Annotated in this window: 49 protein-coding genes and 1 pseudogene (2 of these 50 cut by a window edge); 25 read left to right on the top strand and 25 right to left on the bottom strand. The window is 69.8% G+C overall.

Annotated features, from left to right (window positions below):
- Nucleotides 1-57, top strand: partial view of a septum formation family protein gene (locus QFZ29_RS15060; protein ID WP_306894856.1) — the 3' portion only. 750 nt of this gene lie to the left of the window's left edge; only the last 57 of its 807 coding nucleotides appear in the window; its start codon lies beyond the left edge, outside the window; its stop codon occupies nucleotides 55-57.
- 45 nt (nucleotides 58-102) lie between these two features.
- On the opposite strand, the gene QFZ29_RS15055 is transcribed toward QFZ29_RS15060, so the two are convergent.
- Complete coding sequence (locus QFZ29_RS15055; RefSeq protein ID WP_306894855.1) at nucleotides 103-1,719, bottom strand: molybdopterin-dependent oxidoreductase; 1,617 nt, start codon at nucleotides 1,717-1,719, stop codon at nucleotides 103-105.
- Nucleotides 1,720-1,991: 272 nt separating this feature from the next.
- Between QFZ29_RS15055 and QFZ29_RS15050 the strand changes: the two genes are divergently transcribed.
- Together QFZ29_RS15050 and QFZ29_RS15045 are read left to right on the top strand one after the other, a co-directional pair.
- Complete coding sequence (locus QFZ29_RS15050; RefSeq protein WP_306894854.1) at nucleotides 1,992-4,292, top strand: excinuclease ABC subunit UvrA; 2,301 nt, start codon at nucleotides 1,992-1,994, stop codon at nucleotides 4,290-4,292.
- A 55-nt stretch (nucleotides 4,293-4,347) separates the two neighbouring features.
- On the top strand, nucleotides 4,348-4,734 hold the full coding sequence (locus tag QFZ29_RS15045; protein WP_306894853.1) for an HNH endonuclease: 387 nt from the start codon (nucleotides 4,348-4,350) through the stop codon (nucleotides 4,732-4,734).
- A 19-nt stretch (nucleotides 4,735-4,753) separates the two neighbouring features.
- Here QFZ29_RS15045 and QFZ29_RS15040 read toward each other — a convergent pair whose 3' ends face one another.
- From QFZ29_RS15040 to QFZ29_RS15020, 5 genes are all read right to left on the bottom strand, one after another.
- Nucleotides 4,754-5,686, bottom strand: a complete 933-nt coding sequence (locus tag QFZ29_RS15040; RefSeq protein ID WP_306894852.1) for an antibiotic biosynthesis monooxygenase — start codon at nucleotides 5,684-5,686, stop codon at nucleotides 4,754-4,756.
- Between the two features lie 3 nt (nucleotides 5,687-5,689).
- Entirely contained in the window at nucleotides 5,690-7,087 is a 1,398-nt protein-coding gene (gene guaD / locus QFZ29_RS15035) for a guanine deaminase (protein WP_306894851.1), read from the bottom strand.
- 120 nt (nucleotides 7,088-7,207) lie between these two features.
- Nucleotides 7,208-7,876: an alpha/beta hydrolase family protein gene (locus QFZ29_RS15030; protein WP_306894850.1), complete on the bottom strand. Its 669-nt coding sequence runs from the start codon at nucleotides 7,874-7,876 to the stop codon at nucleotides 7,208-7,210.
- Nucleotides 7,873-9,009, bottom strand: coding sequence for a DUF2207 domain-containing protein (locus QFZ29_RS15025; RefSeq protein ID WP_306894849.1), 1,137 nt, complete (start codon nucleotides 9,007-9,009; stop codon nucleotides 7,873-7,875). Before QFZ29_RS15025 ends, QFZ29_RS15030 begins: the two co-directional genes overlap by 4 nt.
- Before the next feature lie 66 nt (nucleotides 9,010-9,075).
- A complete protein-coding gene (locus tag QFZ29_RS15020; RefSeq protein WP_306894848.1) occupies nucleotides 9,076-10,104 on the bottom strand; it encodes an FUSC family protein in 1,029 nt (342 codons plus the stop codon).
- Between the two features lie 89 nt (nucleotides 10,105-10,193).
- Here QFZ29_RS15020 and QFZ29_RS15015 point away from each other — a divergent pair, with 89 nt between their 5' ends.
- Complete coding sequence (locus QFZ29_RS15015) at nucleotides 10,194-10,982, top strand: transglutaminase-like domain-containing protein (RefSeq protein WP_306896746.1); 789 nt, start codon at nucleotides 10,194-10,196, stop codon at nucleotides 10,980-10,982.
- A gap of 159 nt (nucleotides 10,983-11,141) precedes the next feature.
- Nucleotides 11,142-11,576, top strand: a complete 435-nt coding sequence (locus QFZ29_RS15010; protein ID WP_306894847.1) for an Hsp20/alpha crystallin family protein — start codon at nucleotides 11,142-11,144, stop codon at nucleotides 11,574-11,576.
- Nucleotides 11,577-11,659: 83 nt separating this feature from the next.
- On the opposite strand, the gene QFZ29_RS15005 is transcribed toward QFZ29_RS15010, so the two are convergent.
- Nucleotides 11,660-12,730, bottom strand: coding sequence for a LacI family DNA-binding transcriptional regulator (locus QFZ29_RS15005; RefSeq protein WP_306894846.1), 1,071 nt, complete (start codon nucleotides 12,728-12,730; stop codon nucleotides 11,660-11,662).
- Between the two features lie 189 nt (nucleotides 12,731-12,919).
- Between QFZ29_RS15005 and QFZ29_RS15000 the strand changes: the two genes are divergently transcribed.
- From QFZ29_RS15000 to QFZ29_RS14980, 5 genes are all read left to right on the top strand, one after another.
- A complete protein-coding gene (locus QFZ29_RS15000) occupies nucleotides 12,920-13,762 on the top strand; it encodes an ABC transporter substrate-binding protein (RefSeq protein WP_306894845.1) in 843 nt (280 codons plus the stop codon).
- Between the two features lie 110 nt (nucleotides 13,763-13,872).
- Complete coding sequence (locus tag QFZ29_RS14995) at nucleotides 13,873-14,661, top strand: amino acid ABC transporter permease (protein ID WP_306894844.1); 789 nt, start codon at nucleotides 13,873-13,875, stop codon at nucleotides 14,659-14,661.
- Nucleotides 14,658-15,428 (top strand): amino acid ABC transporter ATP-binding protein, encoded by a 771-nt coding sequence (locus QFZ29_RS14990; protein WP_306894843.1) that lies wholly within the window; start codon nucleotides 14,658-14,660, stop codon nucleotides 15,426-15,428. Before QFZ29_RS14995 ends, QFZ29_RS14990 begins: the two co-directional genes overlap by 4 nt.
- Nucleotides 15,425-16,480, top strand: a complete 1,056-nt coding sequence (locus tag QFZ29_RS14985) for a Gfo/Idh/MocA family protein (RefSeq protein ID WP_306894842.1) — start codon at nucleotides 15,425-15,427, stop codon at nucleotides 16,478-16,480. Before QFZ29_RS14990 ends, QFZ29_RS14985 begins: the two co-directional genes overlap by 4 nt.
- A gap of 58 nt (nucleotides 16,481-16,538) precedes the next feature.
- Nucleotides 16,539-17,684: an NAD(P)/FAD-dependent oxidoreductase gene (locus QFZ29_RS14980; protein WP_306894841.1), complete on the top strand. Its 1,146-nt coding sequence runs from the start codon at nucleotides 16,539-16,541 to the stop codon at nucleotides 17,682-17,684.
- On the opposite strand, the gene QFZ29_RS14975 is transcribed toward QFZ29_RS14980, so the two are convergent.
- From QFZ29_RS14975 to QFZ29_RS14945, 7 genes and pseudogenes are all read right to left on the bottom strand, one after another.
- Nucleotides 17,668-18,525 carry a PfkB family carbohydrate kinase gene (locus QFZ29_RS14975; RefSeq protein WP_306894840.1) on the bottom strand — a complete coding sequence of 286 codons (858 nt, stop codon included), beginning with the start codon at nucleotides 18,523-18,525 and terminating at the stop codon, nucleotides 17,668-17,670. The two genes, QFZ29_RS14980 and QFZ29_RS14975, sit on opposite strands and share 17 nt — an antisense overlap.
- A 17-nt stretch (nucleotides 18,526-18,542) precedes the next feature.
- Entirely contained in the window at nucleotides 18,543-19,556 is a 1,014-nt protein-coding gene (locus tag QFZ29_RS14970; protein ID WP_306894839.1) for an SIS domain-containing protein, read from the bottom strand.
- Between the two features lie 85 nt (nucleotides 19,557-19,641).
- Nucleotides 19,642-20,538, bottom strand: coding sequence for a sugar phosphate isomerase/epimerase family protein (locus QFZ29_RS14965; RefSeq protein WP_306894838.1), 897 nt, complete (start codon nucleotides 20,536-20,538; stop codon nucleotides 19,642-19,644).
- On the bottom strand, nucleotides 20,535-21,371 hold the full coding sequence (locus tag QFZ29_RS14960) for a carbohydrate ABC transporter permease (RefSeq protein WP_306894837.1): 837 nt from the start codon (nucleotides 21,369-21,371) through the stop codon (nucleotides 20,535-20,537). The genes QFZ29_RS14965 and QFZ29_RS14960 overlap by 4 nt, the downstream gene beginning before the upstream one ends.
- Entirely contained in the window at nucleotides 21,365-22,333 is a 969-nt protein-coding gene (locus QFZ29_RS14955) for a carbohydrate ABC transporter permease (RefSeq protein WP_306894836.1), read from the bottom strand. Before QFZ29_RS14955 ends, QFZ29_RS14960 begins: the two co-directional genes overlap by 7 nt.
- Entirely contained in the window at nucleotides 22,311-23,021 is a 711-nt protein-coding gene (locus QFZ29_RS14950) for an extracellular solute-binding protein (RefSeq protein ID WP_306894835.1), read from the bottom strand. The genes QFZ29_RS14955 and QFZ29_RS14950 overlap by 23 nt, the downstream gene beginning before the upstream one ends.
- Nucleotides 23,022-23,031: 10 nt before the next feature.
- A pseudogene (locus QFZ29_RS14945) lies at nucleotides 23,032-23,631 on the bottom strand (ABC transporter substrate-binding protein); the annotation flags it as partial.
- A gap of 236 nt (nucleotides 23,632-23,867) precedes the next feature.
- On the opposite strand from QFZ29_RS14945, the gene QFZ29_RS14940 reads away from it, so the two are divergent.
- The 9 genes from QFZ29_RS14940 to arr all read left to right on the top strand — a co-directional run bounded on the left by QFZ29_RS14940 (nucleotide 23,868) and on the right by arr (nucleotide 30,641).
- A complete protein-coding gene (locus QFZ29_RS14940) occupies nucleotides 23,868-24,869 on the top strand; it encodes an SIS domain-containing protein (RefSeq protein WP_306894834.1) in 1,002 nt (333 codons plus the stop codon).
- A gap of 77 nt (nucleotides 24,870-24,946) precedes the next feature.
- A complete protein-coding gene (locus tag QFZ29_RS14935; RefSeq protein WP_306894833.1) occupies nucleotides 24,947-25,837 on the top strand; it encodes a PfkB family carbohydrate kinase in 891 nt (296 codons plus the stop codon).
- A 35-nt stretch (nucleotides 25,838-25,872) separates the two neighbouring features.
- Nucleotides 25,873-26,979, top strand: coding sequence for a LacI family DNA-binding transcriptional regulator (locus tag QFZ29_RS14930; RefSeq protein WP_306894832.1), 1,107 nt, complete (start codon nucleotides 25,873-25,875; stop codon nucleotides 26,977-26,979).
- 24 nt (nucleotides 26,980-27,003) lie between these two features.
- Entirely contained in the window at nucleotides 27,004-27,966 is a 963-nt protein-coding gene (locus QFZ29_RS14925; RefSeq protein WP_306894831.1) for an aldo/keto reductase, read from the top strand.
- A gap of 124 nt (nucleotides 27,967-28,090) precedes the next feature.
- A complete protein-coding gene (locus QFZ29_RS14920) occupies nucleotides 28,091-28,630 on the top strand; it encodes an OmpL47-type beta-barrel domain-containing protein (protein WP_306894830.1) in 540 nt (179 codons plus the stop codon).
- Between the two features lie 15 nt (nucleotides 28,631-28,645).
- The gene (locus tag QFZ29_RS14915; RefSeq protein ID WP_306894829.1) at nucleotides 28,646-28,984 is read left to right on the top strand and encodes an ArsR/SmtB family transcription factor; all 339 of its coding nucleotides are present in this window, start codon (nucleotides 28,646-28,648) and stop codon (nucleotides 28,982-28,984) included.
- A gap of 1 nt (nucleotide 28,985) precedes the next feature.
- On the top strand, nucleotides 28,986-29,633 hold the full coding sequence (locus QFZ29_RS14910; protein ID WP_306894828.1) for a dihydrofolate reductase family protein: 648 nt from the start codon (nucleotides 28,986-28,988) through the stop codon (nucleotides 29,631-29,633).
- 9 nt (nucleotides 29,634-29,642) lie between these two features.
- Entirely contained in the window at nucleotides 29,643-30,104 is a 462-nt protein-coding gene (locus QFZ29_RS14905) for an SRPBCC domain-containing protein (protein ID WP_306894827.1), read from the top strand.
- A gap of 126 nt (nucleotides 30,105-30,230) precedes the next feature.
- Nucleotides 30,231-30,641, top strand: a complete 411-nt coding sequence (arr, locus tag QFZ29_RS14900) for an NAD(+)--rifampin ADP-ribosyltransferase (RefSeq protein ID WP_306894826.1) — start codon at nucleotides 30,231-30,233, stop codon at nucleotides 30,639-30,641.
- Nucleotides 30,642-30,652: 11 nt separating this feature from the next.
- Here the strand turns inward: arr and QFZ29_RS14895 are convergent, their stop codons facing one another.
- Entirely contained in the window at nucleotides 30,653-30,880 is a 228-nt protein-coding gene (locus QFZ29_RS14895) for an RNA-binding S4 domain-containing protein (protein ID WP_214869935.1), read from the bottom strand.
- A 66-nt stretch (nucleotides 30,881-30,946) separates the two neighbouring features.
- Nucleotides 30,947-31,972, bottom strand: a complete 1,026-nt coding sequence (locus QFZ29_RS14890; protein WP_306894825.1) for a LacI family DNA-binding transcriptional regulator — start codon at nucleotides 31,970-31,972, stop codon at nucleotides 30,947-30,949.
- A gap of 167 nt (nucleotides 31,973-32,139) precedes the next feature.
- Between QFZ29_RS14890 and QFZ29_RS14885 the strand changes: the two genes are divergently transcribed.
- The 4 genes from QFZ29_RS14885 (at nucleotide 32,140) to QFZ29_RS14870 (ending at nucleotide 37,414) form a co-directional block, all read left to right on the top strand.
- Entirely contained in the window at nucleotides 32,140-33,432 is a 1,293-nt protein-coding gene (locus QFZ29_RS14885) for an ABC transporter substrate-binding protein (RefSeq protein ID WP_306894824.1), read from the top strand.
- Nucleotides 33,433-33,504: 72 nt separating this feature from the next.
- Nucleotides 33,505-34,458, top strand: coding sequence for a carbohydrate ABC transporter permease (locus tag QFZ29_RS14880; protein ID WP_306894823.1), 954 nt, complete (start codon nucleotides 33,505-33,507; stop codon nucleotides 34,456-34,458).
- Complete coding sequence (locus QFZ29_RS14875; RefSeq protein ID WP_306894822.1) at nucleotides 34,458-35,390, top strand: carbohydrate ABC transporter permease; 933 nt, start codon at nucleotides 34,458-34,460, stop codon at nucleotides 35,388-35,390. Before QFZ29_RS14880 ends, QFZ29_RS14875 begins: the two co-directional genes overlap by 1 nt.
- On the top strand, nucleotides 35,387-37,414 hold the full coding sequence (locus tag QFZ29_RS14870) for a glycoside hydrolase family 127 protein (RefSeq protein WP_373426217.1): 2,028 nt from the start codon (nucleotides 35,387-35,389) through the stop codon (nucleotides 37,412-37,414). The genes QFZ29_RS14875 and QFZ29_RS14870 overlap by 4 nt, the downstream gene beginning before the upstream one ends.
- Before the next feature lie 48 nt (nucleotides 37,415-37,462).
- Here QFZ29_RS14870 and QFZ29_RS14865 read toward each other — a convergent pair whose 3' ends face one another.
- From QFZ29_RS14865 to QFZ29_RS14840, 6 genes are all read right to left on the bottom strand, one after another.
- On the bottom strand, nucleotides 37,463-38,155 hold the full coding sequence (locus QFZ29_RS14865; protein WP_306894820.1) for a dienelactone hydrolase family protein: 693 nt from the start codon (nucleotides 38,153-38,155) through the stop codon (nucleotides 37,463-37,465).
- Nucleotides 38,156-38,261: 106 nt separating this feature from the next.
- Nucleotides 38,262-40,043 (bottom strand): hypothetical protein, encoded by a 1,782-nt coding sequence (locus QFZ29_RS14860; protein ID WP_306894819.1) that lies wholly within the window; start codon nucleotides 40,041-40,043, stop codon nucleotides 38,262-38,264.
- Entirely contained in the window at nucleotides 40,043-44,611 is a 4,569-nt protein-coding gene (locus QFZ29_RS14855; RefSeq protein ID WP_306894818.1) for a hypothetical protein, read from the bottom strand. The genes QFZ29_RS14860 and QFZ29_RS14855 overlap by 1 nt, the downstream gene beginning before the upstream one ends.
- Before the next feature lie 3 nt (nucleotides 44,612-44,614).
- Nucleotides 44,615-47,914: a hypothetical protein gene (locus QFZ29_RS14850; RefSeq protein ID WP_306894817.1), complete on the bottom strand. Its 3,300-nt coding sequence runs from the start codon at nucleotides 47,912-47,914 to the stop codon at nucleotides 44,615-44,617.
- Between the two features lie 70 nt (nucleotides 47,915-47,984).
- The gene (locus tag QFZ29_RS14845) at nucleotides 47,985-51,062 is read right to left on the bottom strand and encodes a DUF6603 domain-containing protein (RefSeq protein ID WP_306894816.1); all 3,078 of its coding nucleotides are present in this window, start codon (nucleotides 51,060-51,062) and stop codon (nucleotides 47,985-47,987) included.
- 260 nt (nucleotides 51,063-51,322) lie between these two features.
- Complete coding sequence (locus tag QFZ29_RS14840; protein WP_306894815.1) at nucleotides 51,323-52,363, bottom strand: SDR family oxidoreductase; 1,041 nt, start codon at nucleotides 52,361-52,363, stop codon at nucleotides 51,323-51,325.
- Nucleotides 52,364-52,500: 137 nt separating this feature from the next.
- Between QFZ29_RS14840 and QFZ29_RS14835 the strand changes: the two genes are divergently transcribed.
- Nucleotides 52,501-52,932, top strand: a complete 432-nt coding sequence (locus tag QFZ29_RS14835; protein ID WP_306894814.1) for an NINE protein — start codon at nucleotides 52,501-52,503, stop codon at nucleotides 52,930-52,932.
- 357 nt (nucleotides 52,933-53,289) lie between these two features.
- Complete coding sequence (locus QFZ29_RS14830) at nucleotides 53,290-54,981, top strand: DUF885 family protein (protein WP_306894813.1); 1,692 nt, start codon at nucleotides 53,290-53,292, stop codon at nucleotides 54,979-54,981.
- Nucleotides 54,982-55,061: 80 nt separating this feature from the next.
- Here the strand turns inward: QFZ29_RS14830 and msrA are convergent, their stop codons facing one another.
- From msrA to QFZ29_RS14815, 3 genes are all read right to left on the bottom strand, one after another.
- Complete coding sequence (msrA, locus tag QFZ29_RS14825) at nucleotides 55,062-55,583, bottom strand: peptide-methionine (S)-S-oxide reductase MsrA (protein WP_306894812.1); 522 nt, start codon at nucleotides 55,581-55,583, stop codon at nucleotides 55,062-55,064.
- Nucleotides 55,580-56,053: a peptide-methionine (R)-S-oxide reductase MsrB gene (msrB, locus tag QFZ29_RS14820; RefSeq protein WP_306894811.1), complete on the bottom strand. Its 474-nt coding sequence runs from the start codon at nucleotides 56,051-56,053 to the stop codon at nucleotides 55,580-55,582. Before msrB ends, msrA begins: the two co-directional genes overlap by 4 nt.
- A gap of 74 nt (nucleotides 56,054-56,127) precedes the next feature.
- Nucleotides 56,128-57,165, bottom strand: partial view of a bifunctional hydroxymethylpyrimidine kinase/phosphomethylpyrimidine kinase gene (locus QFZ29_RS14815; RefSeq protein WP_306894810.1) — the 3' portion only. Its footprint extends 630 nt past the window's final position; 1,038 of the gene's 1,668 nt are visible here — the last part of the coding sequence; its start codon lies beyond the right edge, outside the window — the gene reads right to left on this strand; the stop codon is at nucleotides 56,128-56,130.

Genomic DNA, 57,165 nt, shown 5'->3' with positions numbered 1-57,165 from the left:
CTCTGCGCCGTCTACAAGCCCGGCGCGCTACTCGAGGGGACGCTCGACGGCGGGTGAGGGTGCGTCGCTCAGCTCACCTGGACGGATCGCTCGTGTGCTCGGTCAGCGGACCTCGACGCGGACCTCGTGCAGGCCCGTCGCGCCGTCGGGCACGACGCCCTGCCGCTCTGCGGTCTGCACCTCGCCATCGGCGCCGGTGGCCCGCACGCGCACGAGGTGCGAGCCCGCCGCGGCATCCCAGTCGTAGCGCCACTGCACCCACGTGTCGATCGAGATCGCGGTGGCGAGGGTCGCGTCGGCCCACGGGCCGTCGTCGATCTGGACCTCGACGCGCGAGATGCCGGTGTGCTGGTGCCACGCGACGCCCGCGATCACGAGCGGGCCGGCGTCGAGCGACTGCCCGGGGCGCGGCACGTCGATGCGCGACGAGATCTTGATGGGCCCACGCTCGCTCCAGCCGCGGTCGGTCCAGTAGGCGGATGCCGCGTCGAACCGCGTGACCTCGAGCTCGACGACCCACTTCGTCGCCGAGACATATCCGTACAGGCCCGGCACGACCATGCGCACCGGGAACCCGTGCTCAGGAGGCAGCGGCTCGCCGTTCATCCCCACCGCGAGGATCGCGTCGCGGTCGTCCTGCAGCACCTGCAGCGGGGTGCTCGCCGTGAACCCGTCGACGCTGCGCGAGAGCACCATGTCGGCGTCGGCGGTGGGAGCGGCTCGGGCGAGCAGTTCGCGGATCGGATGCCCCAGCCACACGGCATTGCCGATGAGGCTGCCGCCCACCTCGTTCGAGACGCACGCGAGCGTCGTGGCGCTCTCCTCGAGCGGCAGGGCGAGCAGCTCGTCCCACGTGATCGTGACCTCTCGCTCGACCATGCCGTGGATGCGCAGGCTCCAGCCGCCCGGGTCGACGTTGGGCACGGCGAGGGCGGTGTCGATCCGGTAGAACTCGGCGTTCGGCGTGATCACCCGGGCGAGGCCGTCGAGCCCGAGTTCCGCGCTCGCCGGAACGCTGGCCGTCTTCGCGGCCCGCGGCAGGGTGATCGCCTCGCGCACGGCCGTCACGGCGCGCGAGCCCGCCTGCAGCGCGTAGCCGCCGAGCGCAGCGAGCGCGCCGAGGGCGGCCGCGCCGCCGGCCCAGCCGAGGAAGCGACGACGGTCGAGGCCGCCGGGTTCGGTTCGGTCGTCGAGGTCGGCGGGTGCAGCAGGTGCGGCGGGCTCCGAGGGTACCTCCAGCGCTGCGGGCGCGGCCGGCTCTGCGGCATCCGTCACCGGCAGCCGTCGCACGAGGAAGGTGAGGGCCAGCACGCCCGCGATCGCCGCGACGGCCGAGGGGGCGATCGCGAGCAGCGACGACCCGGCGCGCGTCGACGCCGCCACCGCGCCGACGACCCCGAAGAGGCCGATGATGATGCGTCCGAGCGGTGGCCGGCGCTGCTCGAGCACTCCGGCGACGGCGGCGAGGAGCAGTGCCACGATGCCGATGCCGATGAGCAGCGCGGCCTTGTCGGCCAGGCCGAACAGGGCGATCGCGGCATCCTTCGCCCACGGCGGCGCGATATCGATGAGCAGCGAGCCGACGACGACGAACGGGCTCGAGGCGGGGGCGAGCAGCGCGGCGGCGAGCTCGCCGACGCCGGCTCCGAAGGCGACGGATGCCACCCCCGCTGCAGCGGGCAGCGGCCATCGCCGCGCGCGGCCGTTCGTGTCGGGCATGGCCTCAGCGTACGCTCGCCGGCGGCGCCTGAATCGGGCGTTCCGGCCGAGTTCTCCGGACCGTAATATCTGTCGCCTGAGATCCCGGGCAGCCCTCCCCATCGTGGACGACCCCGGCATTCGCGACGATGGCCGTTGCACCGAACAACGACACGTCGCCCGACTCACCTCGGCAGCAACCGGATCTTCACCGGCGCCGCGATCCGCCGCGATTCCGCGCGGACGTCACCCGGTCGTGCTTGAATCGACCTCGGACACGGGGAGCAGAACGCATGACCGACACGAACCACCTCGCCGACACGCATGACCTCATCGAGGTACGCGGGGCGCGCGAGAACAACCTGAAAGACGTCTCGCTCGACATCCCGAAGCGCCGCCTCACGGTCTTCACGGGTGTCTCCGGGTCGGGCAAGTCGAGCCTCGTCTTCGGCACGATCGCCGCGGAGTCGCAGCGGCTCATCAACGAGACGTACTCGGCGTTCCTGCAGACCTTCATGGGCTCGCCCTCGCGCCCCGATGTCGACTCGCTCCGCAACATCAGTGCCGCGATCATCGTCGACCAGGAGCGCATGGGCGCGAACTCGCGTTCCACGGTCGGCACCGCGACCGACGCGCACGCGATGCTCCGCATCATCTTCAGCCGGCTCGGCAAGCCCCACATCGGCCCGAGCTTCCACTTCAGCTTCAACGTGCCGGCCGGCATGTGCCCGCGCTGCGGGGGCATGGGCGAGGTCAACGACATCGACCTCGACCAGTTGTTCGACCGCGACAAGTCCCTCGCCGAGGGCGCGATCACGATCCCCGGTTACACGGCCGACGGCTGGATGGTGCGCATCTACAGCGAGTCGGGATTCGTCGACCCCGACAAGAAGATCCGCGACTACACCGAGCAGGAGCTCCACGACTTCCTCTACAAAGAGCCGGTCAAGGTCAAGGTGCAGAGCATCAACATGAGCTACGAGGGCCTCGTGCCCAAGGTGCAGAAGAGCCTGCTCTCGAAAGACCGCGACGCGATGCAGCCGCACATCCGCGCCTTCGTCGATCGAGCCGTCACCTTCACGGCATGTCCCGAGTGCGGCGGCTCGCGCCTCAACCAAGAGGCGCTCTCGTCGAAGATCAAGGGCATCAACATCGCGGATGCCGCAACCATGCAGATCTCCGACCTCGCCGGCTGGCTCGACGACCTGACCGACCCGGCCATCGGCCCGCTCGTCGAGATGCTCAAGCAGACGATCGACTCGTTCGTCGAGATCGGACTCGGCTACCTCAGTCTCGACCGCACCTCCGGCACGCTCTCGGGCGGCGAGGCGCAGCGCGTGAAGATGATCCGGCACCTCGGCTCGCCGCTCACCGACATCACCTACGTCTTCGACGAGCCCACGGTGGGCCTGCACCCGCACGACATCCAGCGCATGAACGAGCTGCTGGTGCGCCTGCGCGACAAGGGCAACACCGTGCTCGTCGTCGAGCACAAGCCCGAGGTCATCGAGATCGCCGATCACGTCGTCGACCTCGGTCCCGGTGCCGGCACGGCGGGCGGCACCGTCTGCTTCGCCGGGGATGTCGCCGGCCTCCGCTCCTCCGACACGCTCACGGGCCGGCACCTCGACCACCGCGCGCAGTTGCGAGACGACGTGCGCGCAGCATCCGGGCGCCTCCCGATCCGCGGCGCCACGCAGCACAACCTGCAGGGCGTCGACGTCGACATCCCGCTCGGCGTGCTCACCGTCGTCACGGGAGTGGCCGGATCGGGCAAGTCGTCGCTCATCCACGGCAACGTGCCGCAGCATCCGAACGTCGTGGTCGTCGACCAATCGCCCATCCGCGGGTCGCGACGCTCGAACCCCGCGACCTACACCGGGCTGCTCGACACCATCCGCACTGCGTTCGCGAAGGCGAACGGCGTGAAGCCCGCGCTCTTCAGTGCGAACTCCGCAGGGGCGTGCCCGAACTGCAAGGGCATCGGGCTCGTCTACATGGACCTCGCGATGATGGCCGGCGTCGCGAGCGTCTGCGAGGAGTGCGGCGGCAAGCGGTTCACCGCCGAGGTGCTCGGCTACACCCTGCGCGGCAAGAACATCAGCGAGGTGCTCGACCTCTCGGCCGACGAGGCGCTCGAGTTCTTCGAAGAGAAGCCCGCCCGCGCGGTGCTCCAACGCCTCAGCGACGTCGGCATCGGCTACCTCGGTCTCGGGCAGTCGCTCAACACGCTGTCGGGTGGCGAGCGGCAGCGGCTGAAGCTCGCCATCAGCATGGCGAAGGCCGGCTCGATCTACGTGCTCGACGAGCCGACGTCGGGCCTGCACCTCGCCGACGTCGACAAGCTGCTCGCGCTGCTCGACCGGCTCGTCGACGACGGCAATTCGGTCATCGTCATCGAGCACCACCAGGCGGTCATGGCGCACGCCGACTGGATCATCGACCTCGGCCCGGGCGCCGGCCACGACGGCGGCCGCATCGTGTTCGAGGGCACCCCGGCCGAGCTCGTCGAGTCGGCGTCGACGGATGCCGCGACCCTCACGGCCCGCCACCTCGCAGCCTACGTCGGGGCGGGCGAGCGAGTGGGCGCGTAGCTCCGCGCCCGTGGTGCTACCCGGCCACCGGACCCTGCGGGGTTACGCTGGCGCCATGGTCGTCAACCGCACGCGCAAGGCGACGTACGCGCGACGCCGCAAACGCCGGATGGCACGCGTCACGCACGACCTCAGCGACGAGCAGTGGACCGCGCTCAAGGACGCGTGGAACGGCTGCGCCTATTGCGGCGCGACCGACAAGCCGCTGCAGCGTGACTGCGTGCTGCCGATCTCACGCGGCGGCCGCTACACGCTCGACAACATCGCTCCCGCCTGCGGCTCGTGCAACGCGAGCAAGTGCAATGACGAGGTCACTTCCTGGCTCCGGCGCAAGCGGCTCGACGAGCGCGCCTTCCTGTTGCGCCACTACGAGATCGGGACGGCGCTGGCGCTGCGGTTCGCAGAGGACGGCTCTCAGCCCGACGTGCTGGGATCCCCGTGATCCAGTGCGACGGCAGGCGTCAGCCGCGAATCGCGAGCAACCACGCGTAGAGCGCCATCGACACGACGTACAGCGTGACGACCGCGCCGTATCCGAGCACGCGGGCGCCCCGAGAGGCACCGCCGTCGAGCCACCAGGAGAATCGGGCGAACACCCACGGCACGAGAAACCAGCCGAGGAGTTGCGTGCTCACGAGATTGCCGATGAACAACGACAGCCAGATCGGCACGCCGTGACTGTCGATGAGGGGTGCGCTCACGAAGTATCCCCAGAGGTAGACGAGTGGATACAGCATCAACAGCACGAGCAGGTTGTTCTTGAACACCGGATCGTCAGCACCCGGGCCCGGTGCCCAGAACCCGAAGCCGACCGCGGATCGAGTGAGCGACATGTTCTCGTTGAACGCCGAGCCTTTCGCCAGGAGCTCCTGCCGCTCGTCCGACTGGAGCCATGCCGACAGGTGCTCGTCGGTGTCGAACGAAAGATGCATCACCCAGTCGTCGCTCAGCCCCGGCGCCGGGGCTTGCAGACGGTGGCCGCGGAAGCCTTCAAACCGCGACTCCGCCTCCATCACCTCGCTCTGCCACTCGAGGAAGTCGTGTTCTCGTTCCGCCGGCAGCCGAGTGGCGATCACCGCAGACACCAACTCCGAGCGTTCCTCATGATCACCTGTGTAGAGCTGGACGTTGTCGTTTCCCACGAACATCGGGTCTGCATCTCGGAGGAGCGCACCACGTTCCGCGCTGTGCAACCATCCGCGAGCAGCGTCGACGGTCGAGAACCGCTGGGCCGTGATCCAGTCGACCTGGCCGGGCGGCGTCGGCGGCAGAACCCAACGATCGAGGTATCCCGGCCAGGACGATAACGCATCGCCAACCCGCTTCTCCCATTCTGCGTACGCGGGATGATCAGCGTCGGCGACACGGCGATGGATGATCAGGTTCGCCGGCATGGATCACGCCTTCTTGTAGGCGCGCTCACCCATGATCCAGGTCTCGTCGACGCACCGTTCGTCGCCGACCATCATCACGCCGAACAACAGGGCAGCGGCGTCCTCCGTGCTGGCCGGCCCGTGCTCGTCCACGAGCAGGCTTTGATGCCACTCCATCGCGGGCGGACCGGCAGTCCAGTCGAGGGCCACGAAGTCGGCCTCCTTGCCGACCTCGAAGTTGCCGACCCATTCATCGATGGAGAGCGCCTCGGCCGCACCCAACGTGATCGAGTAGAACGCGCGATACGGGGAGAGCTTGTTCCGTTCGGCTTCCTCGAGGTCTTGCTCGCGAGGGTTCACGCTGCCATCGAGAAGGGTGTTGTTGAGCATCCCGACCTTGTACGCGTCTTCCAGCGCGTTCAGCATGCTGAACCGGTTGCCACCGCCCATGTCGGTGCCGAACGACAGCTTCACGCGATGCTCGGGATCCGTGGCGCGTCCAAGTCGGAACAGACCGCTCCCGAGGAACAGGTTCGATGACGGGCAGAAGGTGACGGATGCGCCGGACGCCGCGAACCGCCGGAACTCGCTGTCACTCAGCCAGATCCCGTGGCCGCCCGAGAACCTCGGACCGACCAAGCCGTATTTCTCGTAGACGCCGAGATAGTCGTCGCAATCCGGATGTACCGCGAGCACAGCCCGGATCTCAGCCGGATTCTCGGAGATGTGCGTGTTCACCCACAGATCCGGATTCGCCTCCTTGAGACGCCGGCATTGCTCGAGCAGCTCCTTGCTGGCGCCCAATCCGAACCGCGGAGTGATGGCGTACAGGTTGCGACCGGCAGCCGAGTACCGATCGATCAGGTCTGCGCTGTCGGCGTAGAAGCTCTCGGGTGTCACGAGGTAGTCATCGGGAGCGAACCTGTCGATGCCGGTCAGACCGCCGATCACCCGCATGTTCCGTTTCGCTGCCTCGTCGAAGAACACTTCGGTGGTCACCTTGTAGCTGCTCGTGAACGCCTGACAGGTCGTCGTACCAGATGCCAGGAGGGTGTCGAAGAACCGTTTGGCGCCATCTTCGGCGTACTCCCGGTCGCCGTACCTCATCTCCTCGGGGAACACCGACTTCTCGAGCCAGGGCAGCAACTGCTCGCCGTAGGCACCGAGCATGCGGGTCTGCGGGAAGTGGATGTGCCCATCGATGTAACCCGGTGTGATCAGACGGCCCGGGATTTCTGTGACCTCGACGTTCGGATAGTCGCCCGAGATGTCTTGGTAGTCGCCGAACGCGACGATCATCCCGTCGTCGATCACCAGCAAGCCGTCGTGGACGAATCGGGCGGCCCGGTGTTCTTCACCGACGTGCTTCCACGGATCGTCGATGAAGTCGAAGAATGTCGCGCGAATCGCTGTCTGAACCATGTCGGCCGATCTTTTCGGTGGAACTCGAGCAGAACGTGCTTCCGGGTCAGCAATTACAGGCTACCGAGCGAGGTACTGCCCTGACCACACTGCGTGCGCCCCCACTGCAGGTGCCAGCGACTACGAGTGCCCGCTCACGAACTCCGTGACGCGCGGGGCGAGTCCGGCGCCGACCTCGGCGGCGGGCCGCTTCGCGCCCTTCACCTCGAATGAGTGGTTCGCATTCTCGATCCAATCGAGGGTGGCGGTGGGGCCGATGCGGGCGACGAGTTCATCGAGCTGCCCGTTCGGGATCGCGAACGGGTCGTTGCGGCCCTGGAGGAACAGCATCGGCACCGTGATGCCGGGCAGGTGCTCGTCGCGCGCCTTCTCTGGCTTGCCCGGCGGGTGCAGCGGGTAGCCGAGGTAGATGAGTCCGGCGACGGCCATGCCGTCGGCGACGGCCATCGAGGCCATGCGGCCGCCGAAGGACTTGCCCGCGGCCCAGATCGGCTCACCCTCGGAACCGCGAGCGGCTGCGGCATCCGTCGCCGCCCGCCATGCCGCGATGGCAGCCGGAGGGCGATCGGGAAAGCGGCGGCCGGCCTCACGGTAGGCGAAGTTGAAGCGCAGCGTCGCGAACCCGTCGTCGTTCAGCGCCCGCGTGAAGCCGGCCATGAACGGATGCTCCATGCCGGCGCCCGCACCGTGGGCGACGACGATCGTGGCGGCGGAATCCGCTGGGCGCGCGTACACACCCGACACGGGCGTGCCGTCGACGTCGATCGTGATGTGCTGCTCGGTCGTCATGGGAACAGGTCGAAGATGTCGCTCACGGCGGTGATGACGGAACCGGCGCCGTCGGTGAGATCGCCGACGGCTGCGGGGAGCTCGCTGAGGCTCCCGACCGCGTCGATGGCGTCGGCGATCTCGGCGGTCAACTCGAGGAGGTCGCCCACGGTGTCGAGGTTCGTGCGCTCGACGGCGGCGCCGTCGAGCTTGAGTTTGGCGATCCACTCGCGTTCGAGTCCGAAGAGCATGGCGTAGGGGAGCAGGCGCTCGTGCAGGTGGAAGCGGGCGAGCGGGTCGGCGGCGGCGTCGGGTTGGGGCTCGTCGCTCGGCGAGCTCGCGGGGCCGGCACCGGCACCGGCCGCGGCATCCGTCGCACGCAGCTCGACTCGGCCGCTCGCGGCATCCGTCGCCCGCAGCATCGCCCCGCTCGGCGACTGCAGCACTCGCAGTCGATCGGCCTCGGCGAGCTCCATGTACTGGCGCAGCCCCGCGAGGTGTTCTCGTTTCGGTTGCGACGGCGGCAGGAAGTGCCGCCACCACCCGGGCGTGACGAAGATCGTGGCGACGGTGGCCGCCAGGGCGACGATCGTGAGGATGAGTGCCGGCCAGTCGCCATCGATGATGGTGAAGACGAGGAACAGCACCTCGACGAGCATGCCGAGATAGGCGAGCACGGTGAGCGTCACGCCGGGCCAGGTGACGCGGCGTTCGGCGATGAGGCCATCGCGAGCGAGGGCGTGCTCGGTGGTGAACACGAGCGTGCGCAGCCGGCTGCCGAGTGCCCGCCTGGCTGACGAGAAGCGGCGCACGCGCCCCGGGGTGTGCTCGGGGCCGAACAACACCTCGAGCAGCGCCACCTCTTCGGCGGTGAGGATGACGTTCGATTCGAGTTCGACGCCGATCGGCTCTCGCCTGCTGCCAGCGACGATCTTCACCTTGCGCTTCACCGCGAGATCGATGAGGGCAGCGGATGCCGCACGCCGGTCGGCCTCGAGCAGCAGCGCGTCGCGCAACACCGTGGACCCGCGCTCGGGCGCATACTGCACGACGCCCGGTGTCACCCGTTGGGCGGCGACCGCACGCGCGGCGAGGCCGAACCCGAGGATGAGGAACGCGGGAATGACCGCGAACACGATGACGGCGAAGAGCACGCGCCCAGTCTAGGCAGGCGTCGCCGGGTGAGGGAGGCTCACTGCACAGCGTGGATCGCTGGTGCGCTAATCGCCGACGAGCTCGCCGCGGATGCGCCGCAGGTCTTCCATGAGTGAGCCGACGAGGATCCAGTGCCCCGACTTGGGCGGCGTCACCACGAGCGCCGACGTCAGCGCGGGCACTTCCGACGTCATCGGCTCGGGCTCGGGTTCGGCCACGCGCACGAGCAGGCGCACGTCGTGCGCGACCCGTCGCAGTTGCTCGGCGATCGCCCGCACGGTGGGCTCGTCGTGCAGCGCGTCGTCGTAGTGGTCGGCGAACGCGCGCGTCATGCCGATGACCTGGGTGACGATGGGGCTCAGGCGTTCGAGCAGCTCCCGCAGCTGCACGAGCTCCGAGCGGTGCGCCGACCGGCGCGGGTTGAGGGTGAGCGACTCCTCGCCGGCGGCGATCGCGGCATCCGCGGCATCCCGCATCGGTCGCAGCAGCCGGGCCTCGATCATGAGCGCATCGACCGCGCCGGGGGATCGTCGCTGCTCGACCGCGTCGGCGAGGCGGTCGACGGATGCCGCGAGCTCGCCTCCGAGCAGCGCGACCTCGCCGCGGGCGGGCGCCACGGCCACGGGCGGCACGATGAGCGCGTTCACGACGATGCCGATCGCGGCGCCGATGAGCGTCTCGATCACGCGATCGAACGCGTATTCGGGTGACGCGGATCCGAGTGCGAGCACGAGCATCGCGCTGATCGCGACCTGGTTCGAGGTGCCGGGCGTCATCTTGAGCGCCCACGCGACGAGCATCGCGATCATGATGGCGGCGAGGATGATCCAGCTGCTCTGGCCGAGCCCGAGCGAGATGCCCGTCGCGATGACGACGCCGAGGATCACGCCGATGCTGCGCTCGATCGCCTTGCCGAACGACTGGTTGACGCTGGGCTGCACGACGAGCAGCGCTGCGATCGCCGCGAACACCGGCAGCGGCCCCGGGATCAGCCAGCCGGCCACGAGCCACGCCGCGATCGTCGCGACCGCTGCCTTCAGCACCTGCAGGATCGGCACACGCTTCGTCGCCCGGAACGTCGCGGTGAAGTTCATGCGCCAAGGCTAGCCGTGGCGCGTACGTGCTGGGCGAGAATGGAGCAGTGCCGCTCGGCACGCTCCGCCCGCTCGAACGAGGGCTCTCCATGCAGCGAACCGTGTCCGCCGAACTCGCCCTCCACATCGACGACCTGGCGCGTCTCGCGTTCATCGTCGCGGTGGCCGACCGCCCGGCCGAGGAGCGCTTCGAGCTTCGGCACGACGGCGCGCTGGTGAAAGCGCGTGAGGTGACGGATGCCGCGGGCAGCCGCATCCACATCGTCGACGTCGCGGCGGGTTCGCTCACCATGAGCTACTCGGCCAGGATCGAGGAGCAGGCCGAGGCGCCATCCGTCACCGAGCTCGAGCTGCTCGAATTCCTCCGGCCGAGTCGCTATTGCGAGGCCGACCACCTCGCCGCCACTGCTCGCGCCGAGTTCTCGGGTCTCGAGGGCCGCGAACTCCTCGCGGCGGTGAGCTCGTGGGTCGGCACTCGCCTCACGTACGTGCCGGGGTCGAGCCTGCCGACGGACGGCGCGATCCGCACCCTCCTCGGCGGCGAGGGCGTGTGCCGCGACTATGCGCACCTCGTGATCGGCCTGCTGCGGGCCCTCGACGTGCCCGCCCGGCTCGCCGCGGTGTACGCGCCCGGGCTCGACCCGATGGACTTCCACGCCGTCGCCGAGGCCCATGTCGAGGGCGCATGGCACGTCGTGGATGCGACGACGCTCGCCCCGCGCTCGTCGCTCGTGCGCATCGCCACCGGGCGCGATGCCGCCGACACGGCGTTCCTCAGCGCGTATGGCGGCAACGTGACGGTCGAGGCGATCGAGGTCTCCGCCGTCGCCGACGTGCTGCCCGACGACGACATCACGGAGCTCGTGCAGCTGCGCTGAGCGGAGTTCTTGCGGCGACATCCGGCCCCGGATTGCGGCAATTTCTTGACGATTGGCATCTTGGCACTCTCATGTGGAGAGTGCTAATCTGAAGGTACTTGAGCGACATCGACTCAAGTCTTGAACAACGCCGCAACGCGGCACTAGGGAGGAGTAGCCATGGCAATGTACTGGGACCCGTTCCGTGAGCTCGATCGCCTCGCTACGAGCATGCTCGACTCGAGGCAGGGACCGCGGGTCATGCCCATCGATCTGCACCGTGACGGAGATCACTACGTGCTGAACGCCGACCTTCCGGGGGTCGACCCGGGCTCGGTCGACGTCGACATCGACGGGCAGTTGCTCACCATTCGCGCTGAGCGCACCCTGCGTTCCGAAGAGGAGACGCAGTGGCTCGTGCGCGAGCGGCCGAGCGGGTCGTTCCTGCGCCAGCTCACGCTGGGCGACGGCCTCGACACTGCGGGCATCAGCGCACACTACGAGAACGGCGTGCTGAGCGTCGTGATCCCGGTGAGTGAACAGGCCAAGCCGCGCAAGGTGGCCGTGCAGGCCGCCCCGCGCGCCGAGAAGGAGGTCACGGCTTCGGCCAGCTGACCCACCGGCGAACACGCCCGCGAAGCCCGCCCCGCCGCCCAGGCAGGGCGGGCTTCGCCGTGCCGGCGCCCGGCGCTACGCGATCATCGGACCGGCGGGCGCGGCGGTGCGATCGACTCTCGTTCGATGAGTCGCTGTGGCAGCACCGTCGTCTCGGCGGGGCCGCCGTGGCCGGCCATCCGGCGCACGAGCAGTCGCGCAGCCTCGGCGCCGATCTCGTGGATCGGCTGCGACATCACGGTGATCGCGGGCGCCGAGAGGCTCGTCCAGTCGGCGTCGTCGAACGCCACGAGCGACACGTCGTGGGGGATCACGAGCCCCAGGTCGCGAATGGTGCGGAACGCCGCCTGGGCCACGAGGCTGTCGGATGCCACGATCGCGGTGGCGCCATCGCCGAGCAGTTCGCGAACGATGGTGTCGACGCCATCGCGGCGCGCGTTCAGACGCACGAATCGCTCGGGCTCCGGCACTCCGGCCTCCTGAAGCGACGCGACGAAGCCCGCGACGCGATCGCCGACCGAGCTCGAGGCCAGGCGGTCGCCGGCCCGGTACTCGGCGGGATGGCCGATCGTCGAGACGAACGCGATGCGCCGATGCCCGGCTGCGAGCAGCAGCTCGGCGAGCCGGCTCGCGCCCGCGCGGTTGTCGGCCACGACGGTGTCGACGTCGACGCCCTCGGCTGCACGGTCGAAGAGCACGAGCGGCCGGCCCGTCGCGATCGCCGATTGCAGGCTCTGCGTGTCGACGGATGACGCGGGCGCGACGATGAGCCCGTCGACGCGTTTCGCGAGCAGCACCGCGATCGCGCTGTCTTCGGCGTCGACCTCCTCGTCGGAGTTCGACAGCAGGAGGTCGAACCCGGCGGCCTTCGCGACATCCGACACTCCCCTCGTCGCCTGCGCGAAGAACGGGTTCTCGATGTCGCCGACGACGATGCCGATCGTGTGCGACTTGCCCGTGCTCATCGTCTTGGCCAGGGCATTCGGCCGATAGCCGAGCTGCTCGGCCGCCGCGAGCACGCGATCGCGCACGGCGTCGCTCACGGCGCCGTAGTCGCCGAGCGCTCGCGCGGCGGTGGCCTTCGAGACCTTGGCGGCCGCCGCGACATCGCTCACGGTGGTCTCGCGGCGGCCGTTCGCCGAATCTGATGCCATCGATGCTCCAGGAAGAAAAGTGTTGACGGATGTCTCGAGCGCGGAGTACTGTCCCAGAAACGCATTGAGACCGGTCTCAATCTACGACATTGAGACCGGTCTCAACAAGAGCTCGAGGCTTTCCCGCTTCGGCGCCTCGCGTTTCCCGCATCACCCACTGCATCGAACCCCCACAGAACAGGAACTCCCGTGACGCAACGTACGCACCACCGTCGCTCGGCGATCGTCGCGCTCGCCGCGGCGGCCGCCCTCGCCCTCTCCGCCTGCGCCGGCGGCGGATCGGCCGCCGAGACCGAAGACAATCCCTACAACCTGATCACCCCCGGCCAGATCCGGGTCGCGAGTCTCGGCGACGCGAAGCCCTACACCTTCACCGACGAGTCGGGAGAGTTCACCGGCTTCGACGTCGAGCTCTTCACGGATGTCGCGAGCCGCATCGGCGTCGACGACGTCGTTTTCACCGGCCAGGACTTCTCTGGCCTCCTCGCCGCTGTGGCGAACGGCCAGTTCGACGTCGGCGTCGCCGCCATCGGCATCACCGACGAGCGCAAGCAGACCGTCGACTTCTCGGAGGGCTACCTCGCGGGGTACCTCACCGTGATGGCACATCCCGACGCGGGCATCGCCGACGAGGCCGGCCTCGCCGGCAAGCGCCTCGGCGTCGTGCAGGGCACCCTGCAGGAGGCCTACGCGGTGAAGCACTTCACCGAGACCGAGCTCGTTCGCTTCCCCGACAACAACGCCGCGATCTCGGCGGTAAACAGCGGCAGCATCGACGCGCACTTCCTCGACTACGAAGCCGCCAAGGAGTACGGCGAGCAGTACGGGCTCGTGAACGCGCTCGACATCCCCTCGTTCGACGCACCGGCCGGGTTCGCGATCGCGAAGGGCAACACCGAGTTCCAGCAGGCGCTCAACGAGGCGCTCGCCGCCGCGATGGAGGACGGCACCTGGAAGGAGCTCTACGAGAAGTGGTTCCCGGGCTCGCCGATGCCCGAGCAGTACCTGCCGTCGGCGGAGCAGACCGAATAGCTCACCGCGAGCACTCCGGTGCGGGTCGTGCAGAGCATCTGCGCACAGCAGCACTCGCGTACAGCGTCGCGTGACCCGCACCGGATCATCCCCCACCACCGGAGCACACCATGGACTGGCTCGACAACATCATCAAGACCTTCTTCGACTTCGACGCGATGTGGCAGGTCTTCCCGCAGTTGCTCGGCGTCGGGCTCGTGAACACCCTCGTGATCTCGATCTGGGCGACCGTCATCGGCGTCGTGCTCGGAATGATCGTGGCGATCATGGGCATCTCGACCTCGCGCTGGCTGCGGGTGCCGGCGCGCATCTACACCGACGTCTTCAGGGGCCTGCCCGCGATCCTCACGATCCTCCTCATCGGGCAGGGCTTCGCCAGGTTCAGCCAGCAGGTCTTCGGCCCCTCGCCGTATCCGCTCGGCATCCTCGCCCTCAGCCTCATCGCGAGCGCCTACATCGGCGAGATCTTCCGGGCGGGCATCCAGAGCGTCGACCGCGGCCAGCTCGAGGCGTGCCGCGCCCTCGGCATGAGTTACGGCAAGGCGATGCGCCTCGTCGTCGTGCCGCAGGGCATCCGGCGGGTGCTCCCGGCGCTCGTGAACCAGTTCATCGCGATCGTGAAGGACTCGAGCCTCGTGTACTTCCTCGGCCTCCTCGTCTCGGAGCGCGAGCTGTTCCGGGTCGGACAGGACGCCGCGGTGCTCACCGGCAACCTGTCGCCGCTCGTGATGGCGGGCCTCTTCTACCTCGTCATCACCGTGCCGCTCACCCACCTCGTGAACTTCTTCGACGATCGGTTCCGCACCGGCCGGCGGAAGGCCGCGCCGCCGAAGAGCGGCCTCGACGAGGTCGAGGAGATCACCCCCGTCCAGCCCCTCACCTACGGGAGCAACACATGACCTCCACCTCGCCAGTGCCCGTCGCAGACGGCCACCTCTACGAGGGCTCGAGCCTCGAGCTCGTCGACCTCTCGATGGCCTACGGCGACATCGATGTGCTCACCGACGTGAGCCTCGCGGTGGCGCCCGGCACGACGACGTGCATCATCGGGCCGTCGGGCTCGGGCAAGTCGACCCTCCTGCGGGGCGTGAACCGCCTGCACGAACCGAAGAGCGGCGACGTGCTGCTCGCCGGCCGGAGCGTGCTCACCCAGAAGCCCGACTCGGTGCGCCGTCGCATCGGGCTCGTCTTCCAGCACTTCAACCTCTTCCCCGACCACAGCGCCGAGCAGAACGTCGCGCTCGCCTTACGGAACGTGAAGGGACTCTCGCGTGCCGAGGCCAACCGCATCGCGAACGAGCGGCTCGCCGAGGTCGGTCTCGGCGACCGCACCGACCACCGGCCCCGCGATCTCTCGGGCGGCCAGCAGCAGAGGGTCGCGATCGCCCGCGCTCTCGCGATGGAGCCCGAGGTCATGCTCTTCGACGAGGCCACGAGCGCGCTCGACCCTGAACTCGTGAAGGGCGTGCTGAACCTCATGGCGAGCCTCGCCCAGCGCGGCATGACGATGCTCGTCGTCACCCACGAGATGGGCTTCGCGCGGAAGGTCGCCGACCAGGTCGTGTTCATGGATGAGGGCCGCGTCGTCGAGGCGGGCACTCCGGAAGACCTGTTCGACCGCCCGAAGAGTCCGCGCCTGCAGCGCTTCCTCTCGGAGGTGCTGTGAGCGGCGCGCGGATGTCGCCCGCGGCGCCGATCCGCACGGCCGTCATCGGCTTCGGCACCTCGGGCCGCATCTTCCACGCGCCGTTCCTCGCCGCGAACCCCGAGTTCTCGCTCGACGTCATCGTCACGAGCGACGAGCGCCGCCGAGCGGATGCCGCGGCCGAGCATCCGTCGGCCGCCGTCGTCGCATCGCTCGACGACGTGCTCGACCGCCGCGACGTGCTCGACCTCGTCGTCATCGGCTCGCCGCCCGCGACGCACGCGACGATCGCCGCGGCCGCCCTCGACGCCGGACTCGCCGTGGTCGTCGACAAGCCGTTCGCGACGACCGCGGCTGAAGGCGCGGCCCTCGTCGAGCGGGCTCGCCGCCTCGGCGTGCCGCTCACCGTGTTCCAGAACCGCCGGTGGGACGGCGACTTCCGCACCGTCCGGCGGCTCATCGGGTCCGGCCGGCTCGGCGAGGTGCGCCGGTTCGAGTCGCGGTTCGAGTGGTGGAAGCCCCAGCCGCCCGCCTCGTGGAAGACCGCGACGCCGGTCGCCGACGGTGGAGGCATCCTCTTCGACCTCGGCACTCACCTCATCGACCAGGCCGTGCAGCTCTTCGGCGAGGTCGCCGAACTGCACGCCGAGGTGCGCTCGAGGAGAGCGGATGCCGCGGCCGACGATGATGTCTTCCTCGCGTTGGAGCACGCCTCGGGCGTTACCTCCCACCTCTGGATGAGCTCGGTCGCCCCGGCGTTCGGGCCTCGGCTCCACGTGCTCGGCTCCGAAGCCGGGTTCACGAGCTGGGGCCTCGACGGCCAGGAGCCGGCCTTGCTCGCGGGCGCGCGGCCGACCGATCCCGGATTCGGCGAGACGCCCGAGGAACGGTGGGGCGTCGTCGGGGCGGCTGACGACGTTCACCCCGAGCCGATGGAGCGCGGCGACTACGCGGGCTTCTACGGCGGGCTCGCCGACGCCCTGTTGCGCGGAGCACCGATGCCCGTCGATCCGGCCGACGCGGTCGGCGTACTCGAGCACATCGAGGCCGCGCACGGCTCCGGTCGCCGCTGACCCGCACCACCTCCGGGCCCGAGCGCGCCCGGTCGAATCACGAAAGAGAAGGAACACCATGACCAGCCCACTCCCCAGCCACGTCGCCGTCGTCGGAGGCGGCATCTTCGGAGCGTCGACCGCCGCCCAGCTCGCGCGCCGCGGCGTGCGCGTGACGCTCGTGACCGACGCTGCGCTCGGCAGCGGCGCCTCGGGGCGCTCGCTCGCGTGGCTCAACTCCGCGGGTCAGCGCTCAGCGGAGTACCATGCCCTGCGACTCGCCGGGATCGATCGGTACCGCACCTGGTCGGCCCGCGTGCCGGGCAGCAGTGACTACCTCCGTTTCACGGGCGGTCTCACGTGGGCGCCCGAGGGTGAGTCGTTCGCCGACGTCTTCGCCTACGAGCGCTCGATCGGCTACGACGCCCGGTGGCTCTCGGCCGGCGAGATCGCGGCCGTGACGCCGGGCGTCAATCCGGCCTCGGTCGCCGCCGAGGGCGCGATCTTCAACCCGGGCGAGGGCTGGGTCGACCTGCCGTCAGTGATCGCGGTGCTCATCGCTGAACTCACTCGGCGAGGCGGAACGATCATCGAGAACGCCGGCGACGCGCAGCCCGTCGTCGAGGACGACCGCGTGATCGGCGTCCGCACGGAGTCAGGTGAACGCATCGTCGCCGACGCCGTCGTGCTCGCCACCGGCCCCGACGTGCCCGACCACCTCGCCAGGCTCGGCGTGACCATCGGCACCCAGAGTCCGGTGGCGTTCGTGGCCTTCACGAAGCCCGTCGACACCGAGCTCGTCGCCGTGCTGAACACTCCGCTCGTCGCGGTGCGCCGCACCGTCGGCGGCGGACTCGCTCTCGACTCGGCCTGGTCGGAAGAGGAGATCGAGATCGCGGATGACGGTGCGATCGTGGTTCACGACGCGACACTCGATCGCCTGCTCGAGCAGGGCTCGCGCGTGCTCGCCGGCAACCCGACGCTCGAGCTCGACCATGTCGGCGCGGGATTCAAGCCGATCCCGGCCGACGGCGAGCCCGTGATCGGCGCGATCGAGGAGATCGGCGGACTCTACGCCGCGTTCAGCCACAGCGGGGCGACGCTCGGCCTCATCACAGGCGAACTGCTCGCCGAGGAGATCGCAACAGGCGTCGCGTCACCGTTGCTCGCGACGTTCCGCTCTGCGCGGTTCACGCGCGAGCACGAGCTCACCGCGACGCCGTGACGAGGGCGTGCGGCCACCCGCCCCGGTGGCCGCACGCGGCCGCGGCCCAGCGGGCCCCCTGATTCAGGGCAGCAGGCTGGTCGAGCCCGTTGACACGGGCGTCGATGTAGCCGGCGATGAAGGCGTCGCCCGCTCCGGTGGTATCGACGACCTCGACGGGCACAGCCGGCTGCTCGAACCACGCGGAGCCGTCGGTGGCGATCGCCCCGGCCGCCCCACGAGTGACGACCGCGGTGGCCGCGCCGCCGGCGAGGGCGGAGAGCGCCCAGGTGCGGGCGTCGCCGTGTTCGCCGACCGAGCCGAACGCGACATCCAGTCCCGTGAAGCCCTGCGTGACGGCGCAATCCTGGCTCACGGCGGGCCCGAGGCCGCCGCCGAGCCCGGGACCGGCAGCGCGCCCGGCACCGCGGCGGGCCGCGAGCCGCTCGCGCAGCTCATCCGCCCGCGGCAGCATGCCGACGTGCACCCAGCGAGCGCCGGCGAGCAGCTCGAGGTGCTCCTCGCTCGGGAAGTAGTCGGCGGTCACGCCGAACTCCTCGCTCTCGAACACCCGCTCCCCCGCGTCGACCCGGATCGTCGTGACCGCCGTCGCACCCCGCGCCGTGACGAGGCCGACCGCATCGACGCCCGCGCGGTGCAGGCCGCGGGCGATCGCTCGAGCGTTGCCGTCTTCGCCGACGGCGCCGAAGTAGGCGACGTCGCGTCCGCGACCCGCGAGCTGCGCGGCCACGTTGTAGGCGTTGCCGCCAACGTAGCGATCGCGCTCGTCGCCGACGTAGCGGTCGATCGTGTTGTCGCCGACGGCAGCCACGACGAACGGCGCGCGAGGAGCACGCGGCATCCGACGCATCCGCTCGCTCAGTACTGCAACTGCCGGTAGTACCGGCGGGTGGTGAGCGGGTGATCGCGCAGCACCTCGAGGTGGGCGCTCACGCGCTCGAGCGCCGTCGCGAGCAGCGCCGGCGCGAGGAGGGCCCGTACCTCGGGCGTGAAGCCGAGCAGCTCGAAGTCGGCGGTGTCGATGACTATGAGCGAGTCGGTGACGCGCGGCACGAACGCCTCGACGCGCTCGACGAGCGCGCGGCCCGCGTCTTCACCCTTGAGCGCGATGACGCTCACGCCGGGTTCGAGCAGCTCGAGGGTGCCGTGGAAGAAGTCCGATGCGTGCACCGGGCGGGTGCGGATCCACTGCATCTCCTCGAGGATGCACATGCCGTAGTAGAACGCCTCGGGCCAGCTCGCGCCCGCACCGGTGATGACGTGGAAGTCGGATGCCGCGATCACCCGCGCGAGCTCGGCGGCCCGTTCCTCGAAGCCGCGCTTCACGCCGAGCAGCGCATCGGGCAGTGCCTGCAGCTGTTCGAGCACGGCGTCGTAGTCGGGGAACTCGCCCCGCGCGCGCATGATCGAGAGGGCGACGAGCAGCGACTGCACCGAGAAGGTCTCGCTCGACGTGTCGTCGGCCGCGAACGTCGTGAGGTTGAGGTCGGCCGCCTCGGCGAGCGGAGTGTCGGGATGACCGGTCAGGGTGAGCACGGTCGCGCCGCGCTCCTGCGCGTACTCGAGCACGCGGATGCTCTCCGCCGTCGTGCCCGAGAGCGACGGGATCACCACGATCGAACCGGCACCGAGGTGCACCGACCCCGTCTCGACGAGCTCGGCGGGCATCTCGTGGAACGTCGGGAACGTCGACCGGGTCTGCAGGAGGCGCACGGCGGGCTGCATGAGGATGCCGGCGCCGCCCGAGCCGAGGAAGAAGACGTTCGTCGCGCCCGCGGCGAGACGCTCGGAGATGAAGGCGTCGATGGGCTCGGCGAGCGCGACGGCGCCCGCCTGGATGCGAAGAAATCGCTCGTCGTCGAAGTTCAGCATGGTGGTCCTTTCAGGGTGCGGATGGTGCGGAGGTGCGGGTGGTGCGGAGGCACGAGTGGTGCGAAGGTGCGAGCGGCGTGGGTGGTCACGCGGCCACGAGCGCGCGCTCGACGGCGGCGAAGCACCGCTCGAGCGCGGCGTGCGGATCGAACGCGTACGACCCGTCGCCGAAGAGCTCGAAGGTCATGAACCCGGCATAGCCGTGGCGGCCGAGCGCCTCGAGGTACTCGGCGAGCGGCAGTTCGCCGTCGCCCCAGGCGAGGTGCCCGTTGGGCTTGCCGTCGATGAGGTGCACGTGGCGGATCCGGTCGCCGAGGGCCGCGAAGTAGTCGTCGACGGTCTCGCCGGCGGTGGCCATCGCCACGGTGTCGAGCGCCGCCCCGAGGTTGGGCGCCGCGATGTCGTCGAGCATCCTCGCCAGGGCGGCCGAGTCGTTGACGAGGTTCGACTCCACGCGCTGCAGCGGCTCGAGCACACACTCGACGCCGAGCGTCGACGCGTAGCCCGCGATCTCGCCGATGGCGTCGACCGAACGCCGCCACGCGGCATCCGTCGCCTCGTTCTCGAAACCACGCCCCGGCGTGAGGAACAGCAGCGGCGCTTCGAGCTCGACGCACAGCTCGGCGGCGTGCCGGAACATCGCGATGCTCGATTCGCGCAGCCACGGCGACGGGGAGGCGACGTTCACGGGGTAGATCACCTGCTCGGGCGTGAGGCAGTGCACGGCGAGGCCGCGCGCGGCGATGCGGCGACGGATGCCCCGTGCCTCGCCGGTGCTCAACTGCGGGATGTGCAGTTGCGGGGCGATGCCCCACAGCTCGACGCGCTCGCGGCCGAGTTCGACCATGTCGTCGAGGAACCGTTCGAACGGCAAGTGCTGGTACGAGAAGTTCGAGCCGGTGATCTGGTCGAGCGAGATGCCCATCGCGTTGCCTTCCGAGTTGCCTTCCGATTGCGGTGAGGGGATGCGGATGCCGCTCACTTGCCGATCCCGTCGGCGAGTCCCTTGATGAAGTAGCGCTGGCTCACGAAGAAGAGGATCACCACAGGCAGGGCGGCGATCACCATGCCGGCGAACACGACGGGGTAGTCGGTGCCGTGCTTGCTCATGAGGCTCGTGAGCCCGACCGGCAGGGTCTGCATCTCGGTGCCGCTCGTGAACACCATCGCGAAGAGGTACTCGTTCCACGCGAAGAGGATGTGCAGCACGATCGTCGAGATGATGATCGGCCGGCACATCGGCAGGATGATGCGCCAGAACGCCGTCCATCGGCTCGCGCCGTCGACCTCGGCCGCCTCGTCGATCTCGCGCGGCAGGTCGATCATGTACGCCCGGATGAGGAACGTCGTGAACGGGATGCGGAATGCCGTGTAGAGGATGAGCAGCGCCCAGAACGTGTTGTAGAGGCCCATCGACTGGAACATCTTCACGAGCGGAACGAGCGCCACCGTCGGTGCGAGCATGAGTCCGCCGAGGATGAGCGTGGCCGCCGTGCGGCTGAACGGGATGTTCACGCGCGTGAGCCCGTAGGCCGCCCACGCGCTGATGAACACGGTGGCGATCGTGGAGGTCACCGTCACCAGGATGCTCGTCGTGAGGTAGTTGCTCACGCCGCGATTCCACGCCGCCGTGTAGTTCTGCCAGTCGAGCTGCAGGGGCAGCGCGAACGGGTTGCCGAAGAGCTCGGTGTTGGTCTTGAAGCCGTTCAGCACCATCCACGCGAGCGGGTAGACGACGACCACGACGAGGCAGAGCAGGAACGTCCACATGAACACCCGGGTGATGAGCCCGGCGAAGGTGAGTCTCGTCACCATTCCACCCTTCTGCGACGGTTGATCCACAACTGCACGAGGGCGATCGCGAGCGTGACGACGAAGATGACCGTGGCGATCGCGGCGGCGTAGCCGAAGTCGTTGCGAACGAAGCCGTTGCGGTAGAGCCACGTGCCGAGCACCTGGGTCGAGTTGTTCGGCCCGCCCGACGTCATGACCATGACCTCGTTGAAGACCTGGAACGCGCCCGAGATCGTGACGATGATCATGAGGCCCGTCATCTCCCGCACGAGCGGCAGCGTGATCGTGAAGAAGCGGCGAATCGCGCCGATGCCGTCGATGGAGGCGGCCTCGTAGAGCTCCGAGGGGATGCGCTGGATCGCCACCGCGAAGAGCAGCGTCGAGTAGCCGAACCCCTGCCACTGGCTCATCGCGATCACGGCGACCATGGCCGTGCTCTCTTGCCCGAGCCACGGCTGCGCCCACGAGCCCAGCCCGATGCCGTCGAGCACGTGGTTGAGCAGGCCGAGGTTCGGCTCGTAGATGAAGTAGAAGAGGAGCCCTGCCACGGTGAGCGAGATCGCCGAGGGGATGAAGTACACGGCTCGGAGACCGCGCCGCCACGCGTCGCTGCGGATGCTCTCGATGATCGCGGCGAGCACGATCGCGCCGAACACCTGGAACCCGAGCGAGATGACCGCGTAGAGCAGGTTGTTGCCGAGCGCCGACCAGAAGATCGGGTCGCCGACGAGTTTCACGTAATTATCGAGTCCGATGAACTCCTGGCTGCCGCTGTAGATGTCCCACTCGATCGTGCTGAACCCGAGGTTCTGCACGAGCGGCAGGTAGACGAAGACCGCGAGCATCACGACGGCCGGCAGGATCCAGGCGAGGCCGAGCAGGCGACGGATGCCGGGACGCTTTGGCGTGCGCGGGGGCTGGGCGCCGGTGGCCTGTGCCGCCGGCGCCCGCTCCACGGTCTTACTCGGCTGCGTCAGAAGCATTCCGCACGCTCTCGAGCACCTCTTCGGGAGTGGAGCCCCCGCTGATCAGGGCCTCACCGCCGGCGAGCCAGGCATCGGCCACTTCGGGAACCGTGACCGTGTCGAGCCAGATGATGATCTCGGATGCCTCGTTCACCTTCGTGATGCCCTCGTACACGGCGACGCTCGACGTCTCGGGCGTGACCGCCCCGACGATCGTGCTCGGTTGTCCATACGGCGGCGCCGACAGCGTTGCGGCATTCTCCGGCGTCGTGGCGAACTTCATGAAGTCCACCGCGAGCGCGGCTCGCGGCGACTTCGCGTTGATGAGGTATCCCTCGGGCGATCCCTCGATCGCGCCGGGCTCACCCTTGCCGCCGTCGGGGACCGGAAGGGCGAAGATGCCGAAGTTCTCGGGCGTGAGGGCGTTGCCCTCGGCGGTGACGGTGTCGAACTCGAGGATCTCCTGGTAGTACATCGCGGCCCGGCCGCCGGCGAGCGCCTCTTGCGCCGTCGTGTAGAGCACGCCGTTCGTGCCGCTGCCGGTGTCGGTGCACTCGTCGACGAGGGTCTTGAACTGCTCGAGCGACGCGACGTAGCCCGGGTCGTCGAGCGTCGCGGTGTCGGGGGGAGAAATCGTCGTGCAGCACGTCGCTCGGCACGTTGTAGGCGAAGAGCTGCTGCAGGTAGTGCAGCGCAGGCCAGCCATCCTTGTTGCCGAAGGCGATGGGCTCGTAGCCGGCGGCGCGGATCGGCGCGCAGCTCTCGATGAGCTCCTCGAAGGTCGTGGGCACCTCGATGCCGACCTCCTCGAAGATCGTCGTGTTGTAACCCATGAATTTGCCGTTGTTGTAGAGCGGGATTCCGTAGTACTTGCCGTCGACCTCGAATGCGCTGAGGGATGCCTCGCCGAACGTGTCGCCCCACTCGGTGCCCGGTGCGACGACCTCGGTGAGGTCGGCTGCGAGCCCGCCGTCGATGAAGTTCTCGGCCCAGTTGCCGGTCCATGTGAAGTAGATGTCGGGGAGGGCGCCCGAGGCGGTGAGCGTCTTCGTCTTGTCCTTGACGCTCTGGTCGGTCTCCTGGATGAGCTCGATCGTGACGTCGGGGTGCTGCTCCTCGTACTCGGCGGCGAGCGTCTCGAAGTACGGACCGAGCGGGTCGCCGCCGAACTTCGTGAGGATGCTGAGCGTGCCCGAGAACTCGGGGTCGGCCGAGACATCGGCGGCGGTCGCGGTCGGGCCTCCGGCGCAGCCGCTCAGCGCGAGCGCCGATGCCGCCGCCAGCGCGGTGAGTGCAGTGACTTTCTGTGCGTGCATGGGTCTTCCTTCAACTCGGAGAGAGGGGGGCCGGACCATGCCGGAGGAGGTGGGCTCCGGCGATCCGCCGTTGGATCTCTGTGACACGTACTGCGTGGTGGTGCCCGACTCTACACACAATCTGATACCGGTACCAGTGTTGATTCTCCCGATTCGATATGCCAGCATGGGCCCGACCTGATACCGGTACCAGTTGAACAACACACGCCGGTTCATCCGCTTCGAAAGGACCACCGATGCTCGGCTTCGACGAGTTGACCTTCCGCAACCAGACGGCGAGCGCCATCGCGCTCCGGCCCCAGATCGAGGAGCTCGTCGACCGCCTGCACGCCGACGGCTTCGACAACCTCTTCCTCATCGGCGCGGGCGGCACGTATGCGGCGATGTGGCCCTACGAGCACCTCGCCCGCCGCGGCTCCACGCTGCCCGTGCGCAGCGTCATCGCCGCCGAGCTCATCGAGTCGGGCGACGCGAGCCTCGGCGCGAACTCGGTCGCGATCTTCACGTCGGTGTCGGGCACGACCGACGACAGCCTCCGCGCGATCGAGTACTGCAAGGCCCGCGGCGCCACGACCGTCGCATTCACCGGCTACCCCGAGTCGCCGATCGCCCAGGCCGTCGACCTCGCGCTCGTGTCCGAGCCGAAGACCTGGCCGTTCGACATGCAGATGCTGCTGTTCATGACCCGGTTACTCTCGGTGCGCGGCGAGTTCGATGGCTACGAGAAGTTCGCCGACGAGTTCGCGGCCATTCCCGAGCTGCTCGTCGAGGTCGCCGGCCAGGCCGAGCCCGCGGCATCCGACTTCGCCGAGGCCCACGCCGACACCGACTACCACTTCCTCGTCGGCGGCGGAAACCTCTGGGGCTTCACCTACCTCTACTCGATGTGCATCCTCGAGGAGATGCAGTGGCTGCGCACCACGCGCGTGCACAGCGCCGAGTTCTTCCACGGATCGCTCGAGCTCATCGAGCCCGATACGAGCGTCATCATCTTCCAGGGCGAAGACGAGACCCGCCCCCTCACCGACCGTGTCGAGCGGTTCGCGAAGAAGGTCTCGAACAAGGTGACCGTGTTCGACACGAAGCACTACCCGCTCGAGGGCATCAGCCCCGAGTTCCGCGGGCTCCTCGCCCCGCTCGTGCTCGACACCGTGATGGGCCGGGTCAGCAAGCACCTCGAGCGGGTGCGCAACCACTCGCTCGACCTGCGGCGGTACTACCGCGTCGTCGAGTACTGATCCGGTTCCACGGATGACTCGTGCCGGCCGCAATGGGGGGCGGCACGAGGCATCCGCTTCATCTTCAGGAGACAGCCATGCGCGTGCTCGGCTTCGGCGACAACATCGTCGATCGGTTCCTCGACCGGGGCCTCGACTACCCCGGCGGCAATTGCGTGAACGTCGCGGTCTTCGCGCGACAGCTCGGCGCAGAGGCCGCCTACCTCGGCGTGTTCGGCGAGGATGCCGCAGGGCATTCGCTGCACGAGGCGATCGCGGCAGAGGGGGTGGATGTCTCGCACAGCGTGTTCCGCGAGGGCGAGAGCGGCATCTCCACCCTGCGGGTCGAGCACGGCGAACGCACCTTCCTCGGCTGGAACGGCGGCGGCGTCACGGTGCGGAATCCGCTCGAGCTCGACGCGCGGCTGCTCGAGTTCGCCGGCGGCTTCGACCTCGTGCACTCGAGCGTGTACTCGCGCAGTGAGGGCGAGCTGCCGAAGCTCGCGGCGACGGGGTCCCTCGTCTCCTTCGACCTCTCGAGCGAAGACGAGTTCCGCACGCCCGGGTACCTCGACCGCATCTGCCCGCACGCCGACCTCGTGCTGCTCTCGTGCTCGCACCTCGACGGCGAAGAGACACGGGCGCTGCTCGCCGACGCGATCGCGCGCGGGGCATCCGTCGCCCTCGCGACCAGGGGCACGGATGGCGCGATCGTGACCGACGGCACCGTGACGGTCGAGGCGAGCGCGCATCTCGTCGACGACTCCACGACGATCGTCGACACGATGGGCTGCGGCGACGCGTTCCTCACCGGGTTCGTCGTCTCGCTGCTCGCGGCCGGCTGGAGCCGTGCTGCGCCGCCGTCTCGCGACCAGCTCGCGTCGGCTCTCTGGGCCGGAGCGGATGCCGCGCACGCGCAGTGCTTCGTCGAGGGCGCGTTCGGCCGGGCCCGCCCGTCGGGCGAACCCGTCGCCGCTAGCATGTGGTGAGTCGAGGCGCACGGGTGAAAGGTCGGCACGGCGGTATGGCTGCTGAACGCGAGCGGGCCTCGAGCCCACCCACCATCTCCGAGGTCGCTGCGGCGGCGGGAGTCGGTCGGGCGACCGCGGCGCGCACCCTCGGCGGCTACGGCTACGTGAGTCCCGAGCTGCGCGAGCGGGTGCTCGCCGCAGCTGAAGAGCTCGGCTACCGGGCGAACGCCCTCGCGCGCAGCATGTCGACCGGCGTGAGCCACACCCTCGGCGTCATCGTGGCCGACATCGGCAACCCGTTCTTCGCCGGCGTCGTGCGGGGCATCTCCGACACCTCGCGCGAGCGCGGCTTCGACACGATCGTGCTCAGCACGCACGAAGACCTCGGCGAGGAGATCGCCGCGATGAACGTGCTCATCGACAAGCGTGTCGACGGCGTCATCGTCGCTTCTGCAGCGGTCGAACGCGGCGACATCGCGCACATCACCGCTGCCATCGAACACGGCATCCCCGTCGTGCTCGTCGACCGCGACGTCTCGCACCTCGATCTCGACGCCGTGGTGATCGACAACCGGGCCGCCGCTCGCGAGGCCGTCGACATCCTGATCCGCGCGGGGCACACGCGCATCGGGTTCGTGTGGGGCCCGTCGACGAACGAGCGGCCGGCGACGCGCCGGGAACTCCTCGCCGCCGCGGCCAAGAACCTCTGGACCGACGCCGAGCGGCTTCGCGGCTACCTCGACGCGCTCGACGACGCGGGCATCCCCTTCGACCCCGACCTCGTGATGGTGGGCGACAAGACCGAGATGCGAGCGGTCGACGAGGTCTCGCGCATGCTCGCGCTGCCCGATCGCGTCACGGCCGTGTTCTGCACCGAGACCGACGCGATGACCGGGTCGCTCCGCGCGGTGCGCGCGGCCGGGCTGGCGTATCCCGCGGATGTCTCGCTCATCGGCTTCGACGACAGCTCGTGGGCCGCGGTCATGGATCCGCCCCTCACGATGATCGAGCAGCCCATGCACGAGCTCGGGGAGCAGGCCGCCGAGACGCTGCTCGCGCTCATCGACGGCGAGACGACGACGCGCTCACTGCACACGCTCGAGACGAGGCTCGTGTCCCGTGCCTCGGTGACGTCGCCGTCTGCCTCGGTGGTCGAGTAGCGCACCGATCGATAGGGTCGACGCATGACCAAGCAGCCGGCACGACCTGGTGACGACGAGTGGATTCGCGAGTACGGGAGCACCGGCATCCGCGTGTCTGCGCTCTGTCTCGGCACGTCGAGCTGGGTTCGCGCGGGAGAAGACGAGCCCACCGCGCTCCGGCGCATCGCCGACCTCGCGGTGGCGACGGCGGAGAGCCCGATCAACTTCGTCGACACGTCGAACATCTACGGGGGCGGCGTGAGTGAGCAGCTCATCGGCGACCTGTTCCGGAACGAGATCTGGGATGACTCGATCGTGCTCCAGACGAAAGTCGACCGCGACGTGCCGACCGGTGACTTCAGCGGCGAGCAGATGTGGCGGAGCCTCGAGCAGTCCCTCGAGCGACTCGGCGTCGACCGGGTTCCCGTGCTCTTCATCCACGATCCCGAGAACACCACCTTCGAGGCGGCGACCGAGGATGGCGGGCCCGTCGAAGCGCTCGTCGAGATGAAGCGGCAGGGTCTCGCCGAGAACATCGGCGTGTCGGGCGGGCCGGCCGACCTCATGCTGCAATTCGTGGAGACGGGCGTCTTCGACACGCTCATCAACCACAACCGGATGACGCTGCTCGATCGCTCGGCCGACCAGCTCTACGACGAGGCGGCCCGCCGTGGCATGGGCATCACGAACGCGGCGCCGTATGGAGCGGGCATCCTCACCGACGACCCTCGGTTCGCCCATTCCTATGCCTACGGACCCGCGGCTCCCGAGGTGATCCGAAGCGCGGATCGCATGCGCGAGATCTGCCGCGAGGCCGGCATCCCGCTGGCCGCGGCGGCGCTGCAGTACAGCATGCGCGACGAGCGGATCCACTCCACCGTCGTGGGCATCTCCGACGTCGAGCGCCTGCACGCCACCCTCGAACTCGTCGACGTGCACATCACCGAGGAGACGTGGGCGGCGCTCGCCGCAGAGCGACCGCCGCTCGAGGTGTGGCAGGGCTGACGCCGGCGACACCGACGTCCGATACGCCGAGCGCGTCGCTGCGATGTGGGCGGTCGCGCCGCCCAGTTTCGCTCATTCCGAAAAATCCGAAAAGGATTGCGGTCGCATCGCGAGCGCCGATACGGTGCTCGTCGTCGGCGTGCCGTCGGAGCCGGGCGGCAATCCCGTCGACCTCCGCTTCGCCGCGACCGACGCGCACTCCGGCGTCCTGAGCACGGAGGTGCGGGTCGACGAGGGGGCCTGGACCGAGGTGGGCTCCGAGCCCGTGCGGATCGCCGACGTCGGAAGGACCACGGTGTCGTATCGATCGACGGATGCCGCGGGCAACGTCGAGGACGCCCGCGAGGTGGTCGTCGAGATCACCGAGCCGGAACCGCCGACGATCGAGCTCGGCAGCGGCAAGGTCGCTGCGGGGGGATCGCTCGGGGTGACGGGCACGGGCTTCGTTCCGGGGGAGGCGGTGCGCGTGGGCTGGCCTCAGGCGGCGTCGTGCTCGGCACGCTGCTGGCCGATGCCGAGGGTCGCGTCGAGGGCGTCGCGACCGGATAGTCGATCGCCCGGCGGGCCACTCGGGCGCTGCGTTTGGCGACGAATACTTCACGTTGCATCCCAGGCGCGTAAGCCAACCGCGTACCGGCGCCGGTTGACGCGCCGCCTCGCATAAGGAATAGTTAGGCATATGCCTAACTATTCCGCAGAGCTTGACGCGGTGCTTCGCGCTCTCGCGGATCCCACTCGGCGGATGGTCGTTGAGCGGCTCGCGAAGTCCCCGGCGGTGGTGTCTGATCTCTTGGCCCCGTTCTCGATGACGTTGCCGTCCCTGCTTCAGCACTTGCGGGTCCTCGAGGACGCGAGAGTGGTCACCTCGAACAAGCAGGGACGCGTCCGCACCGTGAGCCTGCGACCGGGCGCGCTTGACGTCCTCCATCTCTGGCTCGGCGAGCAACGAACATCCGCCGAACGCCAGGCAGACCGCCTCGGCATCCACCTGACCCGCGCAACCACCAAGGAGACCTAGCATGACCAGAGTTCGCATCGACCTGTTCTCATCGCTCGATGGATACACCGCCGCCCCCGATCCCTCGGCCGACAATCCGATGGGGGAGGATTGGGGACCGCTCACCGCGGCATACGCGGCTACGCGCACATTCCGACAGAAGGTATTCGGCCACACGAGCGGCGCGGGAACGACCGGCGTCGATGATTCGTACGCAGCGGCGTTCTTCACAGGCGTGGGCGCCGAGATCATGGGCGCAGCCATGTTCGGTCTGCACACGTATCCCGACGACCCCGACTGGAAGGGGTGGTGGGGTGACAAGCCGCCGTTCGGCTGCCCGGTCTACGTGCTCACTCACTCCGCACCCCTCCCGTCGATCGCGATGGACGGCGGCACGACCTTCCATTTCCGCAGCGGCGCGATCGAGGATGTACTCGCGGAGGCCACCACCGCTGCCGGCGGACTCGACGTCCGGGTCGGGGGCGGGGTGCGCACTGCGCGCAATTTCCTGCGTGCCGACGTCGTCGACGACCTGCACGTCGCGATCGCACCGATCGTGCTCGCCCGGGGCAACCGCGTGTGGGACGACCTTCGAGGCCTTGAGCACACGCACCATGTGACGACGGAGGTCGCCGAGAGCGGCACGATCCACGTCAACTTCACTCGATAGGACGCACCGATGACGATCGAGCACCGACTCGCGCACGCCGGGTTCACCCTCACACGCGACTATCGCGTACCTGTCGAGAAGGTCTGGCAGGCGTTCGCCGACGAGGAGCAGAAGCGCAGCTGGTTCGGCGACGGTGAGACCTTCGAGTCCCGCGAGTGGGCGTTCGACTTCCGCGTCGGCGGACGCGACGTCGACGAGGCGAAGTTCCACGGTGGACCGCTGTCACGGTACGAGGCCGTCTACACCGACATCGTCGAGCACGTCCGCATCGTCACGACCTACGACATGTGGCTGGACGGCATCCATATGTCGACATCGGTGGCATCCTTCGAGTTCGAGCAGATCCCCGAGGGCACCCGGCTCACGCATGCCGAACATGGTGTCTTCTTCGACAAGTTCTGGACGGACGGCCCCAACCGCGAAGAAGGCATGCGAGGCCTCCTCGAAGCCCTCGGCAGCCGCCTCGGCTAGCAGCACTGCACGCCAGTGCGCCTGCGGGCGTACGCAGTCGGATCCCTCAGCGCAACGAGGTATTTTCGGCAGACCCGGTTCGGTGCCCGCTGTGCTTTACGGATGTCGCCCGCCTAGGCTGTCGCCGTGAGCCAAGCGCTGGACGATGGGCCGTTCTTTCACGGCACGAAAGCCGATCTCCGGATCGGTGATCTTCTTACTGCGGGCTTCCGGTCGAACTATCGTCCCGAAGTCGTGATGAACCACATCTATTTCACCGCTCTTCCCGACGGTGCCGGACTTGCTGCGGAACTCGCGGCCGGTGACGGTGCCCCGCGCGTCTATGCCGTCGAGCCGACCGGACCGTTTGAGGACGACCCGAACGTGACCGACAAGAAGTTCCCCGGCAACCCCACCCGCTCATACCGCAGCAGTGCGCCACTCAGGATCGTTGGCGAAAACACTGATTGGACGCGACTGACTCCTGAGGCGCTACAGGCGTGGAGAGAACGGCTGGCAGCGCTCCACGCCGACGAGCGAGGCGAGATCATCAACTAACAGGACCGGCCTCACGGGCAGACACGGACCCTGCGTCCATCGAAGCTGACGATGTCGCCGAGCTGCAGCTGCCGTCCGCGTCGGCGATCAACCTCGCCGTTCACGGCCACATAGCCATTGATGATGGCCTCTTTCACGTTTCCACCGGAGTCGAGGAGCCCAGCGAACTTCAGGAACTGCCCGAGGCGAATGACCTCACCGCCGATCGGGACGTCGTCGATCGGAGCCGGGTTCGTCATCCCCGAATGTTAGTCGATCAGGTGCCGGCCCCTCAGCCGGTCCTCACCAGGACGCCAGCTCAGAAGTCAGCGACGCGCGATGGTCGACCCGCGGATGACGAGCCGCACGGGCAGGTACTCGGTGCCCGAGCGCTGCTCGTCGTCGAGCGCGGTGAAGACGCGCTTGGCGGCGACGCGGCCGAGCTGCTGGAGGTTGGCGTCGATGCTCGTCAGCTCGGGACGGGAGTTGGTCGCGAGGATCTCCCAATTGTCGTAGCCGATGACGGCGACGTCTTCAGGCACCCGCCGTCCGAGATCGCGCAGCGTGTCGAGCACTCCCCGGGCGATCTGGTCGGAGCCGCACACGATGCCGTCGACCTCGGGATGCTGCGCGAGCAGCATCGCCGCGGCATCCCGCCCCCAGTGCTCCGACCACACCGAGAACATCGCATCGCCCACGAGCTCGAGGCCGGCGGCCTGCAGCCCATCGCGCACGCCGAGCAGGCGGTCGCGGGCGGCCGCGTAGGCGGGGTCGCCGCTGATGTGGGCGATGCGGCTCCGCCCGCACGAGATGAGGTGCTCGACCGCGAGCCGTCCGCCGGCGCGGTTGTCTGGAGTGATCGAGAGGTCGTTCGGGTCGTCGGATGGTGCGTATGCGTAGACGACCGGCACAGGCAGCGTTCCGACTGACGGGCGCGGGTCGGTCTGACGGCCCACGACGATGATGCCGTCGACGCGGCGGTTGAGCAGCGCCTTCAAGTGGTGCTGCTCGCGGATCGCGTCGCCTCGCGCATCGCATAGGAACACGTTCACCTGCCCGGCCCCGAACGCGTCTTCGGCGCCCATCAGGATCGGGATGACGAACCGGCCCTCGAGGTCGCTCGTGAGCAGGCCCACGGTGCCGGTGCGCCCGGCGAGAAGGCTGCGAGCGAGCTGGTTGGGGGTGAACGACAGCTGCTCGGCCGCCTCGAGCACGCGCCGGCGCGTCGCGGGGGCGACCTCGTCGCGGCCGTTGATCGCCTTCGACGCCGTTGCGATCGAGACGCCCGCCAGCTGGGCGACATCGCTGAGCGTCGACGTGCGGCCGGAACTGGAACTCTCAGTGCGCACCATCGCGACCCCCTTCCGTGACGTAAACGGTACCGGATCCCGCTCTTGACGCGGCCCGAATCCCAAGGGTAACGTACCGAAAAGCATTTCGGTATTTTCGAACCCGAGACCGGATGCCGATGCACCGGGTTGTCCTGCAGCCCGCTCAATGACGAGTCAGAGGAGAAACCATGAGCAGCACCACACGTCGCCTGCGCGGCATCGCCGGCGCCCTCATCGCGGGCGCGATGCTGGTCGGCGCGTCCGCGTGTGCGAGCGCGGAGCCGACGGGCACCGCCCTTGCCGACGCCGGACCCGAGGGCGTCGACGACGGCAGCACCCTCACGCTCTGGACCCGCGCCCCGCTCGAGAAGCAGGCGAAGCTCCTCGTCGAGGCGTACAACGACAGCCACGAGAACCAGGTGGAGCTCACCGTCGTGCCGAACGACGACTACGTCGCGAAGGTCGGCGCAGCAGCTGGCTCAGGGGGCCTCCCCGATCTCTTCGCCGCTGACATCGTCTACGTGCCGAACTGGGTCGAGCAGGGCCTCTTCCAGGACATCTCGGCGCAGATCGACGGCCTCGACTTCAAGGACGAGATCAACGCGGGCCACCTGTCGGCCGGAACCCTCGACGGCAAGGAGCACGTGCTCCCGTTCGTACTCGACCTCTCGATGATGTTCTGGAACAAGGAGCTCTTCGCCGAGGCGGGCCTCGACCCCGAGGTAGCGCCGGCCAACCTGCAGGAGTTCGCGGATGCCGCGAAGGCGATCCAGGCCCTGAACAAGCCCGACACCTACGGCACGGCAACGGGCCTGAACTGCGGCGGATGCCTCGTCTTCACGTGGTTCCCGAGCATGTGGGCCGACGGCGAAGAGGTGCTCTCCGACGACGGCGCCGAGTCGCTGCTCGCGAGCGACCCCGCCAAGGAGATGTACTCCGTCTGGAAGGACCTCTGGGACTCCGGCGCGGTGCTGCCCTCCTCGCAAGACGAAGCGGGCCCCACGTGGACCGCCGGCTTCACCGAGGGCAAGGTCGGACTCATGTTCTACCCGGCGACGCTGCTCTCGTCGACGCCGTTCGACGCCGGAGTGGCCGGCATCCCTGGGCCTGAGGGCGGCGCATCGACGTTCGTCGGTGGCGATGGCCTCGGCATCTCGAAGGACTCCAAGAAGGCCGCGCAGGCGTGGAACTTCCTGAACTGGATGATGTCGGAAGACGCGCAGGTGGGCGTGCTCGCGAAGAACAACGACGTGGTCTCCCGCGCCGACCTCGCGAACAACGAGTTCTCCGAGAAGGACCCGCGCCTCGTCACGATCAGCGAGGTCGCCGGAGCCGGCGACACCCCCGTGGCGATCAACTTCCAGCAGGCGTTCAACGCGCCGAACAGCCCGTGGCTCACGCTCGTGCGCAACGCGGTGCTCGGTGACGGGGCATCCGTCGACGCCGACAACGACGAGATCACCGCGGTGCTCTCGCAGTAGTCCGTCGACGACCGGTCGGCACCCGGATACCCCCGGGTGCCGGCCACCCGCCCCTCTGAAAGGCTCCACCTCATGACTGCCACGCTCAACACCGCGGCATCCCCCGCGGCACCGCCCGACGGGCCGCGATCGCGACGCCTGGGCCGCGGCGGCCGCCGCGGGCGCCGCACCCACGGCGCGCTCGCCGGCTGGCTCTACGCGTCCCCGACCACGCTCTTCGTGCTGTTGCTCTTCGTGCTGCCCCTCCTGCTCGTGCTGCAGATGTCTGGTTCCGACTGGCCCCTGCTGAGCGGCAACCAGGGCGTGAACTTCCCCGAGAACTACGGCGACGCGATCTCGAATCGGTTCTTCATGGACTCCGTCGTGTTCACGGTGAAGTACACGGTGCTCACGACGATCATCCTGCTCGCGCTGAGCCTCGGCCTCGCCCTGCTCGTGCAGGAGTCGAGCCGCTGGAAGGGGCTGCTGCGCACCTCGTTCCTCATCCCGAGCGCTCTCGGCCTGGCATCCGCTTCGCTCCTCTTCTACGTGATCTACTCCCCGATCGCGGGCCCGTTCGCCGACCTCATGAAGTCGTGGGGGTTCACGTTCCTCGGCACGCCCGACGGGGCGCTGTGGTCGACGATCTTCCTCATCGTGTGGCGCTACGCGGGCTTCTACATGCTGCTCATGCTCGTGGGCCTGCAGGGCATTCCCGAAGACGTCTACGAAGCGGCCCGGATCGACGGCGCCTCCCGCTGGCAGACCTTCCGCGACGTGACCCTGCCGCTGCTCAAGCCGACGCTCGCGCTCACGACCGTGCTGTGCGTCACCGGGTCGCTGCTCGCGTTCGAGCAGTTCTACATCCTCACGAAGGGCGGCCCCGACAATTCGACGATCACGGTCGTGCAGCTCATCTACAGCGTGGCGTTCCAGGGCCCGAACGACCTCGGCGTCGCCGGGGCGCTCTCGGTGATCGTGCTGCTCGCCCTCGTCGTGATCAACATCGCGCAGATCCGCGCATTCGGCCGCAAGGTGGAGGACTGATGAGCATCGACACCGCACCCGACTCGACGCGGTCGATCGTGACGGATGCCGCGAACGGCGGTTCGCGCGGGCATCGCGCGGGTCGCAGCATCCGCAAGCACGCGCCGACCTCGTTCGCGGGCATCGCCCTGCGCACGCCCGGGTGGGTCCTGACCGCCGGACTCGCCGTGATCTTCCTCTATCCGCTGGTCTGGACGGCGATCTCGTCGGTGGCGCCGCGAGCGGGCACGAACCAGGTCGACGGCTGGGGCATCGGCAACTACCTGACCCTCGCGAACTACCAGGCCGGCATCTGGATTTACCTCGGCAACTCGCTCTTCGTCTCGCTGCTCACGGTGGCGCTCACCCTCGCGGTGTCGCTGCTCGGCGGGTACGCGTTCGCGCGGTTCCGGTTCCCCGGAAAGGACGTGCTGTTCCTCGCGACGCTCGCGATCCTCATGGTGCCGTACGCGACGCTGCTCATCCCGCTCTACGTGCTGCTCAACATCGTGGGCCTGTCGAACTCGCTCGTGGGCGTCGCGCTCGTGCTCACGATGTTCCAGCTGCCGTTCTCGACCTTCATGATGCGCATCTCGTTCGAGTCGATCCCGCGCGAGCTCGATGAGGCCGCGATGGTCGACGGATGCTCCACCTTCGGCGCGCTGTGGCGGGTGCTGATCCCGGCCGTGAAGCCCGGCCTCATCACGATCGGCCTCTTCGCGTTCCTCGCCGCGTGGAACGACTTCTTCGCACCGCTCATCCTCATCAACGACACGAACCGGATGACGCTCCCGCTCGCGGTTGCGAACCTCCGGGTCCAGGTGCAGGGGGTCGTCGACTACGGCGCCACCGAAGCCGGCGTCGTGGTGCTCGCGCTGCCGTGCATCCTCCTCTTCCTGATCCTCCAACGTCACTACGTGCGCGGCTTCATGTCGGGCGCCTTCAAGGGATGAACATGACCTTCACCGCTCGCGCCACGTCCGCCGCTCGGACCGCGGCAGCGCCCATCGCACCCGTTGCTCCATCGCACGCCGTCCTCCGTCCGCTCGGCCTCGACGAGGTCACGATTCGCGGCGGGTTCTGGGGCGAACGGCAGCGCGTCAACGGCACGGCGACCCTCGCGCACATCGCCGGCTGGCTCGAGCGCGAAGGGTGGATCGCGAACTTCGACCTCGCGGCATCCGGAGCGCTTCCCGAGGGCCGGCGCGGCCGGGAGTTCTCGGACTCCGAGGTCTACAAGTACCTCGAGGCGGTGGCGTGGGAGATCGGGCGTCTCAGTGCGGCGGATGACGCAGCCGGCGCAGGCGCGGCGGGCTCCGCCGACGCGATCGCCGGCCTCGATGCGCGATTCCGCGCCGTCGTCGCGCGAGTCGCGGCCGCCCAGGAGCCCGACGGCTACCTGAACACGCGATTCGGCCGGCCCGGGCAGGAGCCGCGGTGGGAGAACCTCGAGTCGGGCCACGAGCTCTACAACCTCGGCCACTTGTTCCAGGCGGCGGTCGCCCGGGTGCGCACACGTCCCGACGCCGACGACGGGCTCATCGACATCGCCCGACGCGCGGCGGATCTCGTGTGCGAGGTGTTCGGCGACGACGGCATCCAGTCGATGTGCGGCCACGCCGAGATCGAGCTGGGGCTCGTCGAGCTCTCGCGCGTGACCGGCGACGAGCGCTATCTGCGCCAGGCGCAGCTGTTCATCGAGCGTCACGGCACGGGCGTGCTGCCCGACATCGAGTTCGGCCGCTCGTACTACCAGGACGACATTCCCGTCCGGGAGGCCGACGTGCTGCGCGGTCACGCGGTGCGCGCCAACTACCTCGCCGCGGGCGCCGTCGACCTCGCGGTGGAGACCCGCGACACCGAGCTGCTCGGAGCGCTCGAACGCCAGTGGACCAACACGGTCGCGCGCCGCACCTACGTGACGGGCGGGCAGGGCTCGCACCATCAGGACGAGGCGTTCGGCGACGACTTCGAACTGCCCTCCGATCGCGCCTACTCCGAGACGTGCGCGGGCGTCGCGTCGATCATGTTCAGCTGGCGGATGCTGCTCGCCGAGGGCGAGTCCCGCTACGCCGACCTCATCGAGCGCACACTCTTCAACGTCGTGGCGACCTCGCCGTCGGCCGAGGGCACGTCGTTCTACTACGCGAACACGCTCCACCAGCGCCGGCCGGCCGAGCACGCCTCGGCCGACGAGGTGTCGCCGCGCGCGTCGTCGTCGCTGCGGGCGCCGTGGTTCGAGGTGTCGTGCTGCCCGCCCAACGTGGCCCGCACCTTCGCGAGCCTCGCGGCCTACCTCGCGACCGCCGACGCCGGGGGTGTGCAGCTGCACCAGTACGCGCCCGCGTCGATCCGCACGACGCTCGACGGGGGCGGCGAGATCGCGCTCGAGGTCGAGACGGCGTACCCGGCCGAGGGCTCGGTGCGAGTGCGCGTGCTGACGGATGCCGCCGTGCCGTGGACGCTCTCACTGCGCGTTCCCGCGTGGGCGGCGGGAGCGCAGGTCGCTGTGCGCGACGCGGCCGGGGCAGTGGTTCCGGAGGCGTCGGCCGCGCTCGAGCCCGGCTACGCCCGGGTGACCCGTGCGTTCGCAGCCGGCGAGCGCGTCGAGCTCGACTTGCCGATCGCGCCGCGGTTCACCTCGCCCGACCCCCGTATCGATGCGGTGCGCGGATGCCTCGTGGTCGAGCGCGGCCCCGAGGTCTTCGCGCTCGAGTCGGTCGACCTGGCCGAGGCGGGCATCACGGCGACGAATGTCGCGGACATCCTCCTCGACGCCGCCGTGCCGCCGCGCGAGGCCGACGGGCGCGTGCTCGTCGCCGTGCGGGAGCGGCATCCGGGGATCGGGTCGTGGCCGTACGGCGACGAGGTCGACGCGGCGCAGGCCGAGGCATCCGTGCACGAAGTCGCCCTCGTGCCGTATCACGAGTGGGCCCAGCGCGGGCCGTCGACGATGCGGGTGTGGCTGCCGGCGTGACCGCGGGGGCCGGGGTCGCATGAAGCGGCCCCCGGCATCTTCGACTCGTCACCGATGCCGGCCGGTCGGTGTCGGCAACCAACGATCGAGCGCCTCGAGTACGAGGTCGGTCACCCGGTCGAGCGTGCCGGGCTCCTCGAAGAGGTGCGTTGCGCCCGGGACGATCCGGATGTCGACCGGTGCGGTCAGTTCGCGCGCGGCATCCTCGTTCAGCTGGATCACGACGAGGTCGTTCCCGCCGACGATGAGCAGCACGGGGGCACGCACGTCGGCGAGCGCGTCGCCCGCGAGGTCGGGCCTGCCGCCCCTCGAGACGACGCCGGCCACGCGGTCCGGTCGCTTGGCCGCGGCGACGAGCGCGGCGGCGGCGCCGGTGCTCGCGCCGAATGCGATGACCGGCAGCTCCGCGACCTCGGGAACGCCCTCGGCCCAGTCGATCGCCGAGACCACTCGGGCGGCGAGCAGGGGGATGTCGAATCGATGCTCCCTCGTGTCGACATCGACGTCTTCCTCGGCTTGGGTCAGCAGGTCCATGAGCAGCGTGGCGAATCCAGCCGACGCGAGGTCGGCCGCGACGTGCTGGTTCCGCGGGCTGTGCCGCCCGCTGCCGCTTCCGTGCGCGAAGACCACAAGACCGCGCGGATGTGCGGGCACGGTGAGGTCGCCATCGAGTTCGATGTCGCGGTGAGGGATCCGAACCGGGATTCGGGCTTTTGCCCCGGTCGAATCGTTACGGGCCATGAGCGTGACCTCCGGATCTCAGGTTGCCCCCGTCGACCGCGTGGCGCAAGACCCCCTTCAGGGCCTGACGAGCCCGAGCCGTACGAGGCTCTCGGCGGAGGCGCGCTCAGCGGTCGAAGTGCCGCATCTGCGTCGTCGCGAGCGCCGAGTCCCAGGCGAGGCGGCTCGACGCTTCGCCGCGGCCGGTGCGCACCCGGTAGGCGGTCCAGCGCACGTAGCGGCCGTCGGCACGGCGGGCGAGCACGGGCACGGCGCGCAGGTGCACGCCCTCGCGGGGAATCTCCTCGCCAGGGAAGGTGAGCGGTGTCGGCTCGAGGGTGACGCCGGTCGGCAGCACGGGCTCGCCGTCGCGGAGGAGCGCGCCCTTGCGCAGCGACACCTGCCCGGGGGCCGTGCTGATCGGCACGAGCGGGATCCAGTGCGCGGGGACGCGCGACTGCAGGCGATACACGAGTTCCTCAGGGCCAAGGCCGGTCGGCCACCGGTCGGGTGCGGGCGGCGGCTCACTCGCGCGCGACCGGGGATCGCCGCTCGGGCCCTGCACGGTCTGCTCGATGGCCCACGCCATGTTCGCCATCTCGTCGCGAAGGAAGAGCACCTCCTCGAACGCGTCGCCGACGAGCGTGCCCGCGGCGACCGGCGGCAGCACGACACCCGGGAGCATCCGTCCCGTGGCCGAAGCGAGCTTGAACATCGTGAAGCGCTCGTCGACGAGCTCGGTGAGCTCGGACGAGTCGCCGAAGTCGTCGGTGAGCTCCACGCGGGTGATCTGGTTGACGGCGCCGAGCAGGCCGTCGACGGGCACGCTCAGCCAGTCGTCGCCCGAGGACATCGCGAACTCGACGAGACAGATGCGGGCGAGGTCGTGCGGTTGTGCCTCGATCGCACCGAGGTCGATCGCGCCGTCCTCGAGTTGCCAGTAACGGTCGGCCGGCATAGCCGGGTATCGAAGCGGCGCGGCGAGCATCGTCGCCTCGGTGTCGACGGGTGTGCCGTCGGCTGACCCGTCGGGCACCTGACCGCCGGCTCGTTCGACCCACTCGAGGTCGCTCCAGCGCACTTCGGCCGAGCCGAACTGGGTGCCGCGCGCGACGATCGCGTGGTCGTCGTCGCCGAAGCGCAGCGCGAAGCGGTACTCGAGCCGATCCACCGACCAGGCACCGCCCGAGTCGGGTGCGCCCTGGAACCAGTCGAGCCAGTCCGAGGCCGCAGCGCGCACCGCGTCCGCATCGTCGGCGCCGCTCACCCAGTCGGGTTCGCCCGCCGCGAGCTCCTCGGCGATGGCGAGTCCGTCGGGCAGCGCGCCGCCGAGCACGGCGAAGAGCCGACCCACTTTGGTGTCGAGGGTGCCGTCGGGGTCGTTCGGGTCGGGTTCGAGGGCGAGCGGATGTCTTGCCACGAGCGCCGCGGCGACCTCGGGCGCTCCGGCGTCGACGAGGAGGTCCACGAGTTGAGCGCCGGCCTCGGCGCGCTGGCGCAGGCCCCTGCCGAAGCCGAGCGCGGGCACATCCTGCACCAGCTCCTCGAGGATCGCCCCCGGGCGCCAGGGCCGCCACGCCATCTCGCCGAGCGGTGCTCCCGGTTCGCCGGTGGCGTCGTCGAGCGGCGCCCACGCGGTCACGGGCAGCGACCGCGAGGCCACGTGCACCGACACGACCGTGCCGGCGTCCTCTCCGGTGAGCTCGCCGAACTGCCATTGCCGGCCGAGCATCCACGCGGGGTCCCCCAGGCGTGCCTCGGTTCCGGGTGCCGGATCGCCGGTGATCGAGTCGGGCTCGAGGCGCACCATCGCGGGCGGGTCGGCGACGGGGAACAGCTTGATGAGTTCTGCCAGGCGGGAGTTCGGCTGCGCCGCGGTGACGACGGCCAGCGGGTCGATCTTTCCCATCAGTCCACCTCCGAGAGGAATGGGATGCCGGCGAGCTTCCAGTCGACGTCGGCGAGCTCGGCGAAGACCAGGCCTTTGCTCGCTTGCAGCCACGGGCTCTTGACGTAGATCGCGGGCAGCACCGCGGCGTCGCCGGGCGCATGTTCGAGGGTCACGAGCCGGGCGCGGGCGAGGTCGACAGCCTCGAGCACGGTCTCGACGACGGCGTCGGTCGTCCAGCGCATGCCGTCGGGCGAGATCGCCGAGAGCAGCACCTGCGGGGCGCGGGCCGACGCCTGGTTCGCATGCACGGCGAGCCCGGTGGTCGCGCGTGCGGCGCGCAGCGGGTTCTCGGGTGCGGCGGGGTCGAAGGCGCGCGGGTCGGGCTGGAACGGCAGCGTCTCGGTCCAGCCGTCGAAGGCGAGGCCGGCGAACGCGACGGCGAGCGCACCACCGCCGCTTCCGACGATCTCGACGACGAGGTGGGTTGCGGTGGTGGCAGGCCACGGCACGTCGTCGGGCAACGGACCGGCGAGCCAGCGGTCGGTGCCGGCGGCGGGCGTGGCGCCGTCGCGTTCGGTGAGCTGCACGACGGTGAGCGGCACGGCGCGGCCGAGCGCGCTGCCGAGCAGCTGCGCCTCGGCGAGGCGGCCGACCCCGGCACGCACGGCTGCGTGGTCGCGCACGAAGGCGTGCACCTTCGCCCGGGGCGGCGGCCCGAACGCGGGTGCGGTCACGGCTTGGGCGAATGCGTCTGCGTCGGCCGGCACGAGCAGCGGCAGCATCAGGAACCCGTCGCCGAGCACGCCTTCGGCGATCGACTGCGCCGCGTCGACGAGCTCTGGGGTGGTCCACGCCGGGTCTCGCGGCGCACGGGCAGACTGCAGCGTCCGGCGGCCTGCTTCGAGGCGAACGGAAGCCGCGTGCCACGCACCCCACGCCCACGCGACGTTCGGCGGAATCGCCGGGTCGGGTTCGAGCGGCACGCCGAAGGCGGCGAGCCCGCGCACCGCGTCGACGACGCCCGCCACCTCGTCCTCCTCGACGGCAAGCGTCGCGGGGTCGACGGCGGCGATCGCGTCCGCGCCGGCGTCGAGCGCATCGTCGAGCCGGTCGAGCAGTGCCTCGGCGCGGTCCAGCAGTTCGTCGACGTCGATCGTTCGCTCGGGGCGCTCGCCGGTGCGCACGAGCGCGTCGGGGGTGACGGGGGAGGCGCCCGCGATGAGGGTGCGGAGGGTTGCCGCGAGGGTCGCCACCCGCAGCAGGGGCTGCGTGTTGACGGGCCAGTCGTCGTCGCGGCTCATGGCGAGCGGGGTGTCGCCGAGCGAGGGGATCGACGCGCGCAGCTCGCGTTCGAGCGAGGCGAGGTCGTCGGTGAAGACGAGGTCGAGGGCGGCCCAGCCGGCCTCGTCGAGCGTGTGACGCGAGCCCGCGGCATCCGTCACGACGATGTCGGCCGGATCACCGAGCCGCCGAGCCGCCCACGCCTCGAGCCGCGGCTCCGCCACCGCACGCGGTCGCGTCGACGACCAGCCGGCCGCGCCGTCGGGAATCGCGGCGAACAGGCCGTGGGTGAGCAGGCGCCCCGACTGCCGCACGCCCAGCACGCTGAGTTCGGGGTCGATGGCGGCGCCGCTCGACATCGCGTCCATCGCGGCGGACGCGCGCGACGCGTTGCCCGTCGCGTACTGCAGCACCGACTCGCTGAGCAGGGCGTCGGAGACCGCGTCGAGGGTGGCCGCTGCGGCGCGCATCGCCTCGGCGACGATCGCCCACTCCTCGGGGGAGACGGGCTCCCACTGCGCGACGAAGGCGTTGTTCGGGCGGGCGCTGAGCCGCTGGCGAAGCGGCGGGTTCTGGCCCGCGAGGCTCTCGATCGGGTGCAGGTGCAGCAGCGTCGCCCCGTCGACCACGTCGGCAGCGGCGACCCGCGCGCGGATCCGGGTGTTCTCGGCGCCCTCACCGAGCTCGTGCCCGAGCTCGTCGGTCGACATCGGCGCGATCTCCCGAAGCGTCAGCTGGAACCGTGCGGCCGAGGTGCCGGCGAGCGCCCGTTCGATCTGGTAGCCGAGCAGCGCACCGATCGCCTGGCCGGCCTGCGCGCCTTCGAGCATCCGCCGCATGGCGACGCCACGTCGGCTGCTGAGATCGATGGCGAACGGATGCCTCCCCACCTCGGCCCCGATGTTCGAGCGGTGCGCGCTCGCGAGCACCCCGGCCGTGACGGCGTGCGTGCTGCTCGGCGCATGGATCCATCCGTCGGGTTCGCGCCGTTGCGCGCCGAGGCGGATCTCCTCGACGTAGCCGAACGCGCCGATGGTGGCACCGGTCGGGTTCCTCGCGGCGAGCGTCGCCCGGCGCGAGTCGGCGAGGGCGGTCGCCCAGGCGTCGATGCGGTGGGACGCGAGGTCGAGGGCATGGGCGACGGCGATGCGGCGTTCGGCGAGCGGGGCGGCGGCAAGGGCCGTCATCGCAGCGCGCACCTCCCCGCGCACGGCGAAGCGCTTCAGGATCTCGGCGGCCGCGTTCGCGCCGACCCATTTCGCCTCCGAGGTGATGCCGAGGCCCACGGCGACCTGCGCGAGCGAGGTGCGCGCCTCGGCGACGGGCTCGATCGCGGAGAGGCTCAGCGGCTCGTCGGGTTGCCCGTCGAAGTGCCGCACGGCGCTGACCTTCGCCGCGGCCTCGAAGTAGCGTTCGGGGTCGTCGTCATCGCCGCCCCCGTCGGCTGCGGCGGCCTTCCGCACGAGGATCGAGACGTCGTCATCGAGTTCGAGGAGCTCGAGCAGCGGGTTCACGTACTGCTGCGGGGCTGCGCGCACGAGCGAGCGATTCGCCTCGTCCAACGCGATCTCGAGCAACGCCTGCAGCACGCTGTCGACCTTCGGCGTGCGACCGGCGAGGATCTCGGCGACGACCTCAGCATCGCGCTCCGACACGATCGGCAGCGCGATCGTGCGGGACTCGTCGTGCAGCGCGGGTGCGAGCAGCCGTTTCGCCGCGTCGACCGAGTACTGGGCGAGCATCGCCTGGCGGAGCCGGCGCTCGGCCGTCACCTGTGCCGCGTCGGCACCGGTCGCCGCCGCGAACGCGGAGAGCTTCGGGCCATCGACCGCCGGCCGGGCACGCACGCCAGTGGCGACCGGGCTCGCGCCGAGCATCTCGAGCAGCTCGTCGTCGCCCAGCTCGCCCCCGGGCCGCACGCGCGGCACTACGCGCGACTGGCTCACCCACCGGGCGAGGGTGCGCGTGATGAGCGGCACGAGCGGTGCCGTGAGATCGCCTGAGCGCGGCTGCCACCGGCCGAGCTCGGTCACGGGCAGAACCCCGTACGGCTGCGCGCCGATGCGCAGGACGGGTGCCGGGCCGGCGCCGCGCACGTGGTCGCGGTGCAGGCGCCGCGCCGACTCGATGCTCGCGGGGGTGACTCCGGGGATGCCGGCGTCGTCGAGGCGGGCGAGCACGGGCTCCCAGGTCGCGAACCACAGGGCGGTGTTCGCCGCGGCCTCGGCGGCCTGCAGGGGCGAGGGCGGGCCATCGTCGAGGATCCTCGCGAGCTCTGCGGCATCGATCCCGAGCGCGGCGGCGAGCTTGGAGGCATCCGTCGATGGAGGGGTCGTGTGGAGGTTCGGCGGCCCGGCCGCGGCGCTGTCCCGATAGGGCGAACGCGCTGTTTCGGCGTTGTTCGTCGGCGTGCCGGCGGCGAGCAGCGAAGCTCCGTCGGAAAAGCGGTGACTCATCAGCAAATCCATGAGATCGGCGGCGTTGTCGGCCTCGGAGACGGAGCGGCGGGTGCCGACGACGACGATGCGATCGACGATGTTCGTCCCGGCCGGCAAGGTCACCTCGACGCCGAGGCCGGCGGCCTTCGCAGCCGGAAAATCCACGGTCCACTCCGACCCGGCGGGCACGTGGATGCCTGCGACCGCCGTGAGTTCGTCGTCGCCCAGGGCGATCGGAGAGATCGGCACATCGCGGGCGATGGGCGCACCGGTGACCGTGATCGGCGCGTTGTCGCGCGGGAAGACCCGCACGACGAACTGGTCGGGAAGGCATCGTGCGACCGTGCCGTGGGTGACCTCCGCGGGCGCCTCGGGGAAGGCGGGTTCGCCGTCCCCGAGGGCGTCGAGGTTGGTCGGCGTGGTCACGTGGGCCACCCACGGTGCCCGCCGCGCGCCGACCTCGGTGACGAGGTCGGGCCAAGCGCTCGCCGACTCTGCATCGCCCCAGAGCGTCGCCCAGTATGCCGCGCCGGCGGTTCGCTCGTCGTCGCCCACGGCCCGCACGAGGCTGTCGATATGCACCTCGTCGGGCGTGATCCGCACCCGCAGCGTCGTGGTGCCGGCGACGAGCTTCGTCTCGACGCGCACGGGCAGCAGCACGAGCGGCACCTCTGGTGACGCGTCGCACGGGTCGACCCGATTGCGGAGGCCGTCGACGAGCGCACCGAGATCCGCGTCGATGCCGAGGAGGTCACGACGGATGCGCCGGCGGTCGTCCGTGGTCGCGATGACGTGCTCCCGCCGGGCCGCGAGCCGCGCGATGTCGGCGCGAGCGCCGGCGAGTTCGTTCGGGGTTTCGAGAGGCATGGCTCACGCTCCGGTCACGATGAGGTCGGTCGCTTCGAATGCCACTCGCACGGGACGGTGCAGGTGGAGGTCGGCATAGGCGGCGGCATCCGCGGCGTTGTCGGTCAGGAACTTGGCCGTCGCCGGCAGTTGGTCGTCGCCCGGGCGCTGGAAGCGAGTGGCGCCGGGGTGCTCGGCGATGACGATCCACCAGTTGTTCCCGTCGAGCTCCTCGACGCTGAGGTCGACGCCGACGAGTGCGATGTCGGGATCGAGGTGCTCGGCGAAGAGCACGGTCGCCGTGATCTGCGGTTGCGCGACCGTCTCGAACACGGGTTCGGCGACGGTGCCCTGGTTCTTCACGGCCTGGATGACGAGGTCGGGGAAGCGGCGTACGAGCTCGCTCTTGACGACGATGACCGCGCGGCCGCCGCTGCCGCCGGTCCCTCCGAGCGAGATGTGCTTGCCGAGCCCCGTCTTGGCGAACGCGTGCACCGGCCCGGTGAGTTCGTCGCGCTGCGGGCTCCAGAACCGGTGGAAGTAGGTTCCGCGCTGGTCGGTCGGGTAGCCGCGCCAGAGCAGCTCGCGCCCCATCTCGTCGCTGAGGCCGACGAGGAAGGCCTCCATAAACTCACTGTTCGTCGAGAGCACGGTGACGAAGTCGTTCGCGGGCAGCAGCCCGAGCCCGGGCACGAGCCAGTCGCGGTCGAAGGCCTCGAGCGCCCGGTACATCGGCCGGTCGAACCGCGGCGCGGCCATGATCGGTTCGATCCGCGGCTTCGCGAACCATTTCGCCCCGATCTCGGCCGAGAGCCGGAGTCGACCGTTCAGCGACTGCCGCACGGTGAGGGCCGGCTCGAGCAGGCGAGTGATCTCGGCGGCATCGACGGTGAGCAGGTCGCGGTGCGGCACCGGGGCGATCGTGAGCAGTGCGCCGGGGTCGACGAGGGTCGACATCTCGGCGCGCAGCACCTCGAGCGGCAGGTCGTCGATGCGGTCGAGCACCGGGGTGAGCTTCACCTCGGCGAGTTCGGCGAAGCGCGCGAGGCCCGCGTCCTTCGCCTGCCGGTCCGCTACTGGGCCGAGCGGTTCGAGCCGGGCGACGTCGGCGGCGCGCAGTGTCGTCCCGGCGCGCAGCTGAAGGTCCGTGAGACGGATGCCTCTGGCCGCGGCTGCCGTCACGTCAATGCCGCGCTCGCCGACGCCGCCGACGCGTCCCGCAGCACCTCGCGCGCTCAGCCGCCCGAACGTCCCGGTGGCACCGCCGAGCACGCGGCCAGGGCCGGGCCGTTCAGGGGGCCGCACCTCGGGCCGGAAGATCTCGATGACCCGGTCGTTCAACTGCACCGCCGCCCCCTCGAGGCGCTCGCCGACGGCGCTGCCGCGCACGAGCTTCGATCCGGCCAGCTCAGCGAGCAGCGGCCCGACCCGCTGCGCGCGGATGGACTCGAGCACGGGGTGCACGGCGGGCTCGAGCAGACGCTGCCCCCACCGGTCGGCCAGGTCGCGCCCGGGCTCGAAGGTGGCGTCGGGCGCCTTCCACCGTTCGGGCTTCGTGAGGTATCCGGCGAAGGTGCCGCCTTCGACCACGAGTTCGTTCGCCGAGGCGAGCACACCGAGCACCTCCCGCGACGGCAGGTCGATGGCCTCGGCGACGCGGGCGACGTCGAGCTCCTTCACGACCTCGGCCGAGAGCCCTCCGACCCCGTCGGGGTTGCGGTACACGCGGGTGAAGTCACGCATCGCCCCGTCGGCACCGACGAGGCTCGTGAGACGGACCTGAGCCGAGGCATCCGCTCGCCTGACCATCGGACCGCCGGGGCGGGTGACCCGCCGGTAGGCGCCGAGGGTCACGGTCGCGGGAGTGGCGCTCGCGGCGATCGCGCCGAAGAGGGTGCGGTGCTCGTCGACGGCGACCCGGCGGGCGAGCGGCGCGGTGACCTGCAGCAGCCGGCCGGCGTCGAGGCCCCGCAGCCGGTCGTGCAGGCGGGTGGCGAGCAGTTCGGCGAGCTGGGCGAGGCGGATCGCCCGGTTGGCGCGCTCGACCTCGCCGAGCTGCGCCCACGCCGCCTGCATGAGCTGCTCCTGGTCCTTCTGCACGACCCGTGTGCCGAGGCCGGCGACGATGCGCTTCGCGGGGGCGAGGTTGAGCTCGGCGAACCAGTCCGTGCCTTCGATGACGGCGCTGCCGCGGTGGAGCCTCGCGTAGATGCGGGGGCCGACGATCGGCAGGTCGGGGATACCCCCGGCGGATGCCGCGGCACCCTCGATGCCCGCTGGCAGGTCGAGCTCGGCGCGGAGGTCGTCGACCAACGCAGGCGGCCAGGCGGCATGCTCGGCGACGGCCTTCTCGGGCGGCGGCGGCGTCGGCGAGAACACTGCACAGCGCAGCACCTGCTTGGGGCCCACCTCGCCGTCGGCGAGATCGCGGAGCGGACTGCCCGGCGCCGAGGTGTCGATGAACCGGCGGCCCACCTCATAGGGCGCGACGACCCCTTGCAGTCGCAGCGCGAGAGCGCGGAAGTCGCCGTCGGGGCCGGTGCGGAACTCCCAGCTGTCGTAGACCGGCAACCGCACGGGGTCGGGCGAGCCGCTCGTCCACGCCGCATCGAGCGAGCCGCCGGGCAGCCCGAGACCGCCGCGTACGCCGACGTCGGTGGTCGGCACGACCGCGGCGAGGTAGTCGGTGTCCTGCTTCAGCACACGAGTGGAGAGCAGCCGCGACAGATTGACGGGGGCGTGCGCGGGGGAGAGGCGAGCAGTGAGCGCCTTCTCGGGCGGCAGGCTGCTGCGCGGTGCCTGCGCGTGCGCCCACAGGTGCGCGCGGGCGAGCGACGGGAGCTGCGCGAGCGGCACCTGCATGACGGGCAGGAGGGCGGTCGTCGCCGGTTCCCACATCACGCTCGCGCGCTCGACGACGACGAGGGTGAGCCACGGGCGCATCTGCGCGCCGGGCGGCTCGGCGCTGAACGCCCACGGCAGCTCGGGCCGGTCGAACTCGACGTGGGCGAGCACGGTCTCCTCGGCGGTGCGGGCGCCGGGCGTCGGAAATCGGCGCACGATCTGGGTGCTCTCGAGACCGCGCACGTCGCCCGGCCCGTAGAGCGTGACGGTGAGCGAGGCGCTCGCGGCGCTGCCTGCGGAATCGGCGAGCGGCACCGCCACCGTCGAACTCGAGCGCACGGCGCCCGCGGCGGGGTCAGTCGCTGCGGCGGCGAGCCCGCCGACCGCGGACGATGCGAACTCGAGCAGCTCGAGGGCAACCTCGCTCTCGACGTACTCGTCCTCGGGGGTGATGTTCAGCGCGAACGCGTCGCGCACCACGTTCGCGGCGCTCGCCGTGAGCGGTGTGTGACGACGCTCGCGGCGATGGCATCCAGCTCGGCCATTCCTGTCAGCCCTTCACGTTCACGCGCGCCGCGGATGCGGCGCCCTCGGCGTTGATCGCATCGGTGATGAGTGCGGCCTCGGTCGCGCTCAGGGCCCCGAGCACGGAGAGCAGCGCCCCGCCGCCCTGCGCGTCGGCGATCGTCGACACGCCCTTCTCGGCGACGACCACTGGCGGCTTCGACACATTCACGTACGGATTGCCGGTGTCCGCCCCCGCCCGGCCCACGGCCGTCCTCGCCGCGTAATCGGGGGAGAGCATCGCGAAGTCGAGCACCTTCTCCAGCAGCGTCGACGGCGCATCGGGATTGCGGATGTAGGTGCGGTACGTGACCTCGGTGGGCACGGATGCCCCGACCTTCGGCGTCGTGGCGGCGGCCATGCGGCATCCGCCCACCAGGTCTTCGAATCCCGATCGGGTGAGCAGCCCCTCGCCTTCGAGGTCGAAGTAGTGGCCCGGGGCGAACCCGGTGCGCACCTCGCTCACGGCGCCGACGAGCTCGGTGTTCGTGGGGGAGGCCGGCGTGCCCATCGTGACCATGTCGGCCTTCACGGGCGACGAGCCGATGTGCGAGATCTTCACGCCGAGGGGAACTTGGGTCTGCGACACCTCGAGGGCGGCGAGCGGGTGGGCGATGCGCCCGTCGATGTCGACCTCGCCGAGGATCACGAGCTGGGCGGCGTGGTCGGGAAGTGCCACCTTCCAGGCTTCGTCCTTGTTCATCGCCTCCGCGGCGATCTGGAGGGCGTCGATCTTCGCGCCCACCGGCTTCGGCTGCTCGCCCCATTCGATTGGGCCGAGGTCCTCGTCGAAGGTCGGGAGGAACCAGACGTCGACCTTGACGTGGCCGGCCAGCTTCCACGGGGCGGTGCCCTCGAGCTCGCCGCGGAACACGATCGAGCAGAGCGTGAAGCCGAGCAGCTCCACCTCGACGCCGACCTCGATCGAGATCTTGAACGCGAAGCGCGGCGACCAGATGAAGATCATGTCGAGCGTCAGCCAGGCCTTCACGACGATGATCGCGAAGTCGGCCTTCAACCGGCCGTCGACGCCGAGCATGACCGAGCCGGCCGTCACCGCGAAGTAGGCCTTGATGACGAAGCTCACCTGTTTCGACGGCGACAGGTCGATCGTGACCCGGTCAAGCTCGCCGAGCTTCGGCTTCGCGCCCGTGAGCTTCTCGTACTCGGGGTGGAAGCCGCCGATCGACAGCTCGAACGCGCCGTTGCCCGACCACTGGATGTACAGGCCGAGGTCGCCCGAGACCTTGATCTCCGCGATCTTCGAGTCGCGCATGCTCGCGAAGAGGAGCAGGTAGTCGGGGGTGATCGCGACGAACACATCCGCGCGGATGTCGGTGATCGGCGCCTCCTTGCTCGGCGCGCGCACGCGCAACGAACCGAGGATGACGACCATCGGATCGGGCAGGGCCAGCACGACGCCGACCTTCATCTCGACGAACTTCGCCTGCGAACCCCAGCCGAGTTCGACGATCGGGCCGACGACGAAGCCGCCGTCCCGCGGGGGGAACACGTTCGCGACGTTGTCGAGGAGCTTCGGGGCTTCGGCGACGGGGTTGTCGGGGAAGAGCATCTTGTCGAGCACGTGCTCCTTCATGCCCTTCCTCAGCGCCTCGAGGTCGAGGCCGCGGTTGAGGGCGAGGATGCCGCCGATGCCGTTGAGGGTGAAGCCCCAACTGAGCTCGATCGCCGTCGGGAAGCGGATGCCCATGACGAGCACGAGCGAAAATGGGTCGGGGGAGAGGATGACGATCGCCGTGACCCCGAAGTTCAGCATCTTCAGCTGCACGACCCCGCCGAACTCGATGCGGGTGATCTCCTCGCCGTTCACCGTGTACTTGCGTTCGACGCGCTGGATGAACCCGCCGCCCTCGATCGGCCCTGCCTTCACTCGCAGGCCGACCTGGTCGGGCCACCGCGGGGAGACCGCGAGCGGGAACATCGCCTGGTGCTCGACCTCGCCGTCGAGTGACACGATGAAACCCGACCCGACGATCTGCATGCCGAGGACGTCGCCCATCCTCGCGGCGACCGCCGTGGTGAGCTCGAAGCCGGTGACCTCGCGCTCGGGGTTGCGCCGCAAACCGAACGCGACCTCGCGCAGCTCGACGCCCGGGAACGAGAAGCGCACCGGCAGCACGGCCTTCTCATTGCCGCGGCCGTCGCCGAGGTAGAGGCCCTGGGCGCTGTCGAGGGAGATCGTGGTGAGGCTCGTCGTCTTCGGCTCGGTGGAGCCCGGCATGATCTTCGAGAGCATCGGGTCGCTCGTCAGCCCCGGCTCGAGGAGGGTGCGCAGCCGCAGCCCGATGATCGCGACATCCCCCATGTACCACTTGCCGTCGCGCTCGAGGAGAGAGGCTTTCTCGGTCTCGGTGGGATTCGTCACCTCGCGGTCGCTGAATTGCAGGAACGCCTCGAACGCGACCTGGTCGAGGGTGAGCGCGCCGAGCCGCACCGCGTCTGGCTTCACGATCTTCGCCGAGAGCACGAACTTGCCGCCGGTGCGGTCGAGGGTGAGCACGGCGCCGAGCTTGTCGACGAGATCCTCGATGCCGAGCACCGAGGAGCCGAAGCGGTTGAGCAGGTTCGCGGCGCCCGCTCCGAGGTCCTTGAACGGTTGCGCCCACGGATTCCAGAGGCCCATGAGGCCGTCGCGGATGGCCGTGTCGACGTTGCCGCCCGCGTCCTTGGCGAGTTCGGTCGCGATGATGAGATACGCCTCGTCCATCGCCGCGAGGGCCGTGCCCATGCGCACCGCGACCCGCCCGGCGACGTCGACGTCGAAGTCGTCGCTGTCGATGTCGGCCGCCGACTCGCTCACCATCTTGCCGATGAGCTCGGTCTGCTTCTTGATCTTCTTCGCGATCGCCTCGAAGATCGGCGTCATCGCCTCGATATCGGCCTTCAGCTGGGTGAAGCGCGCCTCGACCCCGGGTCCGTCGAACGTCACGATCGACTCGAGGAACGGCCCCGTGTCACGGAACGTCGTGGCCGACATCGCGCCGAGGCGCGAGTTGCCGAAGTCTTCGATGGCTTGCAGGAACCCTGTCCCGATGTCGGTCATCGCGTCTCACCATGTGTCGATGCGAACATCCGCTCTCAGCGGTCGACTGGTCTCCGGCGTGGGTGAGGTGCACTCAGGGAGGGCGTCCGACACGATTGCAGGACGCCGTGAACGTTGCTGGTGCGAGCCGGCGAGGCGTTCGGGTGACGTCGGACGGATCAGTGCCGAGAATACTTCGGAACGGATGTCGCGGGCTACGGGCAGGCCCTGAGAAGAGCACCCCCATTTCGGGGGAGCGTGGGGCGGTGTCGGGGTCGGTCTCAGGCCTTGACGAGCCCGAGCCGCACGAGGCTCTCGGCCGACGCCACGATGGCCTCGTCGAGCGGTCGAGGCCGCCACCCGAGCAACCGTTCGGCCTTCGCGCTCGACGCGCCCTGGCTGCGGTGGAGTTGCGGCGCGACGGCCCGCAGCTCGGTCGTGACGAGCGCCCCCATCCGCACGAGCCAATCGGGGAGCACTCCTGTCGGCACGCGTTTTGCAGCGATGCCGAGGCGATCGCGGAGCAGTTTCGCGATGTCGGGAAAGCTGATGGGGTCGCCCGAGATCGCGAGGAACCGTTCGCCCGCGGCATCCGGATCCGTCATCGCTCGCACGTGCAGGTCGGCGACGTCGCGCACGTCGACGCCGGTGGTCGCGCCGTTCGGCACGGCGGGCACCCGTCCGTTCAGCAGCCGGAGCAGCAGCTCGACCGACGTGGAGAGCTCGCGGCCGAGCGCCGGCCCGAAGATCGGCACGGGGTTCACGACCGCGAGTTCGAGGTCGCCGCCCTCACGCTCGACCTGGCCGACGAAGTCCCACGCAGCGCGCTCGGCCATCGTCTTCGACCTCGTGTACGGCGGGAGGCGCGGGGCGGACAGGTCGGTCCAGTCCTCCTCGGTGTACGGCCGCCCGGGGTCGGGCCGCCCGTATCCGATCGCCGCGAACGACGACGTGAGCACGACGCGCCGCACACCGGCGTCGCGCGCAGCCCCGAGCACTCGCAGCGCGCCATCGCGCGCCGGCCTGATGAGCTCGTTCGCGTCTCTCGGCTGGCGCACCGGGAACGGGGATGCCACGTGCAGCACGTAGCTCGCGCCCGCGGCGGCGGCGGGCCAGCCGTCGTCGTGCAGGAGGTCGGCCTCGACGAACTCGAGGAGCTCGGGATCCGCTCCGCCCACCCGCACCATCTCACGCACCTCATCGGCGCGGCTCGACGACCGCAACGTCGTGCGCACCCGGTAGCCGGCATCGAGGAGCTGCACGACGCAGTGCACTCCGACGAAGCCCGTACCGCCGGTGACGAGCACCAGTTCGTCGCTCACGTGAGCCTCCCGCGTGGGACTCTACTCCCCGCGGTTCGCCGTTCCGCGCGGACGCCGCTGCGGGCCGCTCTCGTCGCGGCGGCGTGGCGCGAAGCGCATATCGTGGCGGCCGGTCGCCCCCCGATACGCTCGTCGTCGTGTCTGATTCCGCACCCCTGCCCCAGCCCGGATGGTACGACGACGGCTCCGGCCGACAGCGGTGGTGGAGCGGCGCGGCATGGACCGAGCATTTCGCACCGCCGGCACCGCCGGCAACGCCTAACGTCGCCCAGGTGGTCGCGTACCAGCAGCCGGCGCCGACGTTCGTGCGCCCGCTCAAGGACACCGGCATCGCGTACGTGTTCGCCATCCTCCTGGCCGGATTCGGTGCTCATCACTTCTACCTCGGAAACGTCGGTGCCGGCATCGCGTACATCCTGCTCTGGTGGGGCGGTTGGGCGCTGAGCTGGCTCGGTATCGGCCTGCTCATCATCTTCGGTGTCTTCATCTGGTGGATCGTCGACCTCTGCACCCTTCGCGGTCAGGTGGATGCCGCGAACCGCATGATCCTCGGATCACCCGCCTACTGAGGCTCCAGGTCCGGCGCTCCGCGGTGGTGTCTCTCTGCAAAATCGGTCAACTTGTCGACAAGTCGCCCAGCTTTTGTGACGGGTAGTGCCGACGATGCCGGTATTGCCGGTGGAGCTGGCATTTCCGGACGGAATCGTCGGCCGGGGCATCCGCTCCGCAGGATCGGTTTACTTGTCGACAAATCGACCGATTTTGCAGGGGCATGGTCCCCTGGAGCGGCATCGTGAGCAGGGGCCGGTCTACTTGTCGACGAATCGACCGATTTTGCGGAGCGGAACCACCGCTGAGCGGCCTTGCCTCACGCCCCCCAGACCCTCCGCTGTCGTCTGTCGGAGCCCGGGTCTATCGTGGCCGTCATGACGTCGCACGCAACCGACCTCGATCGTCTCAGCGCCGACTTCTGGTCGTGGCGGGCGGTGAACTCGTTCCGCTCGGGCGACGACATCCCTCGAATCGAGCGTCCGGCGGCGTGGCTGCCGCGATTCGACCCCGCGGCGATCGAGGTGCAGCGCGCCGAGCTCGCGCAGTTCGCCGAGCGATGGCGAGCAGCGGATGCCGCGGCCGCGATGATCTCGGCACCGGTCGCGGAACAGGTCGACCATCGCCTGCTCGGCTCAGCGCTCGCACGGGTACACTGGGAGCTCGACGTGCTGCGCAACTGGGAGCGCGACGCCGTGTTCCTCACGAGCCAGATCCTCGGGCCGTGGTTCGACCTGCTGCTGCGGCCGGCACCCATCGAGGGCGAGCGGAAGGCTGCGCTCGTGCAGGTGCTCGCCGCCCTGCCGGCCGGCGTCGATCAGGCGATCGCCAACCTCGAGCGGGCGGGCGTCGCGACCCTCGCCAGGGTCGCGGCGGCGCAGCTCGACGACGTCGGCCCGCGCCTCGCCGAGTCGGTCGAGGCACTGTCGCCGTTCGTGGATGCCGCGACCGCGACCGCGCTCGCCGACGTGCAGCCCGCCGCGAGCGTCGCGCTCACGCGTTACGCCGACTGGCTCGGGCGCGCGGCCGATCGACTCGGCCGCGATGCGGTCGTCGGCCGTGACGCGTTCGTCTGGTACCTCCGGCACATCGCGCTCGTCGCGGCCGAGCCCGAAGAGCTCGTGCGCGCTGCGCTCCAGGACTACCGGCGCAGCGTCGTGGCCGAGACGGTCACCCGCAATCGGTACCGGGACGTTCCACCGGCCGAGCTCGCGGCCGACCTCGACACACTCGTCGCCGATGAGGCGACGCGAGAGCAGGAGGTGCGCGAGTTCTACGAGCAGCACGGCCTCCTGACCCAGCCGACCGGTCTGCGGCACTACCGGTTCGCGGCGTATCCGCCGTACCTCGAGCCGCTCGCGTTCCTCGGCGTGACCGACGACCTCACGAACGATGCGCGGCGCGGCGAGGATGCCGTGTCGTACGTGTCAGCACCGGCATCCGACCTGCCGTATTTCGAGGTGGCGAACGTGCGCGACCCTCGCCTCGGCATCATCCACGAGGGAGCGCACAGCCAGCAGCTCGCGCTCTCGTGGGCGCACCCCAATCCGCTGCGCCGACGCTATGTGGACTCCGTCGCGAACGAGGGCATCGCGCACTACAACGAAGAGCTCATGCTCACCGCCGGGCTCTTCGACGACGCCCCGCACTCCCAGACGATCGTGCACAACTTCATGCGGCTGCGCGCCTTGCGCGTCGTCGTCGACGTCAACCTCGCCACGGGCGTGTTCAGTCTCGATGAGGCGGTGCGCTTCTTCGTCGACTCGGTGCCGATGGACGTCGAGACCGCAACCGAGGAGACCGCGATGTACGTCGCGACCCCGGGCCTCGCGATGTCGTACCACGTGGGCAAGCAGGAGGTGCAGCGCCTGCTCGCCGACGCGATGATCGCGCGGGGCGCCGACTTCTCGCTGCGCGAGTTCCACGACGCGGTGTGGCTCAACGGCAACGTGCCGCTCTCCCTGCAGCGCTGGGAGCTGCTCGGCGACCGCTCCGACGTCGACGCGCTCGACGCGGCCGGTCCATGGACCAACGCGCTGCGACCCGCGGGGCCGGCGAAGCATCTCTGATGCAGACAGCGAACCGCCCCGGCGACCAGAGCGGTCACCGGGGCGGTTCGGGTGTTCGGGTCTTCAGATGCCGAAGCCGGCTACGCGACGGTCGCCTCACCGCGGCGCGGGAGCTTCCAGCCGGGCCGCACGAAGTGGCACGTGTACCCGTTGGGGTAGTGCTCCAGGTAGTCCTGGTGCTCGGGCTCGGCCTCCCAGAACGGGCCGGCGGGCGTGACCTCGGTCACGGCCGGACCCGGCCAGAGGCCGGACTCGTTCACGTAGGCGATCGTGTCGTAGGCGATCGTCTCCTGCTCCTCGGTCGTCGGGAAGATCGCCGACCGGTAGCTGAGGCCGATGTCATTGCCCTGGCGATTGCGCGTCGACGGGTCGTGGATCTGGAAGAAGAACTCGAGCAGGTCGCGATAACTCACCTGCGACGGGTCGAACACGATCTCGATCGCCTCGGCGTGGGTTCCGTGGTGGCGGTAGGTGGCGTTGGGCACGTCGCCGCCCGTGTAGCCGACCCGGGTCGAGACGACCCCGGGGCGCTTGCGGATCAGATCCTGCATGCCCCAGAAGCATCCGCCGGCCAGAATGGCGGTCTCGGTGTTGGTCGTCATGCGTCCTCCTTCTGTGACTGCGCGGCGTCGCCGAACAGTGCGCGGTACTGACCGTAGCCGTGCTCCTCGAGCTCGGCGAGCGGCACGAAGCGCAGCGCGGCCGAGTTGATGCAGTAGCGCAGGCCGCCGGCGTCGGCCGGCCCGTCGTCGAACACGTGCCCGAGGTGGCTGTCGGCTGCGGCCGAGCGAACCTCGACGCGCTTCATGAAGAGCGACCGGTCGACCTTCTCGACGACCGCGTCGCCCTCGATCGGCTTCGTGAAGCTCGGCCAGCCGGAGCGGCTGTCGTACTTGTCGACCGACGCGAAGAGCGGCTGCCCCGACACCACGTCGACGTAGAGGCCGGGCTCCTTGTTGTTCCAGTACTCGTTCCGGAACGCCGGCTCAGTTGCATCATCCTGCGTGACCTTGCGCTGCAGCGGGGTGAGGCGCTCGATCGCCTCGGGAGTCTTGCGGTAGTCCTGTGACACGGTTTCCTCCATCTCGGCGCCGCTGGCTGCGGTGCCCACGCCTGACACCGGTTGAGGTGGTGTCAGGGCGTCACCTAGGAGAACACGGCAGGTTCGTGCGCTGTTCCGCGGATGTCGCTCCGCAGCTGTGGGTTCGCTGTGTGCGCGGTTGCCGTAGTCGTTGCCAGGGTGCCGGCGCCCTGCTCGCCGAGCGGCGAGGCGAAGAACGCGAGCTCGTGCTCGGATGACGCGCGGAACGCCCGCCACATGGCTTCCCGCGTCGGCGCATCGGCCGCGGCGGCGAGCCGCATCACGATGCCGATCGCCTCACGAGTCCCGACGGAGAACCCGGGATCGGCATAGGTCTTGAGCCACGAGGCATACGGATGCTCCGGCGCGAGCGCCTGCGGACCGAACGCGCCGGCCGCGAGCCGCCCGCCGAGATCGACGTAGATCCAGAAGCACGGCAGCAGCGCCGCGGCGAGCACGGGATAATCGCCCCTGGCCGCCGTTGCGAGCAAGTGGTTCAGGTAGCCCGTCGTCGCGGCATCCGGCTCGGCGGCGAACGCCTCGCCCTCGGGGAGCCAGCTCGCGTGCAGTTCGAGCTCGCCGATGATCGCGCCGCGGGCGCTCGCCGCCCAGAACGCCTGCTCCGCGGCATCCGTCGCCGAGCTCGAGGCGACCGCGAGCACTCGAGAGTAATCGCGCAGGTAGAGCGCGTCTTGCGCGAGGTAGCGCAGGAACGGCGAGCGATCGAGCGACCCGTCGGCGAGACCGCGCACGAAGCCGAGCTCGTCGATCGCGTCGCGCACGTCGGCGATGCCGGCCCACCACTCCGCCTCGACCTCATTGGGAGCCGGCGCGGTGCTCAGGCCGCCGCGTTCCCAGAGTCCGGCGAAGTGGCTGATCGGGCCATGCCCCTCGCCCACGTCGAGCGATGCGCCGTGCGTGATCGACTCGCGCAGCCAGCGGCGCGCCTCGATCACGGCGGCCTCCCACGAGCCGAGTTCGGCGCGCAGGGTCGCGATGGCGGAAGAGAGGGAGCAACCGGTGCCGTGCGTGTTCGCCGTCTCGATGCGCTCGCCCGGGAACTCGATGATGCGGGGCGCGGCCGTGCCGGTTGCGCCGCTCCC

Source organism: Agromyces albus (assembly GCF_030815405.1).
GTDB classification, from domain to species: Bacteria; Actinomycetota; Actinomycetes; order Actinomycetales; family Microbacteriaceae; genus Agromyces; species Agromyces albus_A.
Note: the sequence above shows the minus strand (reverse complement) of the source record. Positions and strands in the feature narration are given on the sequence as shown.

What these genes read in the sequence shown, in the direction of transcription:
- QFZ29_RS15055 (WP_306894855.1), bottom strand. Translation starts at nt 1,719, where the DNA reads ATGCCCGACACGAACGGCCGCGCGCGGCGATGGCCGCTGCCCGCTGCA.
- QFZ29_RS15050 (WP_306894854.1), top strand. Translation starts at nt 1,992, where the DNA reads ATGACCGACACGAACCACCTCGCCGACACGCATGACCTCATCGAGGTA.
- QFZ29_RS15045 (WP_306894853.1), top strand. Translation starts at nt 4,348, where the DNA reads ATGGTCGTCAACCGCACGCGCAAGGCGACGTACGCGCGACGCCGCAAA.
- QFZ29_RS15040 (WP_306894852.1), bottom strand. Translation starts at nt 5,686, where the DNA reads ATGCCGGCGAACCTGATCATCCATCGCCGTGTCGCCGACGCTGATCAT.
- guaD (WP_306894851.1), bottom strand. Translation starts at nt 7,087, where the DNA reads ATGGTTCAGACAGCGATTCGCGCGACATTCTTCGACTTCATCGACGAT.
- QFZ29_RS15030 (WP_306894850.1), bottom strand. Translation starts at nt 7,876, where the DNA reads ATGACGACCGAGCAGCACATCACGATCGACGTCGACGGCACGCCCGTG.
- QFZ29_RS15020 (WP_306894848.1), bottom strand. Translation starts at nt 10,104, where the DNA reads ATGAACTTCACCGCGACGTTCCGGGCGACGAAGCGTGTGCCGATCCTG.
- QFZ29_RS15015 (WP_306896746.1), top strand. Translation starts at nt 10,194, where the DNA reads ATGCAGCGAACCGTGTCCGCCGAACTCGCCCTCCACATCGACGACCTG.
- QFZ29_RS15010 (WP_306894847.1), top strand. Translation starts at nt 11,142, where the DNA reads ATGGCAATGTACTGGGACCCGTTCCGTGAGCTCGATCGCCTCGCTACG.
- QFZ29_RS15005 (WP_306894846.1), bottom strand. Translation starts at nt 12,730, where the DNA reads ATGGCATCAGATTCGGCGAACGGCCGCCGCGAGACCACCGTGAGCGAT.
- QFZ29_RS14995 (WP_306894844.1), top strand. Translation starts at nt 13,873, where the DNA reads ATGGACTGGCTCGACAACATCATCAAGACCTTCTTCGACTTCGACGCG.
- QFZ29_RS14990 (WP_306894843.1), top strand. Translation starts at nt 14,658, where the DNA reads ATGACCTCCACCTCGCCAGTGCCCGTCGCAGACGGCCACCTCTACGAG.
- QFZ29_RS14980 (WP_306894841.1), top strand. Translation starts at nt 16,539, where the DNA reads ATGACCAGCCCACTCCCCAGCCACGTCGCCGTCGTCGGAGGCGGCATC.
- QFZ29_RS14975 (WP_306894840.1), bottom strand. Translation starts at nt 18,525, where the DNA reads ATGCCGCGTGCTCCTCGCGCGCCGTTCGTCGTGGCTGCCGTCGGCGAC.
- QFZ29_RS14970 (WP_306894839.1), bottom strand. Translation starts at nt 19,556, where the DNA reads ATGCTGAACTTCGACGACGAGCGATTTCTTCGCATCCAGGCGGGCGCC.
- QFZ29_RS14960 (WP_306894837.1), bottom strand. Translation starts at nt 21,371, where the DNA reads ATGGTGACGAGACTCACCTTCGCCGGGCTCATCACCCGGGTGTTCATG.
- QFZ29_RS14955 (WP_306894836.1), bottom strand. Translation starts at nt 22,333, where the DNA reads ATGCTTCTGACGCAGCCGAGTAAGACCGTGGAGCGGGCGCCGGCGGCA.
- QFZ29_RS14950 (WP_306894835.1), bottom strand. Translation starts at nt 23,021, where the DNA reads ATGGCTGGCCTGCGCTGCACTACCTGCAGCAGCTCTTCGCCTACAACG.
- QFZ29_RS14940 (WP_306894834.1), top strand. Translation starts at nt 23,868, where the DNA reads ATGCTCGGCTTCGACGAGTTGACCTTCCGCAACCAGACGGCGAGCGCC.
- QFZ29_RS14935 (WP_306894833.1), top strand. Translation starts at nt 24,947, where the DNA reads ATGCGCGTGCTCGGCTTCGGCGACAACATCGTCGATCGGTTCCTCGAC.
- QFZ29_RS14930 (WP_306894832.1), top strand. Translation starts at nt 25,873, where the DNA reads ATGGCTGCTGAACGCGAGCGGGCCTCGAGCCCACCCACCATCTCCGAG.
- QFZ29_RS14925 (WP_306894831.1), top strand. Translation starts at nt 27,004, where the DNA reads ATGACCAAGCAGCCGGCACGACCTGGTGACGACGAGTGGATTCGCGAG.
- QFZ29_RS14915 (WP_306894829.1), top strand. Translation starts at nt 28,646, where the DNA reads ATGCCTAACTATTCCGCAGAGCTTGACGCGGTGCTTCGCGCTCTCGCG.
- QFZ29_RS14910 (WP_306894828.1), top strand. Translation starts at nt 28,986, where the DNA reads ATGACCAGAGTTCGCATCGACCTGTTCTCATCGCTCGATGGATACACC.
- QFZ29_RS14905 (WP_306894827.1), top strand. Translation starts at nt 29,643, where the DNA reads ATGACGATCGAGCACCGACTCGCGCACGCCGGGTTCACCCTCACACGC.
- QFZ29_RS14895 (WP_214869935.1), bottom strand. Translation starts at nt 30,880, where the DNA reads ATGACGAACCCGGCTCCGATCGACGACGTCCCGATCGGCGGTGAGGTC.
- QFZ29_RS14890 (WP_306894825.1), bottom strand. Translation starts at nt 31,972, where the DNA reads ATGGTGCGCACTGAGAGTTCCAGTTCCGGCCGCACGTCGACGCTCAGC.
- QFZ29_RS14885 (WP_306894824.1), top strand. Translation starts at nt 32,140, where the DNA reads ATGAGCAGCACCACACGTCGCCTGCGCGGCATCGCCGGCGCCCTCATC.
- QFZ29_RS14880 (WP_306894823.1), top strand. Translation starts at nt 33,505, where the DNA reads ATGACTGCCACGCTCAACACCGCGGCATCCCCCGCGGCACCGCCCGAC.
- QFZ29_RS14875 (WP_306894822.1), top strand. Translation starts at nt 34,458, where the DNA reads ATGAGCATCGACACCGCACCCGACTCGACGCGGTCGATCGTGACGGAT.
- QFZ29_RS14870 (WP_373426217.1), top strand. Translation starts at nt 35,387, where the DNA reads ATGAACATGACCTTCACCGCTCGCGCCACGTCCGCCGCTCGGACCGCG.
- QFZ29_RS14865 (WP_306894820.1), bottom strand. Translation starts at nt 38,155, where the DNA reads ATGGCCCGTAACGATTCGACCGGGGCAAAAGCCCGAATCCCGGTTCGG.
- QFZ29_RS14860 (WP_306894819.1), bottom strand. Translation starts at nt 40,043, where the DNA reads ATGGGAAAGATCGACCCGCTGGCCGTCGTCACCGCGGCGCAGCCGAAC.
- QFZ29_RS14855 (WP_306894818.1), bottom strand. Translation starts at nt 44,611, where the DNA reads ATGCCTCTCGAAACCCCGAACGAACTCGCCGGCGCTCGCGCCGACATC.
- QFZ29_RS14845 (WP_306894816.1), bottom strand. Translation starts at nt 51,062, where the DNA reads ATGACCGACATCGGGACAGGGTTCCTGCAAGCCATCGAAGACTTCGGC.
- QFZ29_RS14830 (WP_306894813.1), top strand. Translation starts at nt 53,290, where the DNA reads ATGACGTCGCACGCAACCGACCTCGATCGTCTCAGCGCCGACTTCTGG.
- msrA (WP_306894812.1), bottom strand. Translation starts at nt 55,583, where the DNA reads ATGACGACCAACACCGAGACCGCCATTCTGGCCGGCGGATGCTTCTGG.